Annotated in this window: 48 protein-coding genes, 4 tRNA genes and 1 pseudogene (2 of these 53 cut by a window edge); 25 read left to right on the top strand and 28 right to left on the bottom strand. The window is 65.9% G+C overall.

Annotated features, from left to right (window positions below; genetic code table 11):
• Positions 1-48, top strand: partial view of an alpha-glucan family phosphorylase gene (gene glgP / locus J2805_RS10025; RefSeq protein ID WP_309975670.1) — the 3' portion only. It extends 2,571 nt beyond the left edge of the window; 48 of the gene's 2,619 nt are visible here — the last part of the coding sequence; its start codon lies off the left edge, out of view; it ends in the stop codon at positions 46-48.
• A 141-nt stretch (positions 49-189) separates the two neighbouring features.
• On the opposite strand, the gene J2805_RS10020 is transcribed toward glgP, so the two are convergent.
• From J2805_RS10020 to glgX, 3 genes are read right to left on the bottom strand one after another with little or no spacing between them, the layout of a single operon-like run.
• The gene (locus J2805_RS10020) at positions 190-546 is read right to left on the bottom strand and encodes a barstar family protein (protein WP_309975668.1); all 357 of its coding nucleotides are present in this window, start codon (positions 544-546) and stop codon (positions 190-192) included.
• A gap of 8 nt (positions 547-554) precedes the next feature.
• Positions 555-1,058, bottom strand: coding sequence for a guanyl-specific ribonuclease (locus J2805_RS10015; RefSeq protein WP_309975666.1), 504 nt, complete (start codon positions 1,056-1,058; stop codon positions 555-557).
• 21 nt (positions 1,059-1,079) lie between these two features.
• Positions 1,080-3,194 carry a glycogen debranching protein GlgX gene (glgX, locus tag J2805_RS10010; RefSeq protein WP_309975664.1) on the bottom strand — a complete coding sequence of 705 codons (2,115 nt, stop codon included), beginning with the start codon at positions 3,192-3,194 and terminating at the stop codon, positions 1,080-1,082.
• Positions 3,195-3,310: 116 nt separating this feature from the next.
• Here glgX and J2805_RS10005 point away from each other — a divergent pair, with 116 nt between their 5' ends.
• A complete protein-coding gene (locus tag J2805_RS10005) occupies positions 3,311-4,156 on the top strand; it encodes a carbon-nitrogen hydrolase family protein (protein ID WP_309975662.1) in 846 nt (281 codons plus the stop codon).
• 178 nt (positions 4,157-4,334) lie between these two features.
• Here the strand turns inward: J2805_RS10005 and rlmB are convergent, their stop codons facing one another.
• From rlmB to J2805_RS09975, 6 genes are all read right to left on the bottom strand, one after another.
• Positions 4,335-5,321 carry a 23S rRNA (guanosine(2251)-2'-O)-methyltransferase RlmB gene (gene rlmB / locus J2805_RS10000; RefSeq protein ID WP_309975660.1) on the bottom strand — a complete coding sequence of 329 codons (987 nt, stop codon included), beginning with the start codon at positions 5,319-5,321 and terminating at the stop codon, positions 4,335-4,337.
• Between the two features lie 101 nt (positions 5,322-5,422).
• On the bottom strand, positions 5,423-6,892 hold the full coding sequence (gene cysS / locus J2805_RS09995) for a cysteine--tRNA ligase (protein ID WP_309975658.1): 1,470 nt from the start codon (positions 6,890-6,892) through the stop codon (positions 5,423-5,425).
• 46 nt (positions 6,893-6,938) lie between these two features.
• A complete protein-coding gene (locus J2805_RS09990; RefSeq protein WP_309975656.1) occupies positions 6,939-7,265 on the bottom strand; it encodes a hypothetical protein in 327 nt (108 codons plus the stop codon).
• A 68-nt stretch (positions 7,266-7,333) separates the two neighbouring features.
• The gene (ispF, locus tag J2805_RS09985) at positions 7,334-7,828 is read right to left on the bottom strand and encodes a 2-C-methyl-D-erythritol 2,4-cyclodiphosphate synthase (RefSeq protein WP_309975655.1); all 495 of its coding nucleotides are present in this window, start codon (positions 7,826-7,828) and stop codon (positions 7,334-7,336) included.
• A 2-nt stretch (positions 7,829-7,830) separates the two neighbouring features.
• Entirely contained in the window at positions 7,831-8,652 is an 822-nt protein-coding gene (gene ispD / locus J2805_RS09980; protein WP_309975653.1) for a 2-C-methyl-D-erythritol 4-phosphate cytidylyltransferase, read from the bottom strand.
• 111 nt (positions 8,653-8,763) lie between these two features.
• Positions 8,764-9,246 (bottom strand): CarD family transcriptional regulator, encoded by a 483-nt coding sequence (locus J2805_RS09975; protein WP_011690592.1) that lies wholly within the window; start codon positions 9,244-9,246, stop codon positions 8,764-8,766.
• A 325-nt stretch (positions 9,247-9,571) separates the two neighbouring features.
• Here J2805_RS09975 and J2805_RS09970 point away from each other — a divergent pair, with 325 nt between their 5' ends.
• A complete protein-coding gene (locus J2805_RS09970) occupies positions 9,572-10,123 on the top strand; it encodes a hypothetical protein (RefSeq protein WP_309975651.1) in 552 nt (183 codons plus the stop codon).
• Positions 10,124-10,231: 108 nt separating this feature from the next.
• On the opposite strand, the gene J2805_RS09965 is transcribed toward J2805_RS09970, so the two are convergent.
• Both J2805_RS09965 and J2805_RS09960 read right to left on the bottom strand, forming a co-directional pair.
• Positions 10,232-10,912: a response regulator transcription factor gene (locus tag J2805_RS09965; RefSeq protein ID WP_307052145.1), complete on the bottom strand. Its 681-nt coding sequence runs from the start codon at positions 10,910-10,912 to the stop codon at positions 10,232-10,234.
• Positions 10,909-12,129, bottom strand: coding sequence for a sensor histidine kinase (locus tag J2805_RS09960; protein ID WP_309975719.1), 1,221 nt, complete (start codon positions 12,127-12,129; stop codon positions 10,909-10,911). Before J2805_RS09960 ends, J2805_RS09965 begins: the two co-directional genes overlap by 4 nt.
• A 204-nt stretch (positions 12,130-12,333) precedes the next feature.
• On the opposite strand from J2805_RS09960, the gene phoU reads away from it, so the two are divergent.
• Positions 12,334-12,996: a phosphate signaling complex protein PhoU gene (gene phoU / locus J2805_RS09955; RefSeq protein ID WP_309975649.1), complete on the top strand. Its 663-nt coding sequence runs from the start codon at positions 12,334-12,336 to the stop codon at positions 12,994-12,996.
• Positions 12,997-13,068: 72 nt separating this feature from the next.
• On the opposite strand, the gene J2805_RS09950 is transcribed toward phoU, so the two are convergent.
• Complete coding sequence (locus tag J2805_RS09950; protein WP_309975647.1) at positions 13,069-13,815, bottom strand: phosphoglyceromutase; 747 nt, start codon at positions 13,813-13,815, stop codon at positions 13,069-13,071.
• A gap of 109 nt (positions 13,816-13,924) precedes the next feature.
• Here J2805_RS09950 and J2805_RS09945 point away from each other — a divergent pair, with 109 nt between their 5' ends.
• Positions 13,925-14,794, top strand: a complete 870-nt coding sequence (locus J2805_RS09945) for a class I SAM-dependent methyltransferase (RefSeq protein WP_396134283.1) — start codon at positions 13,925-13,927, stop codon at positions 14,792-14,794.
• Between the two features lie 151 nt (positions 14,795-14,945).
• Here J2805_RS09945 and J2805_RS09940 read toward each other — a convergent pair whose 3' ends face one another.
• Positions 14,946-15,299 (bottom strand): DUF2516 family protein, encoded by a 354-nt coding sequence (locus tag J2805_RS09940; protein WP_309975644.1) that lies wholly within the window; start codon positions 15,297-15,299, stop codon positions 14,946-14,948.
• A 9-nt stretch (positions 15,300-15,308) separates the two neighbouring features.
• Positions 15,309-16,493 (bottom strand): trans-sulfuration enzyme family protein, encoded by a 1,185-nt coding sequence (locus J2805_RS09935; protein ID WP_309975641.1) that lies wholly within the window; start codon positions 16,491-16,493, stop codon positions 15,309-15,311.
• Between the two features lie 89 nt (positions 16,494-16,582).
• On the opposite strand from J2805_RS09935, the gene tmk reads away from it, so the two are divergent.
• The 3 genes from tmk to J2805_RS09920 all read left to right on the top strand — a co-directional run bounded on the left by tmk (position 16,583) and on the right by J2805_RS09920 (position 20,050).
• Positions 16,583-17,263: a dTMP kinase gene (tmk, locus tag J2805_RS09930; protein ID WP_309975639.1), complete on the top strand. Its 681-nt coding sequence runs from the start codon at positions 16,583-16,585 to the stop codon at positions 17,261-17,263.
• Positions 17,260-18,402 (top strand): DNA polymerase III subunit delta', encoded by a 1,143-nt coding sequence (locus tag J2805_RS09925; protein ID WP_309975637.1) that lies wholly within the window; start codon positions 17,260-17,262, stop codon positions 18,400-18,402. The genes tmk and J2805_RS09925 overlap by 4 nt, the downstream gene beginning before the upstream one ends.
• A gap of 73 nt (positions 18,403-18,475) precedes the next feature.
• On the top strand, positions 18,476-20,050 hold the full coding sequence (locus tag J2805_RS09920; protein WP_309975635.1) for an alpha/beta hydrolase: 1,575 nt from the start codon (positions 18,476-18,478) through the stop codon (positions 20,048-20,050).
• Between the two features lie 39 nt (positions 20,051-20,089).
• On the opposite strand, the gene J2805_RS09915 is transcribed toward J2805_RS09920, so the two are convergent.
• Complete coding sequence (locus tag J2805_RS09915) at positions 20,090-20,848, bottom strand: HAD family hydrolase (RefSeq protein WP_309975633.1); 759 nt, start codon at positions 20,846-20,848, stop codon at positions 20,090-20,092.
• Positions 20,849-21,119: 271 nt separating this feature from the next.
• Between J2805_RS09915 and J2805_RS09910 the strand changes: the two genes are divergently transcribed.
• Positions 21,120-21,192, top strand: a tRNA-Thr gene (locus tag J2805_RS09910).
• Positions 21,193-21,339: 147 nt separating this feature from the next.
• Here the strand turns inward: J2805_RS09910 and J2805_RS09905 are convergent.
• Positions 21,340-21,747, bottom strand: a complete 408-nt coding sequence (locus J2805_RS09905) for a hypothetical protein (protein ID WP_309975632.1) — start codon at positions 21,745-21,747, stop codon at positions 21,340-21,342.
• 96 nt (positions 21,748-21,843) lie between these two features.
• Here J2805_RS09905 and J2805_RS09900 point away from each other — a divergent pair, with 96 nt between their 5' ends.
• Positions 21,844-22,905, top strand: a complete 1,062-nt coding sequence (locus tag J2805_RS09900) for a hypothetical protein (RefSeq protein WP_309975630.1) — start codon at positions 21,844-21,846, stop codon at positions 22,903-22,905.
• Between the two features lie 39 nt (positions 22,906-22,944).
• Entirely contained in the window at positions 22,945-23,181 is a 237-nt protein-coding gene (locus J2805_RS09895; protein WP_309975720.1) for a hypothetical protein, read from the top strand.
• An 80-nt stretch (positions 23,182-23,261) separates the two neighbouring features.
• On the opposite strand, the gene J2805_RS09890 is transcribed toward J2805_RS09895, so the two are convergent.
• From J2805_RS09890 to J2805_RS09860, 7 genes and pseudogenes are all read right to left on the bottom strand, one after another.
• On the bottom strand, positions 23,262-24,107 hold the full coding sequence (locus tag J2805_RS09890; RefSeq protein WP_309975628.1) for an aldo/keto reductase: 846 nt from the start codon (positions 24,105-24,107) through the stop codon (positions 23,262-23,264).
• Positions 24,108-24,216: 109 nt separating this feature from the next.
• Positions 24,217-24,672 carry a hypothetical protein gene (locus tag J2805_RS09885; RefSeq protein ID WP_309975626.1) on the bottom strand — a complete coding sequence of 152 codons (456 nt, stop codon included), beginning with the start codon at positions 24,670-24,672 and terminating at the stop codon, positions 24,217-24,219.
• A gap of 7 nt (positions 24,673-24,679) precedes the next feature.
• Positions 24,680-25,305, bottom strand: a pseudogene (locus tag J2805_RS09880) (bacterial proteasome activator family protein).
• A gap of 161 nt (positions 25,306-25,466) precedes the next feature.
• Positions 25,467-25,658 (bottom strand): YbdD/YjiX family protein, encoded by a 192-nt coding sequence (locus tag J2805_RS09875; RefSeq protein WP_309975624.1) that lies wholly within the window; start codon positions 25,656-25,658, stop codon positions 25,467-25,469.
• 13 nt (positions 25,659-25,671) lie between these two features.
• Positions 25,672-27,972 (bottom strand): carbon starvation CstA family protein, encoded by a 2,301-nt coding sequence (locus tag J2805_RS09870; protein ID WP_309975622.1) that lies wholly within the window; start codon positions 27,970-27,972, stop codon positions 25,672-25,674.
• Positions 27,973-28,147: 175 nt separating this feature from the next.
• Positions 28,148-28,684: a PadR family transcriptional regulator gene (locus J2805_RS09865; RefSeq protein ID WP_309975620.1), complete on the bottom strand. Its 537-nt coding sequence runs from the start codon at positions 28,682-28,684 to the stop codon at positions 28,148-28,150.
• A 128-nt stretch (positions 28,685-28,812) separates the two neighbouring features.
• Positions 28,813-29,796: an NAD(P)H-quinone oxidoreductase gene (locus J2805_RS09860; protein WP_309975618.1), complete on the bottom strand. Its 984-nt coding sequence runs from the start codon at positions 29,794-29,796 to the stop codon at positions 28,813-28,815.
• 123 nt (positions 29,797-29,919) lie between these two features.
• On the opposite strand from J2805_RS09860, the gene J2805_RS09855 reads away from it, so the two are divergent.
• From J2805_RS09855 to J2805_RS09845, 3 genes are all read left to right on the top strand, one after another.
• A tRNA-Ser gene (locus tag J2805_RS09855) sits at positions 29,920-30,007 on the top strand.
• Positions 30,008-30,177: 170 nt separating this feature from the next.
• Entirely contained in the window at positions 30,178-30,999 is an 822-nt protein-coding gene (locus tag J2805_RS09850; RefSeq protein WP_309975616.1) for a VOC family protein, read from the top strand.
• A 363-nt stretch (positions 31,000-31,362) separates the two neighbouring features.
• Positions 31,363-35,949, top strand: coding sequence for an ExeM/NucH family extracellular endonuclease (locus tag J2805_RS09845; RefSeq protein ID WP_309975615.1), 4,587 nt, complete (start codon positions 31,363-31,365; stop codon positions 35,947-35,949).
• A 309-nt stretch (positions 35,950-36,258) separates the two neighbouring features.
• Here J2805_RS09845 and J2805_RS09840 read toward each other — a convergent pair whose 3' ends face one another.
• Positions 36,259-38,247, bottom strand: coding sequence for an FAD/NAD(P)-binding protein (locus tag J2805_RS09840; protein ID WP_309975613.1), 1,989 nt, complete (start codon positions 38,245-38,247; stop codon positions 36,259-36,261).
• Between the two features lie 60 nt (positions 38,248-38,307).
• On the opposite strand from J2805_RS09840, the gene J2805_RS09835 reads away from it, so the two are divergent.
• From J2805_RS09835 to J2805_RS09825, 3 genes are all read left to right on the top strand, one after another.
• Positions 38,308-40,617: a prolyl oligopeptidase family serine peptidase gene (locus J2805_RS09835; protein WP_309975611.1), complete on the top strand. Its 2,310-nt coding sequence runs from the start codon at positions 38,308-38,310 to the stop codon at positions 40,615-40,617.
• Between the two features lie 101 nt (positions 40,618-40,718).
• A tRNA-Ser gene (locus J2805_RS09830) sits at positions 40,719-40,806 on the top strand.
• A 72-nt stretch (positions 40,807-40,878) separates the two neighbouring features.
• A complete protein-coding gene (locus tag J2805_RS09825; protein ID WP_309975609.1) occupies positions 40,879-42,510 on the top strand; it encodes a phytoene desaturase family protein in 1,632 nt (543 codons plus the stop codon).
• A 9-nt stretch (positions 42,511-42,519) separates the two neighbouring features.
• Here the strand turns inward: J2805_RS09825 and J2805_RS09820 are convergent, their stop codons facing one another.
• Complete coding sequence (locus J2805_RS09820) at positions 42,520-43,965, bottom strand: MFS transporter (protein ID WP_309975607.1); 1,446 nt, start codon at positions 43,963-43,965, stop codon at positions 42,520-42,522.
• A 69-nt stretch (positions 43,966-44,034) separates the two neighbouring features.
• On the bottom strand, positions 44,035-46,224 hold the full coding sequence (locus tag J2805_RS09815) for a RecQ family ATP-dependent DNA helicase (protein WP_309975605.1): 2,190 nt from the start codon (positions 46,222-46,224) through the stop codon (positions 44,035-44,037).
• 150 nt (positions 46,225-46,374) lie between these two features.
• Here J2805_RS09815 and J2805_RS09810 point away from each other — a divergent pair, with 150 nt between their 5' ends.
• From J2805_RS09810 to J2805_RS09795, 4 genes are all read left to right on the top strand, one after another.
• Entirely contained in the window at positions 46,375-47,793 is a 1,419-nt protein-coding gene (locus J2805_RS09810) for a phosphomannomutase/phosphoglucomutase (protein WP_309975603.1), read from the top strand.
• 9 nt (positions 47,794-47,802) lie between these two features.
• Positions 47,803-48,273: a hypothetical protein gene (locus J2805_RS09805; RefSeq protein ID WP_309975601.1), complete on the top strand. Its 471-nt coding sequence runs from the start codon at positions 47,803-47,805 to the stop codon at positions 48,271-48,273.
• Positions 48,274-48,293: 20 nt separating this feature from the next.
• Positions 48,294-48,743, top strand: coding sequence for an RrF2 family transcriptional regulator (locus J2805_RS09800; RefSeq protein ID WP_309975598.1), 450 nt, complete (start codon positions 48,294-48,296; stop codon positions 48,741-48,743).
• Between the two features lie 168 nt (positions 48,744-48,911).
• Complete coding sequence (locus tag J2805_RS09795) at positions 48,912-50,072, top strand: globin domain-containing protein (RefSeq protein ID WP_309975596.1); 1,161 nt, start codon at positions 48,912-48,914, stop codon at positions 50,070-50,072.
• A gap of 149 nt (positions 50,073-50,221) precedes the next feature.
• On the opposite strand, the gene J2805_RS09790 is transcribed toward J2805_RS09795, so the two are convergent.
• Positions 50,222-52,057, bottom strand: a complete 1,836-nt coding sequence (locus J2805_RS09790; protein ID WP_309975594.1) for a phosphoenolpyruvate carboxykinase (GTP) — start codon at positions 52,055-52,057, stop codon at positions 50,222-50,224.
• 278 nt (positions 52,058-52,335) lie between these two features.
• Between J2805_RS09790 and J2805_RS09785 the strand changes: the two genes are divergently transcribed.
• Positions 52,336-52,409: transfer RNA gene (locus J2805_RS09785), tRNA-Arg, on the top strand.
• Between the two features lie 126 nt (positions 52,410-52,535).
• Here the strand turns inward: J2805_RS09785 and J2805_RS09780 are convergent.
• Positions 52,536-53,273 carry a FadR/GntR family transcriptional regulator gene (locus tag J2805_RS09780; protein ID WP_309975592.1) on the bottom strand — a complete coding sequence of 246 codons (738 nt, stop codon included), beginning with the start codon at positions 53,271-53,273 and terminating at the stop codon, positions 52,536-52,538.
• 173 nt (positions 53,274-53,446) lie between these two features.
• Between J2805_RS09780 and J2805_RS09775 the strand changes: the two genes are divergently transcribed.
• The 3 genes from J2805_RS09775 to J2805_RS09765 form a co-directional block, all read left to right on the top strand.
• On the top strand, positions 53,447-54,931 hold the full coding sequence (locus J2805_RS09775) for a dihydrolipoyl dehydrogenase family protein (RefSeq protein WP_309975590.1): 1,485 nt from the start codon (positions 53,447-53,449) through the stop codon (positions 54,929-54,931).
• Positions 54,932-55,132: 201 nt separating this feature from the next.
• Positions 55,133-55,870 carry a P-loop NTPase family protein gene (locus J2805_RS09770; RefSeq protein ID WP_309975588.1) on the top strand — a complete coding sequence of 246 codons (738 nt, stop codon included), beginning with the start codon at positions 55,133-55,135 and terminating at the stop codon, positions 55,868-55,870.
• Positions 55,867-57,671 carry the 5' portion of a YhgE/Pip domain-containing protein gene (locus J2805_RS09765; protein ID WP_309975587.1) on the top strand. The gene runs 232 nt beyond the window's last position, so 1,805 of the gene's 2,037 nt are visible here — the first part of the coding sequence; the start codon lies at positions 55,867-55,869; its stop codon lies off the right edge, out of view. The genes J2805_RS09770 and J2805_RS09765 overlap by 4 nt, the downstream gene beginning before the upstream one ends.

The raw sequence follows: 57,671 nt of genomic DNA, 5'->3' as shown, positions 1-57,671 counted from the left end.
TCGGCCCTCGCTTCGCGGGCGGAACTGGGGCTCATCGTCAACGCCTGACCCGCCGTCAGGCTCCAACGCTCTCTCATTTTTTACGACGAAACGGCAAAGCCTCTCTCACCGGGTGAAAGAGGGTTTGCCGTTTTAGGCCGAAAAGTGAGAGAGCGTTGCGTTTTTGAAGCCCAAACTGCGGGAGGCGGGCTAGAGGCAGACGGTGATCACGGACAGGCTTTTGCCGGCGTAACTCTCCGCATCCTGCAGGATCTCGCAGATGATTCCGAAGGAGCGGTCCGAACGGAAAACGGCCGGCACCTGCCAGATGAACGTTAGAGGTTCCTTGCCGTCGTCCGTGACCGTATCCGCGAAGTCGTGCAGGGAATCATTGAGGGCATCGAGGTTCACGCCGTAGTACTCAGGGAAATCCAGCACTTCGCCGAACGTCTGGAGCACCTCTTTCTTTGTGTCGGCCGCGGGGATCACCAGGACCCGGCGGCCGGCGTCGGATGCCTGCTCGCGCAGTTCATCGATGGTCCACGTGTCAGCGGAGAAAATCTTCATTCGTACCCTTATTTGCCTTCGACGATAAACAGAAACGATTCGTAATGGTCCGGCGTGTAGTATTTTTCGCCGGTTTCTCCCGCGACTATCCTGCGTGCACCGCGGTCGGATTCCCCGGGAGTCCTGACCGTGAATTCCTTGTAGTAGCCGCCGGGCTTCCTGGGAAGCAAGCGCTCAAAGTTGCTGAAGACGGCTCCGTCACGCGAATACGGATAAGGCCCGCCGCGGGCGATGAGGGCCAGCGTCTCCTGTGCCTCCGGTGGGAGCGAGGAGGCAGCAACCGACTCCAGGCCCGAGGTGTTCTGCACATCGGGGGCGGCCGGGACCGGCGCAGTCTTTGCCTGGCCGGGAGTAGCGGAACCGGTCTCGACGGCGGAAGTACCGCCCGCCGTCGGGCTCGCCGAAACAGCAGGGCCGGCCGGGTTCTCCTGGGTGTTGGAGAGCGCCATGCCCAAGCCCACAACCAGTATCAGGACAGCGGCTAAGGTCAGGAGCCTCGCGATCCGCCTCATGGATTCCCCATCTGCCGAATCCTAGGTGCGGTAGATGCTGATGGTGTTGGACTGGACAACGTCACGTTCGCCGGCAGCGACCCGCACGCCTTGGCGGCTGTCGTGGAGTTCCGATGTGGTCAGCCGGAGTTCAAAGAGCCGCTTGCCTGTGTCGTCGTCGTTGGCGACGTCGGGCAGGGTGATCTTGATGTCGTTGGCGCTGCCGTTCACCACCACTAGTCCGTCCACCTGTCCGTCGTCTGACCCGAGCAGGAGCTGGACCACGCGGTGCTGGGGATCATTCCAGCGGTCCATGGACATGGGGTTGCCGTGCTCGTCGAACCAGTGCAGGTACGCCTGCTTGTCCCGGGAGGGATAGTCGTGAGGCTGGCCCGCCAGGAACTCCTTGCGGAGCCGGATGACCCGTTTGGTGCTCCGAAGCATGGCATGGGATTCCGGCGTGCTGGTCCAGTCCAGCCAGGTGATCGGATTGTCCTGGCAGTAGGCGTTGTTGTTGCCCTGCTGCGTGCGGCCGATCTCATCTCCTGCCGTGATCATGGGGATGCCCATGGACACCATCAGCGTTGCCATCAGGTTGCGGCTGGTCTGCGCCCGCAGTGCCAGGATCTCCTCGTCTTCGGTGCGGCCCTCGAAGCCGTGGTTGTAACTGCGGTTGTCTCCGTGGCCGTCGCGGTTCTGCTCTCCGTTGGCCTCGTTGTGCTTACGGTCGTAGGACACAAGGTCTGCCAGCGTGAAACCGTCATGCGCGGTGAAGAAGTTGAGCGAGGCCATGCGGGAACGTCCCGATTCCGCGAAGAGGCCTGCGGAGCCGGAAATGGAGTCTGCCAGGCGGGCCACGGAACCGCCTTGGCCGCCGGCATCGATGGCGGCCCGGTCCGCGACCCAGAAGGACCGCAGCGCGTCACGATAATGGTCGTTCCAGTCCACCCAGCCCGGTGGGAATCGTCCGGTCTGCCAGCCGCCGTAGCCTATATCCCACGGCTCGGCTATCAGCTTGACGGAGGACAGGACCGGATCCGCCGCGATGGCCACGAGGAAGGGGTGGTGCGGGTCGAAGTCGTTCGCGGCGTTGCGGCAGAGGGTTACCGCGAGGTCGAACCGGAACCCGTCGATGTGGAACTCGTCCACCCAGTACCTCAGCGAGTCGAGGACCAGCTGGACCACCCGGGGGTGGCCGAAGTTGAGGCTGTTGCCGCACCCGGTGGTGTCCACGTACCGGCCGTTGCCGTCGTTCCGGTAGTACTGCATCTCCCCCAGCCCGCGGAAGCTGAGCGTCTGCCCGTCCGGACCGCCCTCTGCTGTGTGGTTGTAGACCACGTCCAGGATGACTTCCAGGCCCGCCGCGTGCAGCAGCTTGACCATGCCCTTGAACTCGTCCTGCACGGCCTGCGGTCCCGCCTCTTGCGCGGCCCTGGTGGCGTACGCCGGATGGGGCGCAAAGAATGCCGCCGTGTTGTAGCCCCAATAGTTGGTCATTCCGAGGTTTTGGAGATGCGGCTCGTCCAAGTGGAAATGGACCGGAAGCAGCTGGACCGAGGTAATGCCCAGGCCGGTTAGGTGTTCAATCATTGCCGGATGAGCCATGCCGGCGTAGGTACCCCGGAGGTTCTCGGGGACGTCCGGGTGCAACATGCTTTGGCCGCGGACGTGGGCCTCGTAAATGATGGTGTTGCGCCACGGAACGTGCGGACTGCGGTCGTCGCCCCAGTCGAAGCGGGCGGACATCCGCACGTTGGTGAGGAACCCGTCGCGATCATCCACGGCCCGGCCGTAAGGATCCAGCAGCAGCGGCTGCTCGCCGTCGTCGTCAAAGGGGACGGTGGGCACTGATACCGGCAGGGCGTCATCCTCGGAAGAGGAGCGGAAACCGTACCTGGACCCAACAGGGAAGCCATCCACGATGCCGTGGTGGACGTCATTGGTGACGTTGGGCAGCGTCTTCAGCTGCCACGTCCCGCCGGGCGCGCAGTAGGCGATTTCGAGCGTGCTTACACCGGGCGCGTAGACCGCGACGTTGGCGCAGGCACTCTGAGGATCGTCCGTTGCCGGGGAGCCCGTGCGCGGGACGCTGATACCCAGTGGAAACGGCCGGGAGGCGTCCACGGTTGAGGCTGTGTCTAAGAGTGGCATGACCATTGCTTAAATATTAGCTGTGCCGCACAAATGCCCGATATTTTCCGCAATGTGTCGGGAAATGGGCGGGCGTTGTTCAGCGTTGCATACTGGAAGAACACGCCAAGTTGGAGGTAATTGTGCGAGTTGCACTTGCTCAAGTAGTCACGGGCCGCGACATTTCCGGAAATCTGGACCTCGTGGAAAATTTCGCCCGCCAAGCGAAAAAAGGCGGCGCCGAATTGGTGGTCTTCCCGGAAGCCACCATGCGCGCCTTCGGAAATTCGCTGCTTGATATTGCCGAGCCGCTGGACGGTCCCTGGGCTAACCGTTTGCGGGGAATCGCTGCGGAGCTGGACATCGTGATCGTGGCAGGCATGTTTACACCGGGACACGCCGTGCCTCCCTCCGGGCAGGACGGCGGCGGTGACGGCGGCGGCGAGGCTGTCAGGAAGGTGCGCAATACGCTGCTGGTCACGGGCCCCGGTGTGGAGGCAAGCTACGACAAGATCCACCTGTTCGACGCCTTTGGTTTCGCCGAATCAGACACGGTGGATGCCGGCACCGGGCCGGTCACCTTTGACCTGGGCGGCATCAGCTTCGGTCTGGCCACGTGCTACGACGTCCGGTTCCCGGCGTTGTTTACAGCCAACGCCGACATGGGCGCCGAAGTTAACATCGTTTGCGCCTCGTGGGGATCAGGACCGGGAAAGGTAGACCAATGGCGGCTGCTGGCCCGTGCCCGCGCCGTGGACACCACCACGTATGTGCTGGCGTGCGGCCAGGGCGATCCCGCCACCGAAGGCATCGAAACCAAGGGATCCGCGCCCACCGGCGTGGGGCACTCCGCCGTCGTTTCTCCGCTGGGTGAGGTCCTCGAAGAGCTCGACGGCGGCACTGGACTGCTGTTCGCTGACTTGGACCCCGCCGTCGTCAAGGAAGCAAGGACGAAACTCCCGGTCCTGGCCAACCGCCACAAGTTCTGAACAGGAACAGCAACGCTCCCTCACCCAAGGTGAGAGAGCGTTGCGCGAAAACCCACCAAAGGTGAGAGAGCGTTGGGCAGCACGACCGGCATCCGGAAGCGTGCGTCAAAGCGACGAAGGAGCAGCACGCGGAGGATGGCGGTCGTGCCGCCACCCGCCCCGCTACTCGCTGCAGAACCTACTTCGCTGCGCGCTGCCTGGAGACTTCGTACAGGGAGATGCCGACGGCCATGGAGGCGTTGAGCGATTCCATGGCCGAGTCGATCGGGATGGAAACGATCTGGTCGCAGTTCTCGCGGACCAGACGGCTCAGGCCCTTGCCTTCAGAGCCGACCACGATGCATACGGGTTCCTTGGCCAGGCCAAGATCCGGCAGCGAAACGTCGCCGTCGCCGTCCAGGCCGAGCACGTAGATGCCCATGTTCTTGAACGCCTTGAGGGTGTTGTTCAGGTTGGCGGCGCGCGCCACCGGAACGCGGACTGCTGCACCGGCACTGGTCTTCCAAGCCGAGGCCGTGACGCCTACGGAGCGCCGCTCGGGCACGATTACGCCGTGGCCGCTGAAGGCCGACACGGACCGGATGATCGCGCCGAGGTTACGCGGATCGGTGATGCCGTCCAGGGCGACGAAGAGCGGTGCGTTGGCCACGTGGCCCTTCTTCCAGCTCGCCACGGTTTCTTCCGCGAGCTCGTACGCGTCCTGGTACTCGTACGGCGGGATCTGCAGCACCAGGCCCTGGTGGATGGCGTCGTCCGTCATCCGGTCCAGCTCGGGCTTGCCCGTTTCCAGCAGCGGAATGCCCCGCTCGGCCGCAAGCTTGAGGGACTCCTTGACGCGGTCATCCATTTCAATGCGGATGGCGACGTGGAGGGCCTTGGCCGGGATGCCGGCGCGCAGCGCTTCGACGACGGAGTTGCGGCCGGTGACGACTTCCTCCGTGGCACGGCCCTTCGGACCTGAGCGGGCCCCTGAACCCCGGGCTGCGCCCGGACGCTTCGAAGCAGAGCGCTCGGCGAGCTGCTTGTTCTTGTGGGCCTTGTGGTACGGGCGGTCCTCCGCCTTGGGAGTGGGGCCCTTGCCCTCGAGGGCTTTGCGGCCGTGGCCACCCGTTCCGATGGTGGGGCCCTTCTTCGCTTTGACCGACCGGCGACCGTTGTTGGCCATGAGTTTCACCCTTGCTTTGTTGAGTAAGTCTGACCTCCAGTCTACTTACTCAGGTTAAATCGCAGGCCCGGCCCCTTGCCCGGGCAAAAGGACTGCCCGGTTCAGCCGCGCTTGAGGGTCCAGCTGGCTCCGTCCGGACCGTCCTCGACGACGACGCCGGCCGCTGCGAGGGTGTCCCGGATGGCGTCCGATGCCGCCCAGTCCTTGGTGGCCCGCGCCTCGGCACGGGCACCGAGCTGGGCCTCGACGAGGACTCCCAGGGCGGTGTCCGCCTGGTCATCCCGGGCGGGCGCGGCGACGTCGTTCAGGCCCAGGACGCGCAGCATGTCGGTGACGGAGTGCAGGGCTGCCCGTGCGGCTTCGTTGTCTCCCGCGGTAAGCGCAGTGTTGCCGGCCCGGACGGTGTCGTGCAAGACAGCGAGTGCCTGCGGGACGTTGAGGTCATCGTCCATCGCGGCAGCAAAGGCGTCCGGCACCTCGCCATAGCTGGCGAAGCCGTAGCTTGCAGGCGTGCCGCCGTCACCGCCGGCAAGGGTCCGGACGGCGCGACTGATGAAGCCGTCAATCCGCTCCATCGCAGCGGTGGCTTCCTGCAGCGAGGTGGGCTGGTAGTCCAGGACGGAACGGTATTGCGCCTGGCCAAGGTAGTAGCGCACCACGCGCGGCGAAGCGAGCTCGAGCATCTCGGTGGGGCTGACGGTGTTGCCAACGGACTTGGACATCTTCTCGCCCTGGTACGTCACCATGCCGTTGTGCATCCAGAAGTTGGCGAACGGGTGGCCGGCTGCCTGCGACTGGGCCATCTCGTTCTCGTGGTGCGGGAACCGGAGGTCCAGGCCTCCGCCGTGGATGTCGAACTCCGTGCCGAGGTATTTGGTCACCATGGCTGAGCACTCCAGATGCCAGCCCGGACGGCCGGCGCCCCAGGGTGAAACCCAGCTCGCCGTCGTCGGCTCCCCTTCCTTATGGCCCTTCCACAGCGCAAAGTCCCTGGGGTCCTTCTTCCCGCGCGGATCGGCGTCTGCAGCGCCCTGCATGTCATCGATCTTCTGGCGCGTCAGGGACCCGTAACGGTCCCAGGATCGGACGTCGAAATAGACGTCGCCGGAATCGTCGAGGGCGGGATAGGCATGACCGCGGTCGATCAGGCTCTGGATCAGCGCGTGCATCTCCGGAATGTGGCCGGTGGCGCGGGGTTCGTAAGTGGGACGGGAAACGCCCAGAGTGTCATAGGCCTTGAGGAACGCCTGCTCATAGCGGTAGGCCAGCGCCCACCATTCCTCTTCGCGGATGTCATCCGGGCCTTCCTCGAAGTCCGGCTCAAAGGAGGCGGCGGACTTGGCGAGGATTTTGTCGTCGATATCGGTGACGTTCCGGACCACGGTGACACGGAATTTCCGGTATTCGAGCCAGCGCGTGAGCTGGTCAAAGGCAATGGCGGACCGGATATGCCCGACGTGCGGCAGGCCCTGCACCGTGGCGCCGCAGTAGTAGAGGCTCACTTTGCCCGGTGTCAGAGGGACGAAGTCGCGGACTTCGGCGGATGCTGTGTCGTAAAAGCGCAGGGTCACCGCTCCAGATTAGCTGATGGCCTTGCAGCAGCCGGCGCCGGCCCGGTTATTTGCAGACTTCGCCGATCTTGTTGTTCTGCTCGCTCAACTGCGCGGTCTGCTCGGCGCTCTTGGTGCCAAGCGAGGTGCTGGCGACCTTCTTCATAATGTCGGCCATTTTCTGGATGGGCTCGGCAACCTCGGGGGCAACCTTGTCCGCGACTTCCTGGTAATGCTTGGCAATTTGGTCAGCCTGCTGCTGCTGGTTACCGCTGGGCACGAACGTGTCTCCGTTGAGGAACTTGCAGCTTTCCTCGACACTCATTTTCGGAGTGGCGCAACCGCTCAGCAGCATTCCTGCAACGAGTACGACGGCGGCAAGCGGCTTCTTCACGAGGGGTCTCCTGAGGTGTTCGGCGGAATACTGGCTCCGTTAAGCCTAGGCGAAAGGCCCGCTCCGCTTCAGCCCGCCCGGTAGACCAGCGCGGTGGCGAGGGCTGAGATGCCCTCCCCGCGGCCGGTGAAGCCGAGGCCGTCGCTGGTGGTGGCGCTGACGCTGACAGGGGCCCCGGCTGCCGCGCTGAGGACATCCTGGGATTCCTGCCGCCGCGGACCGAATTTGGGCCTGTTGGCCACGAACTGCACCGCGATGTTGCCGATCTCATAGCCTTCAGCCCTGACAATGCGTGCCGCCTCGGCCAGGAGCGTCACACCGGAGGCCCCGGCGAATTCCGGGCGGTCGGTGCCGAAATGCGTGCCAAGATCCCCGATCCCGGACGCCGAAAAAAGCGCGTCTGCCGCCGCGTGGGCCACCGGGTCGCCGTCGGAGTGGCCGGCCAGGCCCTGTTCGCCCTCCCACAGCAGTCCGCCCAGCCACAGCGCGCGCGGGTTGTCCGGGGTAGCGAAAGCGTGGACGTCGATGCCGATTCCGGTCCGGGGAATGATGGGAACTGCCATGTTCAGCCCTCCACCCAGCGTGCGCCCAGGGGACCCTCGAGCAGGCCTTCGGCAATGATCAGGTCCAAGGGTGTGGTGATTTTGAGTGACTGGCTCGCTCCGCGGACGGCATGGACCGGAACGCCGAGGCGTTCCACGAGCATTGCGTCGTCCGTAATGGCGGCGGACTCGGCTTCGTCAAGGCCAGCCACCTCCCGGTGCGCCTTTATCAGGGTGCCGAGGTCAAACCCCTGCGGAGTCTGCACGGCGCGGAGCTTCTCCCGCGGAGCCGTGCCGACGACGACTTCCGGCGCCACGAGGGCGTCCTCGTCACTCGTGGCTTCAACCGTCTTGACGGTGTCCACTACCGGGATGACCGGAATCACCGCCAGGGCGCCGGCTGCAAGGGCGTCGACTACGCGGTGGAAGACGGATTCCGGCGTCAGGGCTCGTGCGGCATCGTGGACGAGCACGGCCTGCGTGCCGTCCTCCAGCGCAGCCAATGCGGACCGCACAGAGTCAGCGCGCGTTGCGCCGCCGTCCACCATGGTCAGGAGGGGCCCGCCGTCGACAAGCTCGTCCTTGAAGTCTTCGCACATCTGCCGGAGGGCACCGTCGCCCGCCGGCAGCGCGATGCAGACCTGCTGCGCGACGCCGGACGCAACGATCCCGCGCAGGGCGTGCATCAGGATCGGTTCCCCGCCGAGCGGGACCTTTGCCTTGGGCATGCCGTAGCCAAGCCGCTGGCCCGAGCCGGCCGCGACCAGCACAACGGCGACAACTGGGCGGGGGCGGTGGTCCCCCGTGTCCGGCCCGGATACGGCCGAAGATTCTGTTGCAGTCATGGGCACAACACTACGTGCCCGCCCGCTTGCAGTGCCCGGAAAATCCCGGGATTCGTCAAAATCCGGGCAAAAAGAAACCCCGGCGGCTGGTGAGCCACCGGGGTTCAATTCTTAGGAAGCCAAGACCTCGTCGAGAACGCTTGCAGCCTTCTCTTCGTCCGTCTTTTCAGCCAGTGCCAGTTCTGAAATCAGAATCTGGCGGGCCTTGGCCAGCATACGCTTCTCACCTGCGGAAAGGCCGCGGTCGTGATCACGGCGCCATAGGTCACGAACGACCTCTGCCACCTTGATGACGTCCCCGGAAGCAAGCTTCTCCAGATTTGCCTTGTAACGACGCGACCAGTTGGTAGGCTCTTCAGTGAACTCGGCCCGCAGCACGTCAAAGACATGCTCCAAACCTTCTTTGCCCACTACGTCGCGAACCCCAACAAGGTCAACGTTCTCTGCTGGAACTTCAATGGTCAGATCACCCTGGGCCACCTTGAGCTTGAGATACATCTTCTCTTCGCCCTTGATAGTGCGCATCTTGATTTCTTCAATTTTTGCTGCACCGTGGTGAGGGTAAACTACTGTCTCGCCGACCTCAAAAACCATGTGGACTTTCCCCTTTCCCGCAGACCAGTTTATCACGATTCAGGCATACGACTGGCACGGATACAGGCCTGGAACCGCGTAAATACAGGGAAAAAGGGGCTAATCGACCCCCGCCGACCCCTTGACGAATGCGGATATTAGTGCATGAAGGGGGTCATGCCAAGGGCGCCCGGACCATGTTTCGAGCCAGGCAGGGGTGGCGCGGAGCAGCTGGGGGACGGGCATGTTTCGGACACCAATGTGTACTGGCCGAATCCTTGTTTGAGACGGTTTGAGGATAGGCTATGGCTGAATAATGTTTCAAGACTCTCAAGGAGTGCGTGACGTGCGTTTCACTGCGATGAACCGGGGCCAGCGCGGCAAGCTGGCAATGGCAACGGCCGCCGTTGCCATCGGCCTGCTGTCCGTGACCGGCTGCGGCTACATCAACGCCCAGCAGACCACAGAGCAGTACTCGGCGTCGGACGGCACCCGGGAAGATCTTGGCCCGCTCCAGATCCGCAACTTCATGATCGTTTCCACGGGCGAGGACAAGCCGGGCCGCGTGATCGGCGCCATTTACAACTCGTCGTCCAGCGACGTCAAGCTGACCATCAACGGGGCAAGCGGTTCGCAGACGCAGGTGTCTGTGAAGCCGAACTCCTACACCCTGCTTAACAACTCCACGGATCCGGCAATCCTGAGCAGCACCGGAGCCATTCCGGGCTCACTGTCCGAGGTCAGCATTTCGGAAGACGGCACCAATCAGAACGCCAAGGTCAAGGTGCCTGTGCTGGATGCCACCCTGCCTGAATACAAGGAATACCTGCCGGAAGGCAGCGAGCCCACTGTCTCGGAGACGGCCACGCCGGCTCCCACGAGCAGCGAAGGCCACTAGCTCGGCTACTCAGCTGACGCCCAGGTCAGAGACGCAGAAGGAGGGTTCCCGCCGGCGGGAACCCTCCTTCCGTATTACCAGGACTTTCTGTGTAACCGGCCGCGTTGCCTAGGGCTCGAATTTATAACCCAGGCCCCGGACTGTCACCAGGTACCGCGGGGCCGACGGGTCCGGCTCGATCTTGCTGCGCAGCCTTTTGACATGGACGTCCAGCGTCTTGGTGTCCCCCACATAGTCGGATCCCCAGACCCGGTCGATGAGCTGGCCGCGGGTCAGCACCCTGCCGGAATTGCGCAGCAGCATCTCCAGCAGCTCGAATTCCTTCAGCGGCAAGGACACTTGTTCGCCGTCGACGCTCACCACATGGCGTTCCACGTCCATCCTCACGGGCCCCGCCTGGACCGTGTTCGTGATCAGCTCCTCCGGCTCCCCCTGCCGGCGAAGGACAGCCCTGACGCGGGCAACAAGTTCGCGCGAGGAGTACGGTTTGGTGACGTAGTCGTCGGCCCCGAGTTCCAGCCCTACGACTTTGTCGATTTCGGCGTCCTTGGCAGTCAGCATAATGACGGGCACCATGGAGCGCTGGCGCAGTTGCCGGCACACCTCGGTGCCTGACTGGCCCGGCAACTGGAGGTCCAGCAGCACCAGGTCAGCACCGTTCCGGTCGAACTCCGTGATGGCGTCCAGACCGTTGTCCACTACTTCCACCTCGAATCCTTCCTTGCCCAGAAGGTAGGACAGTGGGTCGCTGAACGACTCTTCATCCTCGACTATGAGAATCCTGCTCAAGCGCTGGCTCCTTGCTCATGGACGCCGGTGGCGTCGTGACTGTGTGGTGAGTTGCTGCGGGTGGCCGGTGTTGCCGCCACGGGGGCATCACCGTCGTCCTGCCCCTCCATCTCGGGAAGCCGAATGGTGAAGGTGGACCCCTGGCCGGGCTGCGACCACAGCGTCACCTCCCCGCCGTGATTGGAGATGACGTGCTTGACGATGCTCAGGCCCAGTCCTGTGCCCCCGGTCTGCCGCGACCTTGCGGCATCCACGCGGTAGAACCGTTCAAAAACGCGTTCCTGGTCCTCCGGGCTCAGGCCGTCCCCCTGGTCCGTAACAGAGATGGCGATCAGGCCTTCCTTGGCCCGTACGCCGATCCCCACCCGGGTGTTCTCGGGCGAGTAGCGGATGGCGTTGTCGATCAGGTTCCGGAGCGCCGTGACCAGCAGGTCCTGGTCACCGTAAACCATGGCGTCCACGCGACCGCCGACCACGATCGAGATGTTCTTGCTTTCAGCGGGCAGCTGCGAACGGTCCACGGCGTCGGCGATCACGGAATTAATGTCCACCGGGTGTCCCTGCTGGGCCACGTTGGCGCCCTGCAGCCGGGAGAGCTCAATGATGTCCTGCACCAGGGCTGCGAGCCGCGCCGACTCCTTTTCCATGCGCTTGGCAAAGCGGCGGACGGCCACTTCGTCATCCGCGGACGATTCAAGGGCCTCTGCCAGCAGGGAGATGGCGCCTACGGGAGTCTTGAGTTCGTGGGAAACATTGGCAACGAAGTCGTTGCGGATCTCTTCAGTCCGGGTGATCTCAGTCCGGTCGTCGGCCAGCAGGAGAATGTATTCCTCACCGAGCATGGCCGCACGGACCTGGACAATGATGGTCCCCTGCCCGAGCGGGCCGCGGGGCAGTTCAAACTGTTTCTCGAGGATGACGCCGTCCCGGCGCACCCTCGCCGTCATGTCCAGGAGCTGTTCGTGGACCACGGTGTGCCCGCGGACCAGGCCGAAGGCATAAGCTGCCGGGCTCGCCCTCACCACGCCGTCTATAGCGTCGACCACCACGAAAGCACGGCCGACGACGGCGAGCACCTCCGCGGCGCCGGGGGGCAGCGCCGGTTCGTCGAACTCGACGTCCACCAGCTTGCGCTGCTGTTCACTCACCCTGAAGGCGAGCACGCCAAAGATGCCGAATGACAGGCCGACGAGGCCTGCGATGACACCGATGAGCATTGGATCCACGGGTCCAGCTTATGCTCTGCCCCGGGCCGCAAAGACGAATGTGATGCGATAACCCGATGGGTTCAACTAACGTTCACCTATAGGTGCGTAACAGTTCACCGGCCACTGACAGAGTTATCAGTTGGACTGCAGAGCGGTGACACGAAATCGGCCCCCACCACGGTGAGGGAAGGATTTCCAAGGAAAGGACGCGTAGTGCGCAAGGTTTTTCAGGAGGAGCTCACACAGGTGGGCGAGCAACTCGTCGAGATCTCAAAGCTGGTCAGTGAGGCCATCGAAAAGGCCACGACTGCCTTCGAAGGGGCGGACGTCGACCTCGCCCAGGATGTCATCGCCGCTGACGCAAGGATCGACTTCCTGCAGAACAGTCTGGACGAGCGGGCCATCGATATTCTTGCCCTCCAGGGGCCGGTGGCCAGCGACCTTCGGATGATCGTGGGTTCGCTGCGGATGAGTGCCTCGCTGGAGCGCATGGGCGATCTCGCCCGGCACATCGCCCAGCTGGCGCGGCTCCGCTTCCCCGCCACGGTAATTCCGCCGCAGCTCGCGAACACCTTCAAGAGCTTCGCTGAACAGGACCTCCTGATTGCGAGCAAGCTGACCGAACTGCTGGAGACGCGCGACCTGGAAGTGGCCCGTGACATCCTCAAAGCGAATGCCACGGTCAACGACCTCCACCTGAGCGTCTTCAAGGCGATCGCCCGCAGTGACTGGAACGAGTCCCCGGCAACCACCGTGGACGTTGCACTGGCCAGCCGCTACTTCGAACGCTTCGCTGACCATGGCGTCTCCGTCGCCCAGAAGGTCACGTACCTGGTCACCGGTGCCTGGCACCCGAACAGCACCGAAATCGGCTGACGCTGCCGGGCTACTGCCCGGATAAACGACGGCGGGCCGGTCACCTCAGGTGACCGGCCCGCCGTCGTACGCTTACTTTTTGCCCTGGTTGGCCACCGCGAGGATGGCTTCCTTTGCCGCCTCGGGGTCGAGGTACGTGCCGCCGGGCTTGACGGGCTGGAAGTCCTCGTCGAGGTCGTACACCAGCGGAATGCCGGTGGGGATGTTCAGGCCGGCGATGGCTTCGTCGCTGATGCCGTCAAGGTGCTTGACGAGGGCGCGCAGCGAGTTGCCGTGAGCGGTGACAAGAACGGTCTTGCCTGCCTTGAGGTCTTCCTTGATGTCCGATTCCCAGTAAGGCATCAGGCGGACAAGGACGTCCTTCAGGCACTCGGTGCGCGGGAGGGCGTCGCCCAGGTCCGCGTAACGGGGATCGTGTGCCTGGGAGAATTCGCTGTTGTCGTCCAGGGGCGGCGGCGGGGTGTCGTAGGACCGGCGCCATTCCATGAACTGCTCTTCGCCGTATTCGGCCAGCGTCTGTGCTTTGTCCTTACCCTGCAGGGCGCCGTAGTGGCGTTCGTTCAGGCGCCAGTCACGCTTGACGGGGATCCAGCCACGGTCGGCCTTGTCCAGGGAGATGTTGGCCGTGTTGATGGCCCGCTTCAGGAGCGAGGTGTAGAGGACATCCGGGAGAACATCGTTCTCAACCAGAAGCTCTCCGCCGCGTGCTGCTTCCTCGCGGCCCTGGTCGTTGAGGTCAACATCCACCCATCCGGTGAACAGGTTCTTGGCGTTCCATTCGCTGTGGCCGTGGCGCAGCAGAATCAGCTTGTAAGTCATGGTTTTCATCCTAGCCGAGCAGGCGGTAGCGGTGCCGAGCGTTACATCCGGCGCCATAAGGGCCGCTTTGGCAAGCGACCGTTCTGCAACCGACCGTTAAGCTTGTCCGGTGGTGCAGAAAGCTGAACGCGTAGCCCCCGCCCGGGCCGGGAGCCAGTCCAGGGGCGGAGCCGGCGGAACAGCCAAGGCCGGCAAAAGCGGCAAACCGATCGGCAACATCACGCGCGGCACCACCAACCCCAACCGGATGCGGCGGCTGGACCGGTGGCTCACGGGACCGCAGGCCTGGCGGCTGCGCCGGGCAACCGACCCGCTGGTCGTTGACCTCGGTTACGGCGCCTCCCCCGCGACTGCCGTCGAACTGTTCGACCGTCTGTCAGCAGTGCGCTCGGATGTCCGAGTGGCCGGAATAGAAATCGAACCCGCACGGGTCCGGGCAGCCAAGGCATTGGAACGGCCTGGGCTGAGCTTCCACGTGGGCGGCTTCGAGCTTCCCGTGCCGGGCCAACCGGTGATTGTGCGGGCGTTCAATGTCCTGCGGCAGTATGAGGAAGCCGATGTTGCCGCCATCTGGAGCCTCGTCCAGGGCCGGCTCGGCCAGGACGGGCTTTTCATCGACGGAACCTGCGACGAAATCGGCCGGCGCGTGACATGGGTGGCCCTCGACGGCGCCGGACCGCTCAGCCTCACCATCTCCATGCGCTTCGGCGGCTTTGCGCTGCCCTCGGAAATTGCCGAGAGGCTGCCGAAGGCCCTCATCCACCGAAACGTTTCCGGCGAAAAGATCCACGGCTTCCTGCAGGCATTGGACAAGGCCTGGCTGGACGCTGCCCCGCTGGCCGCTTTTGGGAACCGGCAACGGTGGACGGCCATGTGCCGGTCGATGCTCGACGGCGGGTGGCCCGTTCAGGACGGGCCCTCCCGCTGGCGGCTGGGTGAGTTGACGGTGGGCTGGGACGCCGTGGCGCCCTCACCCTAGTGAAAGCTGCGCAGCTTGGCTTCCTGCGGGAGGCTGCCTGGGCCCACGCCGGCCGGGTTCCCTGAGCGAGCTTGCGAGCTGAGGGGGCCGCCTGGGCGCACGCCGGCCGGGTTCCCTGAGCGAGCTTGCGAGCTGAGGGGGCCGGTGGGGATTACCAGGGGCCGTACGGACCCATGTTGCGGCTGCCGCCGCGGCCGGCATCCTTCACTGCCGGGCGGACGTCCGCGAGGTAGACGGAGGCTGCGGTGACCGCTGCGAGGCCAAACAGGCCGAGCGTGCCGAACCCGCCACCACCGCCGGCATACAGGGACAGGGCACCGATGGCCAACGCGCCGCCGGTCAGGGCCAGCCAGAATGTCTTGGTCCGCTTGGAAACGGCTTCGAAGGCGTTCGCCTTGTGGCGGAGGCAGTCAAAGAACGCCCATGCTTCAAGACAGAACGCCACGAGCGCCAGTACGAAATAGACCGCGGTCTCGACATAGCCAATCATCTGTTTTCCGTCCACGTCCCCAGCCTAACGGTCCAGAGCGTCCAGTGCCTGCTCCAAATCGGCCCAAAGGTCCTCGACATTTTCGATCCCCACGCTCAGGCGGACCAGGTTGTCCGGCACACTGAGCGGCTCTGCCGCGTGCCGGCGTCGTCGTTCGATCAGGGACTCAACGCCGCCCAGCGAGGTGGCGGGCAGCCACAGCTGCAGTGCGCGGACCAGTTTGTCCGCCGCATCAGCGCCGCTGAGCCCGCCGGCCGGGGAGATCTGTACGCACAGCACGGAACCGAAGCTCTTCATCTGCGACTTGGCGCGTTCGTGGCCGGGATCCGTCGGCAGCCCCGGGTACCGGATGCTCGCGACGCGGGCGTGCCCACTGAGCCGCTCGGCGAGGACGGCCGCCGACGCCTGGGAACGTTCGATGCGCAGGGCGAGCGTCCGCAGTCCGCGCAGGGCCAGCCAGGCTTCGAAGGGGCCCGCGATGCCCCCATGGATGATGCGGTGGTGCAGCAGCGTGGCGCGGAGGGCGGCATCGGACGTCACCAGGGCGCCCAGCACGACGTCGGAATGCCCGGCGAGGTATTTGGTGACCGAATGCAGGACGACGTCGGACCCCAGGCTCAGCGGCTGCTGGACCAGCGGGGTGGAGAAGGTGTTGTCGGTAACGACGATGGCACCTGCCTCGTGGGCGGCATCGGTCAGGGCGCGAATGTCGGCGATGCCAAGCATCGGGTTGGTGGGGCTTTCCAGCCACAGCATGCTGGCGGGTTTGCCGTCCGCTGGTGCCAGCAGTGCCTTAACGGCGTCGGTGTCCGCAATATCCACGGTGCGGAGCTCAAACAGCCCCTTCTCCGCGAGTTCGGTGGCCATCACCAGGGAACCGGCGTAGCTGTGCGACGGCATCACCAGGACTCCCCCGGCGGGGATGAGGGACAGCGCCGAACTCACGGCAGCCAGCCCGGAGGCATACAGCAGGCCGGGGAGGGACGCGCCTTCCAGCTGGCCCAGGGCTTCTTCGAACGGATCCCAGGTGGGATTGGAGTAGCGGCCATAGCCTCGGTCGCCGTCGGCGAGGGCCCCTGTCCCGAAGTACGTGGACGACAGGACGATGGGCTGGTTGACTGGCTCATCGCGTTCGCGGGGCGGGCGGCCGGCGGCCACAACCACCGTTTCAGCAGACAGCGCGGCGGCTTGCTGTTCGGAAAGACTCATGGTCAAAGAGTACGTTGGAGGCCTGCAGCGCAGGAAAGCCGTTACGGCCGGGCACCTAAGCTGTCAGTGATTGTCGGTAGGCTGGTCTTGTGACTAACCAGAACCCCGGACTGTTCATCGCCTTCGAAGGCGGCGACGGCGCAGGCAAGTCCACGCAGGCCGCAGCACTGGCCGGGGCCCTTGAATCGCGCGGCATCAACGTGCTGCGGACCCGGGAGCCGGGCGGCACCCCGATCGGCGAAAAACTTCGCTCCCTTGTCCTGGATCACGGCCACGGCCACATCGATGCCCGCACCGAAGCCCTGATCTTTGCCGCGTCGCGCGCGGCCCATGCGGACCAGGTCATCCTGCCTGCCCTGGAACGCGGCGACGTTGTGCTGACGGACCGCTACATCGATTCCTCGGTGGCCTACCAGGGCGCCGGGCGGGAGCTCGGAACCCGTGCCGTGCGTGACCTGAATGAATGGGCCACCTCAGGACTCCAGCCGGACCTCACCGTACTGCTTGACGTCGACCCCGCTGTAGGCCGGCTCCGCCGCACCGCAGGCGACGCCGCGGAAGACCGGATGGAATCCGAAGCTGACGAATTCCATGCCAGGATCCGTGCCGCCTTCCTGGACCTCGCAGCCGGCCGGCCGGACCGCTACCTGGTGTTGGCCGCACACCTGCCCGTCGCCGAGCTGGCCGAGCTCATCCTGGCGCACGTGGATGAGCTGATGCTGTCCCGGCAAGTTTCCCCGCAGGTTCCCAAACAAGGTGTGGCCCCATGACCGTCTGGGATGACCTGCAAGGCCAGCCCGCCGTCGTCGCCCAGCTCCGCCAGGCCGCCCAGGGCGACGGCCTGACTCATGCCTGGCTGTTCACCGGGCCGCCGGGGTCCGGCCGGTCCAACGCGGCGAAGGCGTTTGCCGCTGCGCTCAACTGCGACCAGGAGGACGTCACCAGGCGCGGTTGCGGTGAATGTGCGGCCTGCCTGACCATCCTGGGAGAAACGCATTCGGACGTTGCCTTCGTCCGCACCGAAAAGGTCACCATCACCATTGACGAGGCACGGGACCTGGTGTCCACTGCGGGAAACCGGCCCTCGTCCGGACGGTGGCGGATCATTGTGGTGGAAGATGCCGACCGTATGGCCGAACGGACCACGAACGTACTGCTCAAAGCCATCGAAGAACCCACTCCCCGCACCGTGTGGATGCTCTGCGCCCCTTCCCCGGCGGACGTCCTGGTCACTATCCGCTCCCGTTGCCGCGCCGTGGCGCTGCGGCTCCCTCCCGCCGCTGATGTTGCGGCCCTGCTGGTGCGGCGCGACGGCGTGGACCCTGCCCTCGCCGAACGTGCCGCCCGCGCAGCGCAAAGCCACGTGGGCATTGCACGCCGGCTCGCCCGGGATGCCGATGCCCGCGAACGCCGTCTGGAAACGGTACGGTTCCCGCTGGGATTGCGGGGCATCACCGCGGCTGTCCTGATGGCCGAAAAACTTGTGAAGATCGCCACGGAGGAAGCCAACAGCTCCAATGAAGTCCGCGATGCCGAGGAGAAGGCTGCGCTCCTGGCTACACTCGGCGCCCCCGAAAGCGGCACACTGCCGCCCGCCATGCGAAGCCAGGTCAAACAGCTCGAGGATGACCAGAAGCGGCGCGCCAAACGCTCCATCACCGACTCCCTTGACCGGACGCTCACGGACCTGCTCTCGTTCTACCGGGACGTGCTGATCATCCAGATGGGGAACGCTGTGGAACTGGTGAACGTTGAACTCAGGAGCGAACTGACGGAGTTTGCCGCCCGTTCCGGTGCAGAGGCAACGCTCGCCAGGATGGACGCGATCAACAAAGCCCGCCAGAGAATCACCACCACCAACGTTGCACCGCTGCTTGCCATCGAATCCATGGCCGCGAGCCTGATCTAATGCCGTCCCGTCCAGCCCGTCCCGCCGCGCGTTTCCCGCCCGAGCCCACGCCAAGTCCCCCAAGGAGCCCTGCATGAAGCCTGCCCGACGTCTGCCCCTACGGTCACGGTCCGGAGCGGCCGCGGTCAAGGCAGCTGCCGGCTCCCTCGCCGTGCTGCTCGCGCTCACAGGCTGCACGCTGTTCGGCACGTCCAACGGCGGTTCCAACGGCGCAAGCACCGGTAAGGCTGATCCTTCAATCGCCGAGGCGGCTCCCGAGGAACTCCGGAGCTTCTACTCGCAGGAGGTCGCCTGGACCGCCTGCGAGGACAAACTCCAGTGCGCCAAAATCAAGGTGCCGGTGGACTACAGCAAGCCTGACGGTGACAGCATCGAGATCGCGGCGCTCAGGATGCCGGCAACGGGAAACAAGACCGGCAGCCTGCTGGTCAACCCCGGCGGTCCGGGCGGCTCGGGCTACGACTTCGTCAAGGACGCCGGCGCCACGAATATTTCCAGTGAAGTCCGTTCCAGCTACGACCTCGTCGGGTTCGACCCCCGGGGAGTGAAGAGGTCGTCCCCCGTAACGTGCCTCACCGACCAGGAACGGGACCAGTCCCGCGCCAAGAACTACGACTTCAGCACCGACGCCGGCCTAGCGGCCGCCATTGCGGACAACAAGGCAACGGCGGCAAAGTGCGCCGAAAAGACGGGGCCGCTGCTTGCACATGTGGACACCGTCAGCGCAGCCAAGGACCTGGATATCCTGCGCGCCGTGGTCAACGACGCCAAACTGAACTATCTGGGCTATTCCTACGGCACGTTCCTGGGATCCACGTACGCCTCGCTCTTCCCGGACAATGTAGGCCGCATGGTGCTGGACGGTGCGCTGGACCCTTCCCTCAGCAACGAGGAACTCACCAGCGGCCAGGCGCGCGCGTTTGAGAAAGCCGTCCGCGCCTACGTGGAGAAATGCCTCGGGGACGGCGGCTGCCCGCTGAGCGGAACAGTGGACAGCGGGGTCCAGCAGATCCGTGACGTAGTGGCTGCCGTGGATGCCAATCCGCAGCGCGCACAGGACGGCAGGCTGGTGACCGGGTCGGCATTCGTCAGCGGCCTCATCCTGCCCCTGTACAACGACGACAACTGGCCGCTGCTGACCCAGGCACTGGACGCTGCCCTCAAGGGCGACCCCTCACCGATGCTGCGGCTGGCCGATTTCGGCGCCGACCGGGATCCGAGCGGCAAGTACACGTCCAACAGCGCCTTCGCCTTCAACGCCATCAACTGCCTGGATTACCCCATGGTCACGGACCCCGCCGCCATGCGTGCCGAAGAGCAGAAGCTGCGGCAGGAATCCCCCACCCTGGGCTACTTCTTCGCCTACGGCGGCACCAACTGCCAGGACTGGCCCTACAAGAGCATCCGCACACCCGCACCCGTGGAGTACTCCGGCTCGGCGCCCATCGTGGTGGTCGGAACCACCGGTGACCCCGCGACCCCCGTGGAGTGGGCCGGCGCCCTGCGCAAGCAGCTCGGCAACGCCTCCCTGGTGACGTGGACTGGCGAAGGCCACACCGCCTACGGCCGTTCCAACAGCTGCGTCACGGAGGCCGTGGACGGTTACCTCCTGACAGGGGAGCCACCTGCGGACAACACGGAATGCTAGCGGCGGGCTGACGTAGCGCGTCAGTGAGGACGTAGCAGCCTAGGCGGACCGCGGCTCAAGCAGCACCGGCAGGTCGCGGATGGAATGCACGACGGCGGTGGCGCCGGCCGCGCGGAGCGCTGGCTCCCCGTGGGCGCCGGTGAGGACGCCGGCGACAGTGGTGGCTCCGGCCCGCAGTCCCGATTGGATGTCTGCGCAGCTGTCCCCCACCACGGCGACCTCACGGACGTCGTCCAGGTCCAGGGCGAGGACGGCCGTCAGGATCATGTCCGGATAGGGCCGGCCCCGGCCCGCATCGGCGGGACAGAGGCTGAGGTCCGCCAGCCCCATCCAGCCAAGGCTTTCCAGGACCATGTTCTGCGTGTGGCGTCCGAAGCCCGTGGCAAGGCAGACCATGATGCCGGCTTCACGGAGCCAGCCAATCGCGTCCTCGGCGCCGGGAACGGCCCGGATGACGCCGTCGGCTATCAGCTCATCGCAGCTGCGCTCGAAGAACGCGTTCGCTGCTGCGGCACGCGCCCGGTCCTCAAACAGGTGGCTGAAGACGGCGAGCTTCGACATCCCGGACGTGTCTCTGGCGTACCGGAGCATGCGCTCGAACTCCGCAGAGCCCTCCCCTACGCCCTGGTCCGCCAGGGTGCGGCTCATGGCACCCTCCATGAGGCCGCCGTCGAACACGGTTGTTCCCACCATCGCCAGCACGGCGAGCCGGACGTCATGGGCGGCGCCGCCCGGCAGCGTCCCGTGCAGTGTTGCTGCGGTTGCTGTTACGGATACGTCTGCTGTGTCCGGAGTCATGGCCAAGCCCCTTCGCTGACTGGCAGCCGTAGACGCGGCCGCGGTTGATCCTTCCACAGTGGGAGCCCGCCGAAACCCCCGGCTGAACCCGCTTCGACCGCAGGGTGAACATCCAGACAACGTCCGCCCCGGCACTTCCGGGACACCGCCTGCCCTGCCGGGCCGGCAATCTTGCGAATGAATGAATCGCTCATTTTGACCCGGGCAGGGGACTCTATTACAGTTGTCTCTTGCATGATCCGCCCGGTTCTTCCGGGTCATGTCATGCGGTGCTTCCTTAGCTCAGTCGGTAGAGCGTTTCACTCGTAATGAAAAGGTCATCAGTTCGATTCTGATAGGAAGCTCGGGAAGAACCCCGTGTTGTCGCTGGTTCGGCGATGATGCGGGGTTTTTTACTGGCTTGATGCGGGTGCCCGTGACCGGTTGCAACCCGGCTCCGACTACCCTCCCCCCGACGCGCTCGCTCGTCTCGGGTGCGATTGGGTTGCCGGTCACGCGCGCTTGAAGGTGACCCCGCCGATGAGCCCTGCGAAAGCCGCCGGCAAGGCGACCAACCCGAAGACCTGCGGCATCAGGGACGGTGGCGTTGTGACCATCGTGGCCATCCCCACCAACGCAACCGGCGCGGCAACGCAGATCGTAACCCAGAGCGGATACTGCCGGATCTGTGACCAGACGGCCGCTGCGATAGAGGCAGCCGACCCGGCGAGCATGAACAGCCGGCCGATGCGCAACCGCTCCACAAACTCCGGCACAGGCTCGTAGACGAACAGCATTGTCCGCTCCAGCGAAATGCCCGTCAGGACGATGGACGCGCCGACCAGCAAGGCCCAATGCAGCGCCCGGCCCCTCCACCACGGGCGGACGACGTAGCGTTCATCACTCGGTGAGTTCGTCACTCTGCGATCTTATCCACTGGTTGCTGCAGGGGACCGCCACAGTCAGCGGGGCTCACTTCAGGGCGCGGAAGCGGCCCCGGACCATATGATGCTCGCATGGACGAGCAACAACTGGCGGATATCGCCGACGCGCTCTACAGGCTCCCGCTGGAGGAGTTCGTGACCGCGCGGACAGCAGCCGCCAAGGCTGCCGCGGCGGAGACCGGTCGCGGCCCGGCCGACGACGTGCGGGCCCTGCCCAAGCCCTCCGTGGCGGCGTGGGCCGTCAACATGCTGGCGGTACACCGCCCTGGCCCGCTCAGGGAGCTTGCAGAACTCGGAACGCTCATGCGCAGCGCGCAGGAGGAGCTCGACGCCGGCGCCCTCCGCTCGCTCGCCCAGGAGCGGCGGCAGTTGCTGAACAGGGTCATGGACACCGCACGTACGGTGACGGAAGAGCACGGCCGCAAACTGAGCGGCGCGGTGGCCACCGAAGTGGAACAAACGTTGCGCGCCGCAACCGTTGACGAGGGTGCGGCCGCCGCCGTGCGGAGCGGCCGGCTACTCAGGGTGCTTTCGGCGGACGGCGTGGACAGGGTGGATCTCCGCGACGCTGTGGCAGTCCCTTCCGTACTGACCCTCCCGGCTGTTCCGGCGCCGGAGACAGGAACGGCATCGGAATCAGCAGAGGCCCCACCGGCGCCCGCGAAGCCCAAGGGCCGAGCCACGAAGGTCGGCATACCGTCGACCGGGGCGACCGGGCCGCCCGCCTCGTCCGGGGCGACCGGGGCGACCGGCGCGCCCGCCTCAGCTTCCGCTGACAAACCGCGCCTGAAGGCTGTCCGAACGGAACGGCCGGCCCCAACGCCGTCGGCTGTGGAGCGGGCCGAGGCCCGGCTGGCAGAAGCGGAAGAGGCCGCACGCGCGGCAGCGGAGGAAGCCAGCCTCCGTACGGCGGAATTTGAAGAAGTAGAGGCGGACTTGGCACGGCTCGGGGACGAGGCACGCCGCCTCCGCGAGCGGCTCAAAGCTGTCGACGCCGAGTTCGAGCAGGCCAGGAAGCAGCGGGATGCTGCCGCCGCCCAGAGGCAACTCGCCTCGCGTGCCGCGGAAAAAGGCCAACGGGCGGCGATGCTCGCCCGGGAAAGGGTGCTCCGGCTTCGCAACACGCCGGACTGACTGGCCTTTACTGTCAGAGGCCGGTTGCACACTGGATTCATGGATACGAACGTCAGCAGCAACAGCGCCACCACCCGGGCTCACCACGGCGCAGACGCCACCGGGCACCGGGAATTCCACGTCACCTACTTCGATGCCGACTGCGGGCTGGTCCGGTCAGAGGTGTTCGACAACCTGGCCGAGGCTGAGCGTTTCGCCAGCCGGAATGTTTCCGACGAGCAGGGCTGGGCCGTCGTCGACGCCGTGCCCGCTCAGCAGGACCGCCTGGCAGCTTGAGGTAAGGCGGAGGCCCCGCACTGCATCAGTGCGGGGCCTCACGCCCCCTGGAGGCGGATGACCTTAGAGGCGGATGGCCCCTAGGCGAAGTCGGAGACGGCCGGGTCCGGCCCGATGCGGCCGGCACCCTCTGCCGTCCGGTCCAGCCCGTTGATGGCCTCGAGGTCGGCGCCGTCAAGCGTGACGTCGAGGGCCGCATGGTTTTCGCGGATCCGGGACTCCGTGACGGACTTCGGAATCACCACGTTGCCGATTGCCAGGTGCCAGGCTATGACCACCTGTGCCGGCGTGGCATTGTGCTTGGCCGCAATTTCGGCAATGACCGGGTGCTCCAGGAGCTCGCCGCCCTGGCCCAGCGGTGACCATGCCTGCGTGAGGATGCCCTTGGACGCGTTGAATTCGCGCAGTTTCGCCTGGTTGAAGAACGGGTGCAGCTCCATCTGGTTGATGACCGGGACAACGCCCGTCTCGTCGATGATCCGCTGCAGGCCCTCGGTGGTGAAGTTTGAGACACCGATGGACTTGACCCGGCCGCGCTTCTGCAGCTCGATCAGCGCTTTCCAGGTATCCACATACTTGTCCTGCTTCGGCTGCTGCCAGTGGATCAGGTACAGGTCCAGCGTCTCCAGGCCCAGGCGCTCCATGGATGCCTCGAAGGCGGCCAGGGTGGTCTCATACCCTTGGTCCGCGTTCCACAGCTTGGTGGTGATGAAGATGTCTTCGCGCGGCAGCCCCGCGCGTTCAATGGCCCGGCCCACGCCTTCCTCGTTGCCGTAGATCCTGGCGGTGTCGATGTGGCGGAATCCGGCCTCGAAGGCCTGGACCACTACCTTTTCCGCAACGTCGTCCTCAACCTGCCACACCCCGTAGCCAAGCTGGGGAATGGTGTTGCCGTCGTTGAAAGTCAGTTCGGGAGAAAGAGTCATTTGTTCATCGTGCCAAGGGGCGGCGGCGTCCGCCCAGTGAAACCGGCAGGCTAAGCTACGCGCGTAACCGGGAATAGCGGCGCCGTCAGCCCTGTCAGGCAGCAGCCCGCTATGAATCCTGCGGCTGCTCCGAAAGGCGGCGTTCGGCGTCGGCGATCTGTTCAAAGACCGATTCCGCACGGCGGCGCACCGAGGCAGCCCCTACCGGTATGGGCCCGACGGCGAGGCGCAGCATCGCTGCCGCCTCCGCCGTGGTGGCGAGGGAGTTGCCGGCCTTGGACAGCGACCGGTGCACCCCGGCCAGTGTTCCCGGTATGTCCAGTCCGTCGCTGGGTGAGCGGCGTTGCGCCTCGACGCAAACCTGCCGGACCCGGACGGAAAGGTCAGCGAGGTCGTTGGCGATTTCGACTAGCTCGGCATACAACTGGTCATCCTCCACGCCCTCCAGGACCTGGTGGAACCGGTCGAGGCCGCGGTGGAAACGGTCGTGGGCGCGGCGCCAGAGCCCCTTGCCCAGCTCGGCGTCGTCCTTCCGCCCCTGACGGGCGGCTGCGAAGAAAGCCACGGGAACCCTAAAGGTACTGGCCGGGACCATGGTCCGGATCTTCGGGCGTGCCGGCCTTCTCGGCGCCGGGGCTCGCGGCCCGGGCACGTTCGGGTGTTCCGTCCGCGCCGATGACGACGCCGGGTGCGATCACGGTGCCGGGGGCAACTGGCGCAGCTGACGCTGCGCCATGGCGTGTTCGCGGGCGGCGTGCTGAGCGGCGATGGCGGCCTGGATCCCGTGGAACAGCCCCTCGAGCCAGCCGACCAGCTGGGCCTGGGCAATCCGGAGTTCCGCGTCGGACGGCGTGGCCTTCTCCGGGAACGGCAGGCTGATCCGTTCCAGCTCCTCAATGAGTTCCGGGGCCAGCCCGTCTTCGAGTTCCCTGATGGAGCGTTCGTGGATTGCCGCCAGGCGCCCGCGCGCGGCGTCGTCCAGCGGTGCCGCCTTCACTTCATCCAGCAACTGCTTGATCATGGTGCCGATCCGCATCACTTTGGCGGGCTCGTCCACCAGGTCCTGGACGCTGGCCCCCTTGGGCCGCGTCGCCGCTTCAGGGTTCGACGCCGCCGGGCCGGAAGGAACCGCGTCGTCGACAGTGGTGCCCTCTACAGGGGCGTCAACCGCGGGCTGAGTGTCGTTCGGGTCGCTCATGGCTTCATACTCTCACGAGCCGCGAGCCCGGACGCCAGTCAATGAACCCGATTGAACCGGACGGAACGTGTGGAACACCGGAAAGGCCGAAGGCGCCGTCGGACCCTAAGGATCCGGCGGCGCCTTCGTATGGCGACGTTGTCTTCAGCGGCAGCGGCCGCTCAGCAACAGCGGCCTTGGGGGTTGCTGTCCTGGCGGTCCGTGTGGTCCCGCCAAAATGCGCGCTCACTCATGGGCGGGTCCTTGTGCCCTGAGGCGGCGTGATGCTCCAAGTACTTCGCATAAGCGTCCGCGCCCATCACGCTGCCGAAGTAGCGGGCAAAGCCACGGAACCCTTCGAGGATCGCGTTCATTTCCGGGGCCGCATCAGTGGTGCCCGGGCTTTTCGAGCCGCAGCTCGGCAGGGAGTTTGTTCCATTCGGCCATGAGCTCCCGCTCCGCCGCGGTGGGAATAAGCCCCGCAGGAGCGTAGCCCCTGGACGGCACGGCCGGGTCCTCGTGGTCATCATGGGCAACGCCGGCGGCCTCGTTGCGGAAGGCGTTCACCGTGGCGATGATTCCCGTGATGATGACGATGATGCTTAGCACCACGAAGATCACCGACAGCCAGCCCTGGATCATGGTATTGCGGACCACTGCCTCCATGGCAGCCACGGTCTTCGCGGTGCCAAATTCCGTCTTGCCGTCCGCCAGGGCCTTGGAGAAGGCCGCATTGTTGGCGAAGTAGCCCACGGCCGGGACGGGCGAGAAGATCTTCTGGAAGCTGGCGGTGATGGTCACGACGGCCGCGAATGCCAGCGGCAGGGCCACAATCCAGAGGTACTTGAATGAGCCCCGCTTGGCCGCGATGGCCAGGCAGACGGACAGGGCGATGGCCGCGAGCAGCTGGTTGGCGATGCCGAACAGCGGGAAGAGCGTGTTGATGCCGCCCAGCGGGTCGGTAACGCCCATCAGCAGCACCGCGCCCCACGCACCCACCATGACGGCCGTGCAGAGCCAGGCTCCCGGCCGCCACGAGTGTTCCTTGAACTTGGGGATGAAGTTGCCGATGGAGTCCTGCAGCATAAAGCGGGCCACACGGGTGCCGGCGTCCACGGCGGTCAGGATGAAGAGCGCTTCGAACATGATGGCGAAGTGGTACCAGAACGCCATCATGGCCGTGCCGCCGATGAACTGCTGCATGATGTGGGCGAGCCCCACAGCCAGTGTGGGGGCACCGCCGGTGCGGGACACAATGCTTTCCTCGCCGACGTTCCTGGCGGTCTCGGCCAGTAGATCCGGGGTGAGGTTCACACCGGCAAGCCCCAGGCTGTTAACCCAGGTGGCGGCAGTTTCCACCGTGCCGCCGGTCAGTGCCGCCGGCGAGTTCATGGCGAAGTACAGACCGCGGTCGATGGAAATGGCCGCCACGAGGGCCATGATGGCCACGAATGATTCCATCAGCATGCCGCCGTAGCCGATCAGGCGGGTCTGGCGTTCCTTTTCGATCAGCTTCGGTGTAGTACCGGAGGAGATCAGGGCGTGGAAGCCGGACAGGGCGCCGCAGGCAATCGTGACGAAGAGGAACGGGAACAGCGCTCCGGGGAACACCGGTCCGTTCTCCCTGCTGGCGAACTCGCTGAAGGCCGGAACGGTGATTTCGGGGCGGACCACGATGATGGCCAGCGCGAGCATGACGATCACGCCGATCTTCATGAATGTGGAGAGGTAGTCACGGGGCGCCAGCAGGAGCCAGACCGGAAGGATGGCGGCGATGAAACCGTAGATGATGAGGCCCCAGGCGATGGTGACTTTGTCCAGGTGGAAGAACGCGGCACCCCACTCGGTTTCCGCAACGACGCCGCCGCCGATGATCGCAGCCATGAGCAGGACGAAGCCGATCAGGGAAACTTCCAGGACCTTACCGGGCCGGATGAAGCGCAGGTAAACGCCCATGAAGAGCGCGATCGGAATGGTCATGCCCACGGAAAAGACGCCCCACGGGCTTTCGCCCAGTGCATTAACGACGACGAGGGCGAGGATGGCCACAATGATCACCATGATGAGCAGGGTGGCGATCAGGGCGGCGGTGCCGCCGATGACGCCCAGCTCCTCGCGGGCCATCTGACCCAGCGAGCGGCCGCCGCGGCGCATCGAGAAGAACAGGACCAGGTAGTCCTGCACCGCTCCGGCCAGGACGACGCCGATGATGATCCAGATAGTGCCGGGCAGGTAGCCCATCTGGGCCGCGATGACCGGGCCCACAAGCGGTCCCGCCCCGGCAATGGCGGCGAAGTGGTGGCCGAACAGGACGTTGCGGTCCGTCCGCACGTAGTCTTTCCCGTCCGCCTTATATTCGGCCGGGGTGGCGCGCCGGTCATTGGGCCTGGTGATGTACCGTTCGATCACCTTCGAGTAAAAGCGGTATCCGATCAGGTATGTGCAGACGGAGGCGAACACGAACCAGATCGCGTTGACCGTTTCTCCACGAACGATCGCCAGCATGAACCAGGCGACGCCGCCAAGCAGGGCGATGGCCGCCCAGATTGCGATTTTCGTGGGGGTCCATTTTCGCTCTTCGGCTTCCCGCGTCGCCTCATCCACCGCTGTTGGCGGAAGATTTGGATCCGGCACCAGCGCATCGTCCGCCAATGCTGTCCGTGCCTTGCCATCCGGCATTTTGCCCATGTCTCCTCCTTGAGAATTCCAACTTAAGAGTGATCTTCCTCATGGCACCATAGCAAGGCGTAAGTGGCGCGAATTTTGGTTTGAGGGCGGGGTCGCGCGCGCCTCGCCGAACGGTCGGAGGACAGCGCTGAGCGGCAGGATTTGGCCCCGCTGGCTTTCGCCGAAAGCTGGAGGCCTAGGTGGCAGGGCTGTTCAGCTGGGCCATCCGCGCCTCGCAGAGGTCCAGCCAGCGGACCTCTGCTTCGGTCTGGAAAATCAGCGAATCGAGCACCAGCAGCCATGCCGTGTCCGCCCTCCGCTGGTTGGCGGAGGCATCGCGGCGGGACTTGGTGTAATCCTGCAGCGCCTTCACGGAAGCGACACGCTGGGCCTGGATGACGGCGGCCACATCAACCCCGGGAATCGTCACGGCGAGGGCGAGTTTGATGGCCAATTCGTTCCGGGGAGGGTTGCCGCGGCCCACCGGAGCCTGGAACCATCCCGTGACTTCGCTCCGGCCCGCGTCCGTGATGCTGTAGATGACGTGGCCTTCGCCGTCGCCGCCGTCGTTCCTGACCAGTCCGTCCCGCTCCAGCCGGTCCAGGGTGGTGTACACCTGTCCGATATTCAGCGGCCAGGCTGAACCGGTGCGGTCCTCGAACTCGACCCGCAACTGGTACCCGTAACGGGATTTGTCCTGGAGCAGGGCGAGGAGACTGTGACGAATGGACATGCTGCCCCCTGATGTCGCAAAGACGACGGCATACACGCGCCCCCAAGACGCGTGCATACCGCGTATGGAATTACAGTAGCGTGATTCCGCTCCTGGGGCAATACTGGGTATTCATCCGGCTGGTCCGGCTACATGACCAGCAGGACCTTCCCCACGTGGTCGCCGGAGTCGAAGTACTCGTGGGCCGCCCTTACCTGGTCGAGGGGGAAGGACCGGGCAACCAGCGGCCGGATCCGCCCGTCGGTCAGGAGCGGCCATACGGATTCCCGCACCGCATTCATGATCACGCCCTTCTCGGCCGCTGGGCGCGGTCGGAGGGCGGTGCCGATGATCGCTGCCCGCTTGCTGAGGAGCTTCCCGAGGTCCAGTTCCGCTTTGGTGCCGCCCTGCAGCCCGATCACGATGAGCCGGCCGTAGTCCGCCAGTGCGTCAACGTTTTGCTGCAGGTACTTGGCGCCGACGACGTCCAGTATGACGTCGGCTCCCCTGCCGCCGTTTTGTGCACGAAGGGAGTCGGGAAAATCCTCTTCGGTGTAGTTGATGGCGATATCTGCGCCCAGGAAGGCCTTGGCGGTACCCACCTTCTCGGCGGTGCCGGCGGTGGTGGCAACCTTGGCGCCGAAAGCCTTGGCAAGCTGGATGGCCATAGTGCCGATGCCGCCGGTGGCGCCGTGGATCAGCACGGTTTCGCCCGGGTGGAGCTGCGCCGTCATGATCAGGTTCGAGTAGACGGTGGCCGCCACTTCGGGAAGGGACGCGGCGGTGACCAGATCCACGCCGTCGGGGATCCTCAGCACCTGTTCGGCCGGCACCGCCACCTGCTGGGCGTAGCCCCCGCCTGCGAGCAGTGCCACGACTTTCTCCCCCACCGAGAACGGCTTGGACACGTCCGGCCCGAAGCCGGCTATCCTGCCGGACACTTCCAGGCCGAGGATCTCCGAGGCGCCGGGCGGCGGCGGGTAGAAGCCCCGGCGCTGCTGGACGTCGGCGCGGTTGAGGCCCGCAGCGACGACGTCGATCAGCACCTCGCCGGGGCCGGGAACCGGTGCCGGGACCTCGCGCACTTCGAGCACCTCGGGCCCGCCGGCCTTGCTAACGTAGACGGCCTTCATGGAGAACTCCCGATTCCTAGCTGCTTCCTGCCACAAAAATTAGTGTGCAGCGGCTGCGCCGGCCCGCAAACACTCCGGACGGTTTTTGTCGCAGCCAACTGCCTATGAAACACTACTCGGTAAGGAAGGTTGTCCGAGCGGCCGAAGGAGCTGGTCTTGAAAACCAGTGTGCGGTAACCCCGTACCAAGAGTTCGAATCTCTTACCTTCCGCGAACGATGCCCCGGGTCCTGAATCATCAGGACCCGGGGCATCTGCCGTTAAGGGAAAGTTCGGACCGGGACCATTGAAAGTGTCGGTGCTCCGCAATAGTGTCTGGTTTGTCTTCACCGACCATCCATTCACCGCGGGCATGCTGCCGCGGACACCGACAGGAGCCATTATGCCCAGCCCTGACATCACTCCCGGCGCACCGTGCTGGATCGACCTCATGACATCCGACGCCGCGACCGCCAAGCAGTTCTACGGAGAACTGTTCGGGTGGGACTTCCAGACAGGCGACGAGGAGAAATACGGCGGCTACATTACGGCCTGGAAAAACGGGAAGTCCGTGGCCGGACTCATGCAGAAGGATGAAACCATGGCCGGGATGCCGGACGCCTGGAGCACCTACCTGCGCTCCGATGACGCCGCTGCCACCGCCGAGGCAGTGAAAGAGCACGGCGGCCAGGTCTTTATGGAGCCCATGGATGTCCCGGAGCAGGGGCACATGGCTATGTTCGGAGACTCCACCGGCGCCGCAATCGGCATCTGGCAGCCACGTGAAATGACCGGATTCGAGCTCGTGGCAGAGCCCGGCGCAGCAGCCTGGCACGAACTCCACACCAAGGACTACGCCACCGCAGTGAAGTTCTACCAGGACGTCTTCGGCTGGGACACCGACGTCATGAGCGACACCCCTGAATTCCGCTACACCACACTGGGCGCCGGGGAAGCCGCGAAGGCCGGCATCATGGACGCTTCCGGCTATTTGCCGGCCGAGGTTCCGTCCAACTGGCAGGTCTATTTCGCCGTCGAGGACGCTGACGCCGCCATCGGGAAAGCGGTCAGCCTCGGCGGAAAGGTGATTGACGGGCCGGACAACACCCCGTTCGGCCGGCTGGCCACCCTTGCAGACCCCACCGGCGCCATGTTCAAGATCGTGGCAGACACGGGACAGGGAGCCGGCGAGCCGGCCGGAGCAGGTGAAACTGCCGGGGCCTAGGGACCCCCAAGGCGTTCACCTCACGAAATTGGCGAAAAGAAATACCGACCAGCAGCCTCCACGGGAGCTACTGGCCGGTATTCTTTTGCCATGGCCGGCACATGGGGTGATCCGGAAAGCGCATAAATCCAAAAACACCGGTGCCTGGGCGGCCGATGCCGCTCATGTCCCGGCGGTGAACGTTTCGCTGGGGGACGTCTCGCAGAATGCATGCTAAATCAATCGCACGTTCATTCAACACTGTTTTGCTGTGCCGGAAACTACTTGACCAGGAGTAAAGTCCGGATCCTTTGTCCGTCCCACAAAGCCGGACACATTCCACTGAGCCCCTTACCCGGGGCACCCTAATGAGAGTTAGAGCGGATGAAACGCACACCTTGGAAATTTGCGCTGGGCACGGCGTTGTCGGCGGGGCTCATCGCTGCTCCGTTGGCGGCCGCCCCGGCGTTTGCAGTGGAGGTCCCACCTGCTGCCGCAGGCACCTCGCCCGTCATCATCAACGAGGCATACCTCAGCGGAGGCAGCGCCGGGGCAGCCTACAAACACAAGTTCGTGGAGCTGTACAACACCTCTGATGCGCCGGTGTCACTGGACGGGTGGTCCCTCCAGTACCGGGCGGCAGGGGGCACATCGGCGCCCACAGGAGTCACCGCCCTCAGCGGCAGCATCCCGGCGCAGGGGCACTACCTGGTTCAGGGCGCCACAAACAGCGCCACGTCCACGGCCGCCGAACTGCCCACGCCCGACGCCGTGGCCACCGGATTGAACCCGTCCGGAACCGCGGGAACGCTGATCCTCGCCCGGCAGGCCGCCGCGGTCAGCCCGCTGGCCACCGGCTCGGTGGTCGAGCCCGCCAACGTTGCTGACCTGCTCGGCTACGGAACGTCCAACACCTTCGAGACGCAGGCAGCAGCCGCCCCCGCGGGCAACACCGACGTCAAGAGCCTGAACCGCTCCAACGGCGCGGACGGCAACAACAACGCCGCCGACTTCGCGCTCAGCGCCACCATCACGCCGACTGCTGCCGGCGGCACGGTGGATCCCGGTCCCGTTGATCCGGGTCCCGTTGATCCGCTGCCTGCCCCTACAACCAGGACCATCGCTGAAATCCAGGGCTCCGGCGCGGCCAGCCCGTTCGTCGGAGCCACCGTCACCACCAGGGGCAAGGTGACCGCGGCATTTCCCACCGGCGGCTTCGCCGGCTTCTACGTCCAGACCCCGGGAACCGGCGGCGATCTGACGCCAGCCAACCACACGGCGTCGGACGCTGTTTTCATCTACTCGCCCGCAACGGTTGGCTCGGTCACTATCGGCGACTACGTCGAAATCACCGGCGCCGTCAGCGAGTTCTTTGGCATGACACAGATGAGCGTGTCCGACGCCGCCGGCCTGAAGACGCTTGCGGAGGCTGCAGCGGAAGTGAAGTCCACCGGATTCGCCCTTCCGGCTGACGAAGCCTTCCGTGAATCCCTCGAAGGCATGCTGCTCGCTCCGCAGGGCCCGGTGACCGTCACCGATAACTACTCCCTGAACCAGTACGGCGAAATTGGCCTGGCAGGTGGAAACTCTCCGCTGGAACAGCCCACCGCCGTTGCCCCTTACGGCTCGGCTGACTACACGTCCACCGTGGCGGCCAACGCCGCGCGCGGCATCAAGCTCGACGACGGCGCCACCACCAACTTCCTCAAGGACGCCACCACGAAAGCGCAGGTACTCCCGTACCTGACCACCGCGGATCCCGTGCGGGTGGGTTCCCCGGTGACGTTCCAGACCGACGTGGTGCTCAGCTACGCCAACAACGCCTGGAAGTTCCAGCCGCTGACCCACCTCACGCCGGAAAACGCCGGCGTCGTCCAGCCTGCGAGCTTCGGCGCCACCCGCGCGGAGGCCCCGGCCGCCGTCGGAGGCAACCTGAAAATTGCCTCCTTCAACGTGCTGAACTACTTCCCCACCACCGGCGACCTGCTCGCGGGCTGCACGTTCTACAGGGACCGCGACGGCAACCCGATCACTGTCCAGGGTGGCTGTGACGCCCGCGGTGCCGCCAACGCCGAAAACCTGAAGCGGCAGCAGGACAAGATCGTGGCGGCCATCGGTAAGTCCGGCGCCGACGTCGTATCCCTCATGGAGGTCGAGAACTCGGCGCAGTTCGGAAAGGACCGCGACGACGCGCTCGCCAAACTCGTGGACGCCCTGAACATTGCCACGCCCGGCATCTGGGACTACGTCCGCACACCTGCCAACGCTCCCCCGCTGGCTGACGAGGACATGATCCGCACCGCGTTCATCTATAAGAAGGCCGTTGCAGAACCGGTGGGCGAATCCGTCATCCACAATGACACCACTGCTTTCGCGAGTGCCCGCAAACCGCTGGCGCAGGTGTTCAAACCGGTGGGCGCCGCCGAGGACAAGAAGTTCATCGCCATTGCCAACCACTTCAAATCGAAAGGCTCGGCTGCCACCCCGGAGGATACCGACAAGGGCCAGGGCGCCTCCAACCTTGCCCGCACCGAGCAGGCCAAATCCCTCCTCGCGTTTTCAAATGACCTGCAGGCGTCGAAGGGCACCGACAAGGTCTTCCTGATGGGCGACTTCAACGCCTATGCCAAGGAGGACCCCATCAACGTCCTCACAGCCGCCGGGTACGCCAACCAGGATGAGAAAGCCAGGCACGCCGACGGGACTGCCAAGCACTCATACCTCTTCGGCGGCCTGGTGGGTTCCCTGGACCACATCCTCGCCTCGCCGGCAGCAAACGCGGTGGTCACCGGCGCGGACATCTGGAACATTAACTCCGTAGAGTCCGTGGCGCTGGAGTACAGCCGGTATAACAACAATGTGACCAACTACTATGCGCCGGACCAGTTCAGGGCAAGCGACCACGATCCCGTGGTGGTGGGCCTTGACCTGCCGGCCGCACCGGTCACTCCGGCGAGCGTCGACCTGAACTTCCTTGGCATCAACGATTTCCACGGACGCATCGACGCCAACACCATCCTGTTCGCGGCCACCATCGAAAAGCTCCGGGAGGCCGCAGCCCCGGGCGCCACGGCGTTCCTGTCCGCGGGCGACAACATCGGGGCCTCGCTGTTCGCTTCGGCGGTGGCCAAGGACCAGCCCACCCTCGATGTGTTGAACACCCTCGAACTGCGAGCCTCCTCGGTAGGAAACCACGAGTTCGACGGCGGCTGGGCGGACCTGCGCGACCGCGTTGTGGCGGGCGGATCGAACGCCAAGTTCCCATACCTCGGCGCCAACGTCTACAGGAAAGGCACCACCGAACCGGCCCTCCCGGAGTACACGGTGCTGCAGATGAACGGCATCAAGGTGGCCGTCATTGGCACCGTCACCCAGGAAGTGCCGTCGCTGGTCACCCCGGCGGGCATCACCGAGCTTGAGTTCGGTGACCCGGTTGAGGCCATCAACCGCGTTGCTGCCAAAATCACCGGCGAAAAGCTCGCCGACGTCATCATTGTCGAAAACCACGACGGCGCCGGGTCCGGTACGCCCGACGGTTCCACCCTGGAGCAGGAGGTGGCCGCGGGCGGCCCCTTCGCCAAGCTGGTCAACGAAACCTCGCCCGAGGTGGACGCCATTTTCACCGGCCACACCCACAAGCAGTACTCCTGGGATGCCCCGGTCCTGGATGCCAACGGCCAGACCACCGGCAGGACGCGCCCCATCGTGCAGACCGGCAGCTACGGCGAGTTCATCGGCCAGATCCAGCTGACGGTTGATACATCGACCATGCAGGTGACCGGTTACAAAGCCGGCAACGTCAAGCGGACCGTTCCCACCGAGGCCGAAACGGCCGCGGACCTCGTGGCGAAATACCCGCGCGTGGCAGCCGTCAAGACGATCGTCGACAAGGCCCTGGCGGACGCCGCCGTGATCGGCAACCAGCCGGTGGGCAAGGTCACCGCCGATATCACCACAGCCTTCACGCCTGCCACGGCAACCACCCCGGCGTCCCGTGACGACCGCGCGAACGAATCCACCCTGGGCAACCTCGTGGCGGATTCCCTGGTGGACGCGCTCAAGGCGCCGGACCTCGGCGCCGCGGAAATCGGCGTCGTGAACCCCGGCGGTCTGCGCAACGAGCTGTACTTCGCTCCGGACGGAACCATCACGTACGCGGAGGCGAATGCCGTACTTCCGTTCGTAAACAACCTCTGGACCACCTCCCTGACCGGGGCACAGTTCAAGACCCTCCTGGAACAGCAGTGGCAGACCAACCCGGACGGCACGGTTCCCAGCCGCGCTTACCAGCAGCTGGGATTGTCCAAGAACGTCAACTACACCTACGACGCCGCCCGCGCCACAGGTGACCGCATCACGTCGATCCGGGTCAACGGTGCCCTCATCGATCCGGCCAAGTCCTACCGCGTTGGCACCTTCAGCTTCCTGGCAACCGGCGGCGACAACTTCCGGATTTTCAAGGAAGGCGCCAACACCGAGGACTCCGGCCTCGTCGACCGCGATGCCTGGATCAAGTACCTGCAGGACCACAATCCGGTCTCGCCGGACTTTGCCCGCCGCACGGTTGCTGTTGTCAACACCACGGCAGCGGAGGTCAAGGCCGGGGACTCCATTACGCTGGCGGTCTCCAAGCTTGACCTCACCTCACTGGGCAGCCCGGTCAACACGTCACTGGCCGCTTCCTTCACGGACTCTGCGGGCACCGTTACGCAGCTCGGCACCGTCCCGGTCTCGGGCGGCGCGGCTGCCGTGGACGTCAAGGTTCCGGCAGGTGCCGCGTCGGGCACCGGAACCCTGGTGCTGACCGCGGCAGAGTCCGGAACCGTGGTCAAGGCTGCTGTTCAGGTTGCTGCCAGCAACCCGGACCCTGCCTGTACGGCGCCTGTACCGCCCGCCAAGTGGTACGACTTCGCGGGCTGGATCAAATATGGCCTGGCCTGGCTCCAGTACCAGAAATGCCTGCGGGGCTAGCCTCTCCGCCTGACAGCCACTGAATATGCCCCGCTCCGGGGCCGGGAGACTCCCGGCCCCGGAGGCGGGGCATGTTTTTGACCTCCGGAAGTGCGAGCGCCTCCGCCGGTCTTCCTGCGACGCTCTCTCACTACCTGCATGTCTTCCGGCGATGCTCTCTCACTACCTGCAGGTCTTCCGGCGACGCTCTCTCACTACCTCGAAGAAAGTGAGAGAGCGTTGCGCCCAAAAGACCCCAAAAGTGAGAGAGCGTCGGCAAAAAGGGCGCAGAAAGTGAGAGAGCGTCGGCGGTGTTGGGTCCGGACGGGGTCAGCGGTCGAGGATGTGGCGGGCGATCTCGTCCGCGTCGCGGAGGGTCCGCTGACCGCTGCGGTACACGGGTCCGCTCTGCGGACGGGATTCGGCGGCGATGGCCGTACCCCACTGCGCTGCGGAAAGCTGCAGGCCCAGCACGTACAGACCCTCGGTGACGGATCCGTTGGCGCCCACCGGCCGGTACGGGTGCGGACTGACGTCCAGGCCGGAGGTCTCCACCGGGGTCCCCTCCGCCGTCATCATCAGGCGCGGCCGCACCAGGCCGTCGGCCAGGAGCTGCTCCAGCACCGGGGACACATTGACGGCAACCCTGTTGGCCGGGGCGAGGGCCTCGATCAGGGTGCGGGCGTGGACGGCCCGGTCCCTGACCCACGGCGACACTGCCGAGAACGTGCCGGCATTGCGGTCGAGCGCGAATTTCGGGTCCGGGCCCACGAAACTCACCACTCCCGCCCGGGCGAGCGCGGCGAGCTGCTCCGCCCGGATGGCCGGCGGCCCGCTTGCGAGTCCTTCGACGAATGACTCAAACCAGCCCCGAAGGCCGGCGACCCAGGACTCATCGGTGATGCCGCCGTCGGCCACCGCCGTTTTAAGCACCGCCCTGCCGTGGTGCAGCGCGCCGATGGCCATCTTTACCGGGTCGTCCTCGCCCAGGGCCGAGCGGCGGGCGTCATCGAGCAGGTACTCCACGACCGCCGAATCCACGTCCGCCCGCGACGCGAAGGACCGTCCAGCCAAGGGGGCGGCGAGGCCCGGGAGGTTCAGGCGCTGGTCCGGCTCCACATGCTTGGCTATCAGGACGTCGGCTTCGGCTTCCCAGTGGGAGACGCTGTGGGCGTGGGGCCGCATCACCTCCTGGAGCAGGGCCAGGAACTCCTCGGGCTCGGTGACGGCGTGCGGGCTGGTGCGGACCAGGGTGGAGTAATAAGCCCAGAAGGCATCGCGCTGCAGGAGGGGCCAGAGGTCGTGATCGAAACCCGGAGTGATTCCCGCCGCCGCGAACCGGCCGACGGCACCCTCAGTGCAGTACCGGAGCGCCACACCCGCCGGGTAGTATCCCGCAAGGTTCGCTTTGGCCCGGTACGGCGTCCCGCGTCGGGACGCGGCGATGATCCGCGGTTCGTCGCCGGATGGGATGTACTCCAGTTCGGTCCGCCCCTGCCCGGGAACCTCTTCCGAATTGTGGTGGGCTTCAGCCGCCACGAACTTCCCCCCTCGGCCTTCGGTGAGCTGCCCCATCACGTCGAAGAAGTTCAGCCCCATGCCGCGGACCAGCACGGGCTCGCCTGCGGGCACCACGGACCAGTCGACGTCGGCCGGTGCCGCCGGCGGCAGGTACAGGAGCCCCATCTGGCCGGCACCTGCCTGAAGCTCGCGCTGCTCGGCGTTGAGCCTGGATTCGAGGTGCCCCAAAGCCAGCACGACGGAACCGACGGTGAACTGCGCACCGTCCTCGAGTTCGACGTCGAACATACCGTTTCCGGCCGGCCGGACAGCGGTTGCCGTGGTGCGGTGGAACCGGACGGTCACACCGTCCGGAAGATGTGCCAGCAGCTCGTCCAGCGTGGAACTCAGATAGCGGCCGTAGAGGGCGCGGCTCGGAAAATCCTGCGCTCCCAGGCCGGACAGTTCGGCATGGTCGTCCTCGGTGAGCGAGGCGAGCGGGCGGTCCTGCTGCGCCGCCCGCCACTGATCGAAGGTGGCGCCCGCCACCGGTGCCGCCAGTTCAGGGTCTTCGGGAATGACCGTGGGATAGAACGACTGTGTGTTCATGAGGTACAGCCGGGACTGGCCCGGCTGCCACACATGGCCCGGCCCGGCCGGGTAAGGGTCCACCACGTCAATCTGGAGGTCCGCAACGCCATCGGGACCGGGTGAAGAGGGGTTCCTGAGCCGCCAGTTGGCGAGGAGGCGTTCCAGGACACTGGTGCCGCGGGGTCCGGCCCCAATTAGTGCCGTCCGGATGCTTTGCGATGTGCCCACACCCTCCAGAGTATCTGCATGTGACTTGCTAGCTGCGCGCCGATGTTGTTTCGTAGGGCCATGACCACCACAGCAGCTGATCACCCGCCCGCGGCCGGCACCCCTTCCTCTGCCGGGAAGGCGCCCGAACCGACCGACGAGAATATCTGGCTTGAGGAGATCTACGGCGAGGAACCGCTGGCCTGGGTCCGGGAACAAAACGCCCGCACCGAGGACCTGCTCGAGGATGCCGATTATGCAAAGCTCGAAAGCCGCATCCTGGAGGTGCTGGACTCCACGGACAAGATCGCCATGGTGGGCAAGCACGGCGACTGGTATTACAACTTCTGGCGCGACGGGCAGAACCCCAAGGGACTGTGGCGCCGGACGTCCTGGGAGAGCTACCGGAGCGGGTCGCCCGAATGGGATGTGCTGCTGGACGTCGATGCCCTTGCCGCTGCCGAAGGCGAGGAGTGGGTTTTCCACGGCGCCAATTTCCTCCGCCCGGCCGCCGCCGAACCGCACCGGCTGGCGTTGCTGGCCCTCTCCCCCGACGGCGGAGACGCCAACCGCTACCGTGAGTTCGACGTCGAAACCCGCACTTTCGTGGACCCTGCGACCGGCGGGTTCGACCTGCCGACGGCCAAGGGCAACGCCTCCTGGCTGGACGGGGACACCCTGCTCGTGGCGAGCACCGCCGAAGGCATGCCCAAGACGTCCTCGTCCTACGCGCGCACGGCCGTCAAGCTCCCCCGCGGCGGGTCGCTCGCGTCAGCCGAACGGGTCTTTGAAATCCCCGAAGACCACATGATGGCGCTGGTTGCCCACGATTCCACGCCGGGGTACGAGCGAACCTTCGCCATGGACTGGATCAGCTTCTTCAACAAAAATACGTCTGTGCTGCGGAACGGGGAGTGGGTTGCCATCGACGCCCCGACCGACGTAAACCTGAGCGTGCACCGCGAGTGGCTGCTGTTCCGGCCACAGGGCGACTGGGACGTCAACGGAACCACCTACCCCGCCGGTTCGCTGCTCGCAGCGAACTTCGAAGGTTACCTCGCGGGCAGCCGCGACCTCCAGGTCCTGTTCACCCCTGACGCGCACACATCGCTGCAGTCCTGGAGCTGGACCAGGAACTTCCTTCTCCTCAACCTCCTGCGGGATGTCTCGTCCGAGATCCGCGTCCTGGACCCGCAACGGCCTGGCAGCGTGAACGGAAGTGAGTCCGCCTGGGCCTCCACGCTGCTGGACGCCTGCCCGCCGCTGCATGACGTCAACGCTTTCGCCGTTGATGACGAGGACGACAGTGTCGACCTCGACGAGGAGCACGACGACGACGGTACCGGCGGCGATGTGACCGTTCCGGAAGGCGAAGCTCCAGGTGCGGGGGACGACTTCTGGCTCGTGGCCACCGGCTTCACGACGCCCAGCACCCTGACCAGGGGGACGCTGCGCCGCAGCGGGGACGGCGGTGTGGTGAGCGAGCACGCGGTAATCCGCACCTCGCCGTCCTACTTTGATGACTCCGCCTACGAGGTCCAGCAGCACTTCGCGGTGTCCGATGACTGCACCCGGGTCCCCTACTTCCAGGTGGCCTCCAAGGACCTGGTCCTTGACGGCCAGAACCCCACGCAGCTGTCCGGGTACGGCGGATTCGAAGTGTCGCGGACGCCTGCGTACAGCGGCGCAGTCGGCCGGGCGTGGCTGGAACGGCGGACGGAAGCACCGGGCGGGGCCGATGGGACAGGCGAAGGCGCCCCGCCGCACACCCGTGGCGGCGTCTACGTTGTGGCGAACATCCGCGGCGGCGGCGAGTACGGGCCGTCGTGGCACCGCGCCGCGCTGCAGGAGAAGCGCCACCGCGCGTTCGAGGACTTCGCGGCCGTGGCCCGGGACCTGATCTCGCGCCGAGTCACATCCAAGGAACGGCTCGGCTGCGTGGGCGGCTCCAATGGCGGGCTGCTGGTGGGCAACATGCTGACGCGGTACCCGGAACTGTTCGGCGCCGTGTCCTGCGGGGTGCCGCTGCTGGACATGCGCCGCTACACCAAGCTGTCCGCCGGCTACTCGTGGATCGCCGAATACGGGGATCCGGATGTGCCTGAGGAGTGGGAGTTCATCCGGACGTTCTCGCCGTACCACCTCCTTCACGACGGCGTGGACTACCCGGAGACCTTCATCTGGACCGCAACCTCCGATGACCGGGTGGGTCCGGTGCAGGCGCGCAAGATGGCGGCCCGGATGCAGGCCATGGGTATTCCCAACGTCTGGTTCCACGAGGCGCTGGAGGGCGGGCACTCGGGCGCCTCCGACAACCGGCAGGCAGCCGCCCTGCAGAGCCGCAGCCAGCATTTCCTGTGGCGTTCCCTGGCCGGACGCTCCGACAGCTAGCTCCCGCGGCGGCCGCCGCACGTCCCGTTTGGCACGTTTTGGTGCCGTTTTGCACTGGATGCCCCGTTCTGCGTATCCTTGGTGGGCTAGGAATAGCAATTGGAGACGTGCCAGAGCGGCCGAATGGGCTTCACTGCTAATGAAGTGTGGGGCACAACTCCACCGGGGGTTCAAATCCCCCCGTCTCCGCGTTTGGCCCCGGTCCTTGGACCGGGGCCTTTTGCGTTCCCCGCGTAGGTGACGGGATGGCAGGATGGCCAGATGGCGACCAGCAGCAATCCTGACGTGGTTATTGTCGGCGGCGGGCACAACGGCCTCGCGGCCGCGGCCTACCTGGCCAAGGCCGGGCGGGACGTTCTCCTGCTGGAAAAACTGGACCACGCCGGCGGCGCGGCCGTGTCCGCCCGGGCGTTCGACGGCGTCGACGCGCGGCTTTCGCGGTATTCCTACCTGGTGAGCCTGCTGCCGCAGGAAATCATTGACGACCTTGGACTGCGGATCCGGCTGGCACGGCGCCGCTACTCTTCCTATACCCCGGACCCGGGCAGACCCGGCCGAGGGCTCCTGGTCGACAGCGGTGACGCCGGGGCCACCGCCGCGTCCTTCGCTGCGGTGGGGGCGCCGGCCACCGAGGCGGCGGCCTTTGAACACTTTTACGCGGAGTGCCGGAAGCTCACCGGGGCGCTGTGGCCCACCATGACGTCCCCGCTGCCCACCCGGTCAGAGGCGAAGCGCCTGGCCATGGCAGCCGGGGCCGGGGACGTGTGGGAGTCGCTGATCGAGCGGCCGATCGGCACGGCCATCACCAGCAGGCTGCACAGCGACCTGGTACGCGGTGTTGTCCTGACTGATGCGCTGATCGGGACCTTCGCCAGGGCGGACAGCGCCGACCTCCAGCAGAACATCTGCTTCCTGTACCACGTCCTGGGCGGCGGGACCGGCGACTGGGATGTGCCCATTGGCGGCATGGGGGCGGTTTCGGGCGAGCTCGAGCGGGCCGCACGCGATGCCGGCGCCACTGTCCTGACATCGGCCGAGGTCACCGCCGTCCGGTCCGGCGGCTCCGTGGACTACCGCCACGGCGGTGAGGAACGTTCGGTCTCCGCGGCCTGGGTCCTGTCCAACGTCGCACCCGCGGTCCTTGACGGGCTGAGGGGCGGCAGTACCGGCGAGCCCCCGAATCCGAACCACCGGCGCGAGGGGTCGCAGGTCAAGGTGAACCTGCTGCTCAAGCGGCTGCCGCGGCTGCCGGACAGCGGCGTCAGCCCCGAGGCGGCCTTCGGCGGCACGTTCCACATCAACGAAACCTGGACCCAGCTGGACGACGCCTACCTGAGCGCGGAACAGGGGACAGTCCCGGATCCGCTGCCGTGTGAGATCTACTGCCATTCGCTGACCGATCCCAGCATCCTCTCGCCGGAGCTGCAGGCATCGGGCGCCCACACACTGACGGTCTTCGGACTGCACGTTCCGGACAGGCTCATCACGGCGGAGAACAATGAGCAGATGCGGGCGGCGCTGCAGGCCGCCGTCGTAAAGTCCCTCAACTCGGTGCTGGCGGAACCGATCGAGGAGCTGCTGCTGACCGGCGACGACGGAACCCCGTGCATCGAAACCAAAACCACGCTGGATATCCAGCGTGCGGTGGGCATGCCCCGCGGCAACATCTTCCATGGCGGGCTCGACTGGCCGTTCGCCGAGGACGACGCCCCGCTGGACACCCCCGCGCGGCGCTGGGGCGTGGCCACGGATGATTACCGGATCCTGCTGTGCGGCTCCGGAGCACGCCGTGGTGGCGCAGTGAGCGCCCTGGGCGGCCATAACGCCGCCATGGCGGTGCTGGAGTCTGATCCGCAGCTGTTCGGCGTTCGCGGTCCTGCTCCCCTTGCCTAGGGTCTTCGTTTAGGGGTTCGTGGCCTTCGGTGCAGCGGACCGGCCCCGGCTGACCTCGGCTCCGGCCTGCCGGTGCAGCGCCAGGCTGTCTGCGGTACTGAGCAGCATCAGCACCGCGATGGCCAGGAACGCGCCCCGGTAGGGCGCCACGGGGTCTGCCCCGAAGGCGCCGGGGGCGGCGAAGAGCCGGAGGAACAGGGCGCCGACGGCGATGCCCGCACCGGCCGCCAGCTGGACCAGGGTGGCCGAAATTGCGTTGGCGGACGGCAGCTGCCCCGGGACGATGTCGGCGTACTGGATGGAGGCGTATGCCGAGAAGCCGATGGAGCGGAACGCGCCGCTGCAGACCAGCAAGGCGAAGATGAGTGGTTCCGGCGTTCCGGCGTCCAGCAGGGCGCACAGGGCGAAGGTCGCGGCCGAGGCGAGCGATGCGAAAACGAGGACGGGTTTGAAGCCGAACCTGCGGATGAGCGGCGTTGTGGCCGGTTTGATGCCGATATTGCCCACGAAGACCGCTGCGACCATGACGCCGGCGTGCAGCGGGTCCCAGCCGAACCCGTCCTGAAACATGAGCGGCAGGAGGAACGGGACCGCACTGATGGTCAGGCGGTAGACGAACCCGCCGGTGGACGTTGCACGGAACGTCCGGGTGGCAAACACGTCCAGCTGGAACAGCGGATTGCTCGTGCGCCGCAGCCACAGCACCGCCCCCGCGATCGCCATGAAGCCCGCGGCCACGCAGACCGCCCCGAACGGCTCCGCAGGATGGGCGGTGGCGAGTTCGAGCCCCACCACCAGGGCGCCTACGCCCAGCGTTGTCAGCAGCAGCCCCACCCAGTCCAGGCGCCGGGACTGGTCGCCCGCTCCCTGCGGAACCAGGCGTAGGGCCGCAATGAACGCGGCCAGCCCCAACGGAATGTTGATCAGGAAGATCCAGTGCCATGACAGGAACGTGGTCAGCGCCCCGCCCACCAGCGGCGCCAAGACCGGCGCCAGCAGCCCCGGCCACACCAGATACGCCGTGGCGCGGAGCAGGTCTTCCTTGGGTGTCCGGCGCAGCACCACAAGCGTCCCGACCGGCACCATCATGGCGCCGCCCGCGCCCTGCAGGACGCGGCTGAGGGTGAGCACGGTGAGGTCCAGGCTCAGCGCGCACAGCAGCGAGGCAATAGTAAACACGGCGATGGCGGCGCAAAAAACACGACGGGCGCCCACGCGCTCGGCCAGCCATCCGCTGACCGGAATGCCCATGGCCACCGTCATGAGGTAGGCCGTCATGGTGATGTTGACGTCCGCCGGCGCCACGGCAAAGTCCGCCGCGATGCTGGGGATGGCTGTGGTCAGCACCGTCCCGTCCAGGAACTCCATAAAGAAGGTCGCAGCAACCAGCAGGGCCAGCCGGGGCTGCCACTCCTGCCGGCCAGCCGAGGCGGCGCGGCTCTGTGGTTCGCTCATGGCTCCTGGCCTGGACTCATTCGCCGATCCTATAGGCGTACCTGGCACGGTGCCAGAATGTGTCCTTCCCTAGCCTGCCTGTCCCAGCACGAGGGGAAGCACAGCCCCGGCCCCGGCCCGACGCAAGGCGCGGCCGGCAACGGTGACCGTCCAGCGGCTGTCCGTGAGGTCGTCCACCAGCATGACGCTTTGCCCCTGGATGCCGGCCATGGCCGTCTCCAGCTCCGGACCCACAGTGAGCCGTTCCCAGACTCCTGCCAGCCGGTAGGCGCTGTTGCCCCCGCGACCGCCGGTGGGTCCGCCGTGCTCCAGCTGCAGCTCGCCCAGGTACGGTATGCGGCCGATCTCCGAGATGCCCCTTGCCAGGGAGCCCACCAGAGCCGGCTTGCTGCGCGAAGGGATGCTCACAATGGCTGCGGGACGTCCGGCGCCGCTCCAGCCGGGGGTGCGTCCGTTTCCGGCGCCCCACTCGCGGAGGACCTGCACACAGGCCTGAAGCATCGCGGGATCCACCTCGCGGTCGGCAGCTCCGGATGCGAAAATCTCCCGCAGCGCGCCGCCCCAGCCGAGGTCCGTCAGGCGGGCCAGCACCCGCCCTTCGGCCAGGTTCTCGTCCGGCTTGATCTTGCCCTTGACGGCCACACCGAGCCTGTCCATACCGCTGGGCCACTGCAGGCGCGGTTCCAGCGCCACGCCGGCGCGGCTGAGCGTCTGTCCCGCCGCTTCCGTCGCCGCTGACGCAATGTCCGCCGGGAACCAGCGGCCGGCGCAGTTGTCGCAGCGGCCGCAGGCGTGGGCAGTTTCATCGTCCAGGACCGAGGTGATGTACTCCATCCGGCAGCCGGCAGTGTCCTGGTAGATCACCATGGAGTCCTGCTCATCCACCCGGGCCTCGGCGATGCGGGTGTACCGTTCGGCATCATAGGTCCAGGGCTGGCCGGTGGAACGCCAGCCGCCGCCCACGCGCTCCACCGCTCCGTCCACGGACAGGACCTTGAGCAGCAGTTCCAACGGCGTACGCCGCAGGTCCACGCGCGCTTCGAGGGCCACGGTGGACACAGCGGCGCCGGCCTCGGCCAGCGCGGTAAGGACGGCCGCCGCCTTCTCCTCCGACGGCATGGACGCAGTGGCGAAGTACTGCCAGATGTCGCGGTCCTCCGAACCGGGCAGCAACAGGACATCGGCGTTCGCCGCGCCACGCCCTGCACGGCCCACCTGCTGGTAGTAGGCGACCGGTGAGGACGGTGCGCCCAGGTGCACCACAAAACCCAGGTCGGGTTTGTCGAAGCCCATGCCCAGGGCCGAGGTGGCCACCAGCGCCTTGACCTCGTTGTCCTTGAGGAGCTGCTCGGCCCGTTCACGGTCCGCGGGGTCGGTGCGCCCGGTGTAGGCGAGCACTTCATGGCCGGCCTCGGCGAGCAGGCGCGCGGTGTCCTCGGCAGCGGAGACGGTGAGCGTGTAGATGATGCCGCTGCCCGGCAGGTCTGCCAGGTGGGTCAGCAGCCAGCCCAGCCGGTCGCGGGAGTCCGGAAGGTTCAGGACGCCGAGGCGGAGCGATTCGCGGCCCAGGGCGCCGCGGATGGTCAGCACGCCGTCGCCCAGCTGTTCCTCGATGTCATGGACCACGCGGGAGTTGGCCGTGGCGGTGGTGGCAAGGACGGGCACGGTGGCCGGAAGCTGGGTGATGAGGTCGGCGATGCGCCGGTAGTCAGGGCGGAAGTCATGGCCCCAGTCCGAGATGCAGTGTGCCTCGTCAATCACCAGGAGCCCGGTGCGGCGGATCAGTTCCGGAAGCTGGTTCTCGCGGAAGGAGGGATTGGTGAGCCGCTCCGGCGAAACCAGCAGCACGTCCACCTCGTCCGCGGCCAGCTGCCCGCGGACAGCATCCCACTCCAGCTGGTTGGCGGAGTTGATGGCTACGGCGCGGACGCCTGCCCGGGCAGCTGCCGCCACCTGGTCCCGCATCAGTGCCAGCAGTGGCGAGACGATCAGTGTGGGGCCTGCGCCGCGGCGCCTGAGCAGCAGCGAGGCCACGAAATAGACGGCTGACTTTCCCCAGCCGGTGCGCTGGACCACCAGTGCCCGGCGGCCGCCGTCGACCAGGGCCTCAATGGCCTCGAACTGGCCGTCATGGAAGCTGGCATCCGGATGCCCCACCAGGCCCCGCAAGACTTCCAGGGCCTGGTCCCGGGTCCCCGTTTCACCTGCAGCGAGATCGGCGGAAGCGGAAAGGACAGCAGCATTCTGGTTATTGGCCATTGGTTCAGTATCCCAGCCCCCTCTGACAGGCGGAAAGTTCAGCCCCGGCCATGTGGACAGCGGCACGTTATGCCGGACGCTGCCCGGCGCGTTTGCGTAACGCAACTACTCCTCCACAGCCCTGTAGCGGTTCAACGTAAGATGGAACGCGTGACTAGCGACCAGACAAAGACTTTTGACCTTTCGGCATCGTTCAAGGCCTACGATGTCCGCGGCATTGTGGGCGAATCCATCACCGCCGAAATCGTCGAAGCCGTAGGCGCCGCGTTTGTGGATGTCCTGAAGCTCGAGGGCCAGACGGTCCTGGTGGGCGGCGACATGCGCCCCTCCTCCCCCGAATTCAGCAAGGCCTTCGCCAACGGCGCCGCCACCCGCGGAGCGAACGTCCAGCTGCTGGACCTGATCTCCACCGATGAGCTCTACTACGCCTGCGGTGCCCTGAACGCGGCCGGCGCCACGTTCACCGCCAGCCACAACCCCGCCGAATACAACGGCATCAAGATGTCCAAGGCCGGAGCCCAGCCCATTTCCTCGGAGTCCGGCCTGAAGGAAATCCAGGCCCGCGCGGAGGAGTACCTCCATGCCGGGTCCATCCCGGCCGCCGGCACGCGCGGCCTCATCGGAGTCCACGATGTCCTGAAGGACTACTCCGAATACCTGCGCACACTCGTGGACCTCAGGGGTTCCCGCCCGCTGAAGGTGGTTGTCGACGCCGGCAACGGCATGGCCGGCCTGACCACCCCGGCCGTGCTCGGCGATGCCCTGCTGCCGAAGCTGCCTTTCGACATCATTCCCCTCTACTTCGAACTGGACGGTTCCTTCCCGAACCACCCGGCCAACCCGCTCGAGCCGGAGAACCTGCTGGACCTGCAGGCTGCCGTCATCGAGCACGGTGCCGACATCGGGCTGGCGTTCGACGGCGACGCTGACCGCTGCTTCGTCATCGACGAGAAGGGCAACCCCGTCTCGCCGTCGGCCATTACCGGAATGGTGGCCCGCCGCGAGATTGCCCGCGCCAAGGCGCAGGGCGAGGAAACCCCCACCATCATCCACAACCTGCTGACCTCCAAGGCCGTCCCCGAACTGGTGGCCCACGACGGCGGCCGCGCGGTCCGCACACGGGTCGGACATTCCTTCATTAAGGCCGTCATGGCCGAGGAAGGCGCCGTCTTCGGCGGGGAGCACTCCGCCCACTTCTACTTCCGCGATTTCTGGAACGCAGACACGGGCATGCTGGCCGCCATGCACGTCCTCGCCGCCCTCGGCGAGCAGGACCGCCCGCTGTCCGAACTCGGCCACGAGTACGAACCCTATGTGTCCTCGGGGGAAATCAACTCCGAAATTGAAGACAAGGCCGGCGCCGTAGAGCGCGTCCGTGCCGACTTTGCCGGCGAGGACGTCGAGATCGACCTGATGGACGGCAGCACGTTCACCGCACGCGATGGCAGCTGGTGGTTCAACCTGCGCCCGTCCAACACCGAACCGTTCCTTCGCCTCAACGCCGAGGCCACGGACAGGGTCACGATGGAACGCATCCGCGACCGCGTGCTTGCCCTGGTCAACGGCTAGGCCGCCCGCATGACCGAACTTCCCGGAACACCCTGGCGGGATTCTGTCCCCGAGGCGACGGCCACCGACCTGGAAAACCTGCTGGGCACCGGCGTCGGCGCGGCACAGGAGCAGCTCGGGCGCAATGGCGGGTTCCTGCCCTTCGCGCTGGTGGTGGAGAACAACGGCGAGGTGCGCCTCGTCGCCGTCACTCCCGCGGACGCCGAGGACGGCTCGGAGGGTGAATTCGATGCAGATACAATGATCAGCGACCTCACCGAACTGCTCCGGCAGAACCGGGACGACTTCCGTGCCGCTGCCGTGGTCTGCGACATCACTTTACTGGAAGAGGACACTGACGCCATCCACGTCGCGGCCGAGCACCGGGATGGTTCCGTTTTCGCCGCAGTCCTGCCCTACGAACCCAACACCGAGTCACGCGAATGGGAGTTCGGGCAGCTTTCCGCTGATTCCAACGAGCCCGCCATCTGGGTGGACTAGACCTCCACTAGGTTGATGACATGAAGATCAATGCCTTCGCGGATGTGAGCCTGCGGGCCATGATGGTGCTGGCGGCTGCCCCGGACGGCAACCTGCTGACCACGCAGAGCATTGCTGACGCCGTGGGCACCCCTTACAACCACGTCAGCAAGGCCATGGCCAAACTCCGTGAACTTGGCGTGATCGACGTCGAACGGGGCCGGAATGGCGGCTCTCGGCTCAACGACGCCGGACGCAAGGCCACTGTGGGCCAGCTGCTCCGGCTCCTGAACACCCGGCTGGATCCGGCCGACTGCCATTCACTGAACGGCGAGTGCCCGCTCATCAACGAGTGCCGGCTTCGCGGGGCCCTCTCCCGCGCACGGGAGGCCTTCTACCGGGAGCTCGACGACATCGTCGTATCCACCCTTCCCGGAACGCGGCAGATGGCACCCGTCTTCCAGGCCATCGGACTCCGCCCCGGACTCTGACGTCCGGCTCCTCCCCGGATTTCAAGCTATTCCAGAGCGACCAGAGCGACCTCCCTCCCGATTTGGATATCTCTTCTACGCCGTGTAGAACTTAGGTGTAAATACTTGTATTTCAAATACGTGTATTGATCGCGGTCCGGATCCCGGGCCCTTACCTCAGGAGTACACATGCTCTCGGACAAATCCCGCCCTGTCATCGAGGCCACCCTGCCGCTGGTCGGATCCCGGATCGGCGACATCACCCCCAAGTTTTATGCCCGGCTCTTCGGCGCCCACCCGGAACTGCTGGACGGCCTGTTCAGCCGCTCCAACCAGCGGTCGGGCAACCAGCAGCAGGCCCTGGCCGGAAGCATCGCGGCTTTCGCCACGCACCTCGTGAACAACCCGGGGACACTTCCGGAAACCGTGCTTTCCCGGATCGCCCACAAGCACGCTTCCCTTGGCATCACCGAGCCGCAGTACCAGGTTGTCTACGAGCACCTCTTTGCCGCCATAGCCGACGACCTCGCAGAGGTCATCACGCCCGAAATCGCGGAGGCATGGACAGAGGTTTACTGGCTCATGGCCGATGCCTTGATCAAAATCGAAAACGGCCTCTACGCCAGCCAGGCCAACGACAGGATGTGGACCCCCTGGCGCGTTGCCGCCAAGACTCCGGCCGGCACGGGCGCCATGACCTTCGTCCTGGAGCCGGCCGACGACACTCCCGTCACGGCAGCCCTTCCCGGGCAGTACGTCAGCGTCAAGGTCCAGCTCCCGGACGACCTGCGCCAGGTCCGCCAATACTCACTCTCCGACGACGCCGGCACCAGCCGCACCTTCACCACCAAGCTGGACGACGGCGGCGAGGTGTCCCCGGTGCTGCACAACGACGTCGAGGTCGGCGACATCCTGGAAATTTCCAACCCCTACGGTGAGATCACCCTGAAGGAGGGAAACGGGCCGGTGGTCCTGGCCTCCGCCGGCATCGGCTGCACCCCCACGGCCTCCATCCTCCGCTCCCTGGCAGAGGCCGGATCCGGCCGCCGGGTGCTGGTGCTGCATGCGGAAAGCACCCTGGACAGCTGGGCCCTGCGCGGCCAGATGACTGACGACGTCGAACGCCTCGAGGGTGCCGACCTCCAGCTCTGGCTGGAAGAACCGCAGGGCGGTTCCAACGCCGGCTTCATGTCGCTGCGTGAAGTGGACCTGCCCGCCGACGCGTCACTGTACCTCTGCGGCCCGCTGCCGTTCATGAAGCACATCCGCAACGAAGCCATCAACGCCGGCATCCCCGCAACGAAGATCCACTATGAAGTCTTCGGTCCGGACATCTGGCTGGCCAACTGATCCATGGGTGGGCCCACGCCGGCAGGGTTCCCTGGCCGAGCTTGCGAGGCTAGGGGGCCGGTGGGGAACGACGGCGGCGCCGTACCTTTCAGGGGAAAGGTACGGCGCCGCCGTCGTTCTAGGACGCCATTGTCCTAAGGTGCCAACTGCTAAGAGGCCTGGCCCAGGCGGGCCTTCAGGCCCGCCAGCTCGGACTGCAGCGCCTCGGGCAGCGAACCGCCGAAGTTGGCGAACCATTCCTCGATCGAAGCGAGCTCGGTGGCCCACTCAGCCGGGTCGACACGGACGGCCTCTTCAACCTGGGCCGGGGTCATGTCCAGGCCCTTGAGGTCGATCGCATCACCGGTGGGAACGAACCCGATGGGGGTCTCCACGGCGTCAGCCTTGCCTTCGAGGCGCTCGATGGCCCACTTCAGGACACGGGCGTTGTCGCCGAATCCGGGCCAGGCGAAGCCGCCCTCGGAGTTGCGGCGGAACCAGTTGACCAGGAAGATCTTGGGCAGTCGCTCCGGGTTGGCCTTGGCGGACAGGTTGACCCAGTGGTTCAGGTAGTCGCCTGCGTCGTAGCCAATGAAGGGCAGCATAGCCATCGGATCGCGGCGGACAACGCCAACGGCGCCGGCTGCAGCTGCAGTTGTCTCGGAAGACAGCGTGGAGCCCATGAAGATGCCGTTGGACCAGCTGCGCGCCTCAGTCACCAGGGGGATGGTGGTCTTGCGGCGGCCGCCGAACAGGATCGCGGACAGCTCGACACCGTCCGGGTTGTTGTACTCCTCGGCCAGCATGTCGATCTGGTCGATCGGCGTGCAGAAGCGGGAGTTCGGGTGGGCAGCGGGCTTGTCCGAGTCCGAGGTCCAGGAGTTGCCCTGCCAGTCGGTGAGGTGCTCAGGAACTTCCTCGGTCATACCCTCCCACCACACGCCGCCGTCGTCGGTCAGCGCGACGTTGGTGAAGATGCTGTTGCCCTTGGCGATGGCTCGCATCGCGTTGGGGTTGGTGCCCCAGCCCGTGCCCGGAGCCACGCCGAAGAGGCCGGCCTCGGGGTTGACGGCGCGGAGCTCGCCCTCCTTGCCGAAGCGCATCCAGGTGATGTCATCACCCAGCGTCTCCACCTTCCAGCCCTCGATGGTGGGATCGAGCAGCGCAAGGTTGGTCTTGCCGCAGGCGGACGGGAAGGCAGCCGAGACGTAGTACGTCTTCTGCTCCGGGGAGGTCAGCTTCAGGATGAGCATGTGCTCAGCCAGCCAGCCTTCGTCGCGGGCCATCACGGAGGCGATGCGGAGGGCGTAGCACTTCTTGCCCAGCAGGGCGTTTCCGCCGTAGCCGGAGCCGAAGGACCAGATGGAGCGCTCTTCGGGGAAGTGCACGATCCACTTGTCCGGGTTGCACGGCCACGGCACGTCCGCCTGGCCGGCTTCGAGCGGCGCGCCCAGGGAGTGCAGGGCCGGCACGAAGAACGCATTGGTCTCGGTGATGCGATTCAGTACGTCGGTGCCGATGCGGGCCATGATGCGCATCGAGGCAACAACGTAGGCGCTGTCGGTGATTTCGACGCCGAACTTGGGATCTTCGGCATCGAGGTGGCCCATAACGAACGGGATGACGTACATGGTGCGGCCTCGCATGGAGCCGGCGAACAGTCCGCGCAGCTTCTGCTTCATCTCGGCCGGAGCCATCCAGTTGTTCGTGAAGCCGGCGTCGTGCTCCTTCTCGGAGCAGATGAACGTCTGCTCTTCCACGCGGGCTACGTCCGCGGGATCAGAGAATGCAGCGAAAGAATTGGGGAAGAGTTCCTGGTTCAGGCGCGTCAGCGTTCCTGCTGCGACGAGTTCGTCGGTGAGCCTGGTGTTTTCCTCTTCCGTACCGTCAACCCAGTGGATCCGGTCCGGCTGAGTAAGTTCTGCAACCTCTTCGACCCATGCCAGCAGGCCAGCATGCGTAGTGGGTGCTTTCTCAAGCAGCGGCAGTCGTGCGAGATCGCCCATTGCGGTTCCCTTCCTCGGGTTCAGTGGTGTGTCCTAAATGCTAGGGCTCTAGACCACCGGGATTTTTGAGCTGGAGATAGGATGTCCGCAGGGCAAAAAAGCAAAAACCGCGGAAAATCAAGGAACAGGACCCCAATACTCCTACCATTTTGTGAGTAAGGTCACATAGACCGGTCTAGTCGCGTAGATTACACATGTTTCGATTTGGAACTCCGGGGCAACTCGCGTAAAGTAATTCGAGGTTCGGGGGTGAGCGAAAAACTCCCGGAGCCGAGAATGCGCCCATAGCTCAGCTGGATAGAGCGTCTGTCTACGGAACAGAAGGTCAGGGGTTCGAATCCCTTTGGGCGCACAATAAGAAAAGATCCGCACCGGTACGCCGGTGCGGATCTTTTGTTTCGGTATGTTTCGGGCCTTCGGCGGCTTGGCCTTCAGTAATACTTGGGCCCGGGGGGCAGAAGCCTCCGGGCCCACCTCCCTATTGAGTCGGATTCCCTATTGCGTCGGAAATACGGTGACGGATGCCGTCGAAGTGACGGTTAAGCCGCTCTGCCGCCAATACCTTGTCCCCGTCCGCCACGGCCTCATAAATCCGACGGTGCATCGCTGCCGTCTCCGTCAGGTCCTCGGCACCGGGGCCGACCTCGAGGTGGATCTGGCGGTACACCTTCCAGAAAACGGCGAGCAGGTTAATGAGCAGTGCGTTGTTAAGCGGCTCAAACAACCGCCGGTGGAACTCCGCATCCACCTCCACAAACGCCTCTCCTGCGGCGGCCAGCTCCTCCATCCGGACCACGGACTCCTCAACGGCTGCCAGCTGCCTGGCGGTCATGGCATCCATGGCGCTGCCGATCAGACCCGATTCAAGGGCCTGCCTGACGTCCACCAGCTCCAGTGCCTCGCCGCCCTTGTGGCGCAGCGACAGCCTCCCGCGGAAGGTGAGCCCGTCCGCCAAGGCATCAAAATTGCTGGGCGCCACAAACATGCCGAACCCGTGGCGGATTTCCACCACGCCCAGCGCCTGCAGGACTTTGAGCGATTCCCGGAGCGTATTCCGGCCGACGCCCAGCGCCAGCGCGAGCTCGTTTTCGGTGGGGAGCGGATCACCGGCTTCGAGTTCGCGCTCCAGAATGAGGTCCATGATGTCCGCCTGAAGCGCGCGGAGCCGCGCCTGGGCGCTGAACCGCGCCTGTGAAGCGACGCCTGATGTAGTCATGGGTTCCCCTAACCGAGAGTCCTGACCCGCCGTACAGAGTGGGTCACACCAAACAATATTGGATGTCCCACCTACTGTTAAGCTCCCGCGCCCTCCCCGAGCCTCTTTCACTGCGCCAATCCCACGCCCTCCATCCCGCGGCAGGCGGTGGATGCCGGGCGTAGTCTGTTGCCATGACGGCGACAATTGAACGCGAATTCGATGTAATTGTGATCGGCGCCGGCGCCGTAGGAGAAAACGTCGCGGACCGCGTGGTCCAGGGCGGTCTGACGGCGGTCCTCGTCGAAGCGTCACTGGTGGGCGGCGAATGCTCCTACTGGGCCTGCATGCCTTCCAAGGCACTGCTGCGCCCGGGCACCGCCCTCCACGGCGCGCAAACAGTCCCCGGGGCAGGGGAAGCAGTCACCCGGACCTTGGACGCGTCCGCCGTCCTCAAGCGCCGGGATTACTTCACGTCCAACTGGCAGGACGACAGCCAGGTCAAGTGGGTGGAGGACACCGGGATTGAGCTGATCCGCGGCCGTGGCCGCATCACCGGCCCCCGTGCGGTCGAAGTGACGGGAGTGGACGGTAAGAGCTACCTTCTCTCGGCGCGGCACGCCGTCGTGCTGTCCACCGGGTCCGCCCCAACGGCCCCACCGATAGCAGGCCTGGCGGAGGTGGACTACTGGACCACCCGCGAGGCTACCTCCGCACCGAGCGTTCCCGGCAGCCTGGTAGTCCTCGGCGGCGGGGTGGCCGGCACCGAGCTGGCACAGGCATTCGCCCGGCTGGGTTCCGCGGTGACTCTCGTGGCGCGCGGCGACCTGCTCAGCATGTACCCGCAGGACGCCGCAAAACTGGTGTTGGCCGGGCTTCGGGCGGATGGCGTGGACGTACGCCTCAACACCTCCACCGAGCGGGTCGGCAAGAACGACGACGGCTCTGTCACCGTGGATCTGGCGGACGGCATCTCCGTCAGCGCTGAGAAGCTGCTGGTGGCCACCGGCCGCCATGCCGCCCTGGAAGGGTTGGGCCTGGAAGCCGTGGGCCTTGGTTCCGACGGAGGCAAGGTGCCGCCGCTTCGCACGGATACCACGGGACTGGTGGAGGGCGCCGATGCGGGCGACCGCAACGGCAACGGTACGGGCGACAGTACCGAACACTGGCTCTACGCGGTGGGGGACGCCGCCGGCAAGGTCATGCTGACGCACCAGGGCAAGTATTCGGCACGTGCTACTGGCGACGCCATCGCCGCGCGGGCCAAGGGTGAGCTGGAGGGAACGCCATCGCCGTGGAGCCGTTACGCGCAGACAGCCAATGACCACGCAGTCCCCAACGTGGTGTTCACGGATCCCGAGCTCGCCAGTGTGGGCAGGTCCGTCGACCAGGCGGAGAAGGACGGCTACAACGTCTCCTCGGTGGAACTTCCCATCAGCGTGGCCGGCTCCTCGCTGCATGCCGAGCACTACGAGGGCTGGGCGCAGCTGGTGGTGGACGAGGACAGGAAAGTGTTGCTCGGCGCCACGTTTGCGGGCCCGGATGTGGCCGAGCTCCTGCACGCAGCCACCATCGCCGTGGTGGGCCAAGTTCCCCTGGACCGCCTGTGGCATGCCGTTCCGTCGTATCCCACCATCAGCGAGGTGTGGCTGCGGCTGCTCGAGGAGTACGGCCTCTGACGCCCGCCCCATCCCTACTCCGGCACCGCGCGAACGGACAGTTACGGCCCTTCGACTCGCGCGAACGGACAGTTGCGGCCCTTCGGTTTGGCCCCAACTGTCCGTTCGCGCTGACTGCTTGGTCACAACGCAGGCATTCTATTTGAACTGACTGGTCAGTTTAGTTAGCCTTGAAGCAGACCCCCTCTGCGAAAGGCTCCAATGCTCTCGGTTCGACAGCTTCACGTGAAAGGCCGGCGGGATGACCTCCTCCCGCCGACCTCACTCCAGGCCCGGCGCGGCGAGCTGGTTCTTGTGGCCGGCGCCGGCCAGGACCAGAGAACCGCGCTGGCTCTCACGCTGAGCGGACGCATGAAACCGTCGTCCGGGGAACTCCTCTGGGACGGCGCGGCGAAGACCAAGCACCTTCGGCTGGCCAGTTCCTTGGTGGACGCTCCCGGTGTCAATGAACCCGAGCAGCACCTGAGCGTGCGCGATCTGGTCACGGAGGACCTCGCGCTGATCCCGCGGCGCTACCGGGGCGCCCTGCTCAGCAAGCCGTGGCTGAAAGTCAACCGCTTTGAGGACATCGCCGGCCTGTGGACCGAGCAGCTGGCCCCGGCCAGGCGCATCGAGCTGCTGACCGCCCTGGCACTCGCGAACCCGCACACCGACCTTCTGGTGGTCGACTCCCCCGACCGCCACAGTGCCGACCCGGCCGACTGGCTGCCGCGGCTCCGGGAGCTGGCGTACGACGGCGGCCGTCCCCTCGCCGTGGTCGCCACCGTCGCTGCCCTCCCGGACAACTGGACCGGCCCCGCCGCGGTGATCGGAAATGCAGCGGCTCTCCCTCCGGCCAGCGAGAGTTTTGGCCCAGATAACGCGAGCCAAACAACCCCAAAGTCCCCGGATCCGGACAAAACCTCCATGCCCGAAACTGAAACAGAGGACGCAAAGTGACTGTGCTGCGGCTGGCCCGCTCCGAACTCAAGCGCATGACCGGCGGGCTGCTGCCCAAGCTGACGATCATTGCCCTGACCATGGTGCCGCTGCTTTACGGGGCGGTGTACCTGTATGCCAACTGGGATCCTTACAGCAACCTCGACCAGATCGATGCCGCACTGGTGGTGGAAGACACCGGTGCCACGTCCGACGACGGAACCCAGCTGCGCGCCGGCCAGGAGGTGGCCGAAAACCTCATCGACGGGCACGTGTTCAACTGGCAGTCCGTGGGCTCCGCCGAAGAGGCCGACCAGGGGGTCAGCAGCGGCAGATACGCCTTCGCGCTCAAGATTCCCGCGGACTTCTCCGCCAACCTCTCTTCTCCCGGCAGCTTCGACGCCGCCAGCCAGGCCATGCTGAACGTGACCACGAATGACGCCAACAACTACCTCCTGAGCACCATCGTGGACAAGCTGACAACGGCCGTCCACTCGAGCGTGGCCAAGGAAGTGGGCGAGGAAACGGCCAACCAGCTACTCACCGGCTTCGGCACCATCCACACCCAGATGGTCAAAGCAGCTGACGGTGCCGGCCAGCTTTCCGCCGGCGTGGGTAAGCTCCACGACGGCACCGTGACCCTCCATGACGGCACAGGGCAGCTCAGCAGCGGCGCAGGCGAACTCTACAACGGCCAGCTCAAACTGCGTGACGGAGCCAACCAGCTGAACGAGGGCACAGCACAGCTCAGCGATGGACTCGGCCAGCTCAAGGACAAGACGGCCTCCCTGCCGGCCGATTCGCAAAAGCTGGCTGACGGCGCCGCGCAGGTTGCGGCCGGGAACGCCACCCTGAACACGAAGGTGCAGGACGTCGTCGGGCAGTTGAACGCGGCGGACGCAGGTCTACGGAGCCGGGTAGTGGAGTCCAACGGCAGGCTGATGGCCGCCGGGGTCATCACCCAGGCCCAGGCGGACAGCATCCTGGCGGATTTTGATCAGGCGGCGGCCTCCGGCCCGGTTGCCGATGCCAAGGCGAAGATCCAGGCCGATGCCGGGCAGATCCAACAGCTCGCCGACGGTTCGGCCGCAGTGAGCGCCGGCGCCGACAAACTGGCCGCAGCCACGCCAACCCTGACGGGCGCCATCTCCCAGGCGTCCGCGGGCGCCGACCAGCTCCACACCGGGTCCTCCGCCCTGGCAACCGGACAGCAGAGCGCGGTTGACGGCGCCGCGAAGCTCGCCGAGGGGGCCAGGACGCTCGACGCCGGCGCGGCGCAGCTTGAGGACGGCGCCGCTACGGCCGCCAGCGGAGCCGGCACCCTGGCGTCGGAGCTGGCCAAGGGTGCCGGGCAGGTTCCCAATCCCGACGATGCCCAAAAGGACAGCCTCGCCAAGGTCATGGCCGATCCAGTGGCTGTCAGCAACGTCTCGCAGGCCAAGGCCGGGTCCTATGGGGCCGGCCTGGCACCGTTCTTCCTTACCTTGGCACTGTGGATCGGCATCTTCATGCTCATCCAGGCCATGCGCCCCGTCACGCAGCGCGCGCTGGCGTCCAACGCAGCGTCATGGAAGATCGCACTGGGCGGCTGGCTTCCCTTCCTGGCTGTATCCGTTGTCCAGGCGAGCCTGCTCACTCTGGTGGTGGACCTGGCGCTGGGCCTCAACCCTGCGCACCCGGTGCTGATGTGGCTGTTCATGCTTGCAGCCGCCATGGCGTTCAGCGCCCTCATCCAGGGCATAGTGGCCTTGCTTGGTTCGCCCGGGAAGCTGGTGGTCCTGATCCTGCTGGTGCTTCAGTTGGTGTCCTCGGGAGGCACCTT

Source organism: Arthrobacter oryzae (assembly GCF_031454875.1).
Lineage (GTDB): Bacteria > Actinomycetota > Actinomycetes > Actinomycetales > Micrococcaceae > Arthrobacter > Arthrobacter oryzae_D.
This window is presented reverse-complemented; position numbering and strand designations above follow the sequence as displayed.

Bases quoted from the DNA above. Each gene is read 5' to 3' on its own strand.
- J2805_RS09920 (WP_309975635.1), top strand. From the start codon at position 18,476: ATGAAGCCTGCCCGACGTCTGCCCCTACGGTCACGGTCCGGAGCGGCC.
- ispD (WP_309975653.1), bottom strand. From the start codon at position 8,652: ATGACTGCAACAGAATCTTCGGCCGTATCCGGGCCGGACACGGGGGAC.
- J2805_RS10015 (WP_309975666.1), bottom strand. From the start codon at position 1,058: ATGAGGCGGATCGCGAGGCTCCTGACCTTAGCCGCTGTCCTGATACTG.
- J2805_RS09775 (WP_309975590.1), top strand. From the start codon at position 53,447: ATGACGGCGACAATTGAACGCGAATTCGATGTAATTGTGATCGGCGCC.
- J2805_RS10020 (WP_309975668.1), bottom strand. From the start codon at position 546: ATGAAGATTTTCTCCGCTGACACGTGGACCATCGATGAACTGCGCGAG.
- J2805_RS09895 (WP_309975720.1), top strand. From the start codon at position 22,945: ATGGATACGAACGTCAGCAGCAACAGCGCCACCACCCGGGCTCACCAC.
- J2805_RS09780 (WP_309975592.1), bottom strand. From the start codon at position 53,273: ATGACTACATCAGGCGTCGCTTCACAGGCGCGGTTCAGCGCCCAGGCG.
- J2805_RS09975 (WP_011690592.1), bottom strand. From the start codon at position 9,246: ATGGTTTTTGAGGTCGGCGAGACAGTAGTTTACCCTCACCACGGTGCA.
- J2805_RS09800 (WP_309975598.1), top strand. From the start codon at position 48,294: ATGAAGATCAATGCCTTCGCGGATGTGAGCCTGCGGGCCATGATGGTG.
- J2805_RS09875 (WP_309975624.1), bottom strand. From the start codon at position 25,658: ATGAACGCGATCCTCGAAGGGTTCCGTGGCTTTGCCCGCTACTTCGGC.
- J2805_RS09825 (WP_309975609.1), top strand. From the start codon at position 40,879: ATGGCGACCAGCAGCAATCCTGACGTGGTTATTGTCGGCGGCGGGCAC.
- J2805_RS09815 (WP_309975605.1), bottom strand. From the start codon at position 46,224: ATGGCCAATAACCAGAATGCTGCTGTCCTTTCCGCTTCCGCCGATCTC.
- J2805_RS09865 (WP_309975620.1), bottom strand. From the start codon at position 28,684: ATGTCCATTCGTCACAGTCTCCTCGCCCTGCTCCAGGACAAATCCCGT.
- J2805_RS09915 (WP_309975633.1), bottom strand. From the start codon at position 20,848: ATGACTCCGGACACAGCAGACGTATCCGTAACAGCAACCGCAGCAACA.
- J2805_RS09845 (WP_309975615.1), top strand. From the start codon at position 31,363: ATGAAACGCACACCTTGGAAATTTGCGCTGGGCACGGCGTTGTCGGCG.
- rlmB (WP_309975660.1), bottom strand. From the start codon at position 5,321: ATGGCCAACAACGGTCGCCGGTCGGTCAAAGCGAAGAAGGGCCCCACC.
- J2805_RS09770 (WP_309975588.1), top strand. From the start codon at position 55,133: ATGCTCTCGGTTCGACAGCTTCACGTGAAAGGCCGGCGGGATGACCTC.
- J2805_RS09860 (WP_309975618.1), bottom strand. From the start codon at position 29,796: ATGAAGGCCGTCTACGTTAGCAAGGCCGGCGGGCCCGAGGTGCTCGAA.
- J2805_RS09850 (WP_309975616.1), top strand. From the start codon at position 30,178: ATGCCCAGCCCTGACATCACTCCCGGCGCACCGTGCTGGATCGACCTC.
- glgX (WP_309975664.1), bottom strand. From the start codon at position 3,194: ATGGTCATGCCACTCTTAGACACAGCCTCAACCGTGGACGCCTCCCGG.
- J2805_RS09925 (WP_309975637.1), top strand. From the start codon at position 17,260: ATGACCGTCTGGGATGACCTGCAAGGCCAGCCCGCCGTCGTCGCCCAG.
- J2805_RS09890 (WP_309975628.1), bottom strand. From the start codon at position 24,107: ATGACTCTTTCTCCCGAACTGACTTTCAACGACGGCAACACCATTCCC.
- ispF (WP_309975655.1), bottom strand. From the start codon at position 7,828: ATGGCAGTTCCCATCATTCCCCGGACCGGAATCGGCATCGACGTCCAC.
- J2805_RS09935 (WP_309975641.1), bottom strand. From the start codon at position 16,493: ATGAGTCTTTCCGAACAGCAAGCCGCCGCGCTGTCTGCTGAAACGGTG.
- J2805_RS09900 (WP_309975630.1), top strand. From the start codon at position 21,844: ATGGACGAGCAACAACTGGCGGATATCGCCGACGCGCTCTACAGGCTC.
- J2805_RS09960 (WP_309975719.1), bottom strand. From the start codon at position 12,129: ATGCTCATCGGTGTCATCGCAGGCCTCGTCGGCCTGTCATTCGGCATC.
- J2805_RS09790 (WP_309975594.1), bottom strand. From the start codon at position 52,057: ATGGGCGATCTCGCACGACTGCCGCTGCTTGAGAAAGCACCCACTACG.
- J2805_RS09835 (WP_309975611.1), top strand. From the start codon at position 38,308: ATGACCACCACAGCAGCTGATCACCCGCCCGCGGCCGGCACCCCTTCC.
- J2805_RS09950 (WP_309975647.1), bottom strand. From the start codon at position 13,815: ATGACTTACAAGCTGATTCTGCTGCGCCACGGCCACAGCGAATGGAAC.
- J2805_RS09870 (WP_309975622.1), bottom strand. From the start codon at position 27,972: ATGGGCAAAATGCCGGATGGCAAGGCACGGACAGCATTGGCGGACGAT.
- J2805_RS09805 (WP_309975601.1), top strand. From the start codon at position 47,803: ATGACCGAACTTCCCGGAACACCCTGGCGGGATTCTGTCCCCGAGGCG.
- J2805_RS09820 (WP_309975607.1), bottom strand. From the start codon at position 43,965: ATGAGCGAACCACAGAGCCGCGCCGCCTCGGCTGGCCGGCAGGAGTGG.
- J2805_RS09795 (WP_309975596.1), top strand. From the start codon at position 48,912: ATGCTCTCGGACAAATCCCGCCCTGTCATCGAGGCCACCCTGCCGCTG.